General features: G+C 45.3%; 50 protein-coding genes and 1 tRNA gene (1 of these 51 running past the window's edge). 43 read left to right on the top strand and 8 right to left on the bottom strand.

From position 1 onward, the window contains the following. Positions 1-135, top strand: partial view of a LysR family transcriptional regulator gene (locus B067_RS21500; protein ID WP_019531460.1) — the final stretch only. It extends 786 nt beyond the left edge of the window; only the last 135 of its 921 coding nucleotides appear in the window; the start codon falls outside the window, past its left edge; its stop codon occupies positions 133-135. Positions 136-224: 89 nt separating this feature from the next. Here the strand turns inward: B067_RS21500 and B067_RS0117835 are convergent, their stop codons facing one another. Next, complete coding sequence (locus tag B067_RS0117835) at positions 225-812, bottom strand: Fe-Mn family superoxide dismutase (protein ID WP_019531459.1); 588 nt, start codon at positions 810-812, stop codon at positions 225-227. A gap of 256 nt (positions 813-1,068) precedes the next feature. On the opposite strand from B067_RS0117835, the gene B067_RS0117830 reads away from it, so the two are divergent. The 23 genes from B067_RS0117830 to B067_RS0117710 all read left to right on the top strand — a co-directional run bounded on the left by B067_RS0117830 (position 1,069) and on the right by B067_RS0117710 (position 25,235). Further along, on the top strand, positions 1,069-1,473 hold the full coding sequence (locus tag B067_RS0117830; protein WP_019531458.1) for a hypothetical protein: 405 nt from the start codon (positions 1,069-1,071) through the stop codon (positions 1,471-1,473). 133 nt (positions 1,474-1,606) lie between these two features. Next, positions 1,607-3,583, top strand: a complete 1,977-nt coding sequence (locus B067_RS0117825; protein WP_019531457.1) for a copper resistance system multicopper oxidase — start codon at positions 1,607-1,609, stop codon at positions 3,581-3,583. A 13-nt stretch (positions 3,584-3,596) separates the two neighbouring features. Beyond that, a complete protein-coding gene (locus B067_RS0117820) occupies positions 3,597-4,328 on the top strand; it encodes a copper resistance protein B (RefSeq protein WP_026244759.1) in 732 nt (243 codons plus the stop codon). 57 nt (positions 4,329-4,385) lie between these two features. Next, positions 4,386-4,697, top strand: a complete 312-nt coding sequence (locus tag B067_RS21495) for a hypothetical protein (RefSeq protein WP_019531455.1) — start codon at positions 4,386-4,388, stop codon at positions 4,695-4,697. Between the two features lie 100 nt (positions 4,698-4,797). Continuing rightward, complete coding sequence (locus B067_RS0117810; protein ID WP_019531454.1) at positions 4,798-5,340, top strand: c-type cytochrome; 543 nt, start codon at positions 4,798-4,800, stop codon at positions 5,338-5,340. A 14-nt stretch (positions 5,341-5,354) separates the two neighbouring features. Next, on the top strand, positions 5,355-5,711 hold the full coding sequence (locus B067_RS0117805; protein WP_019531453.1) for a hypothetical protein: 357 nt from the start codon (positions 5,355-5,357) through the stop codon (positions 5,709-5,711). 251 nt (positions 5,712-5,962) lie between these two features. Then, positions 5,963-6,400 (top strand): hypothetical protein, encoded by a 438-nt coding sequence (locus B067_RS0117800; RefSeq protein ID WP_019531452.1) that lies wholly within the window; start codon positions 5,963-5,965, stop codon positions 6,398-6,400. Positions 6,401-6,809: 409 nt separating this feature from the next. Then, positions 6,810-7,169, top strand: a complete 360-nt coding sequence (locus B067_RS0117790; protein WP_019531450.1) for a cation transporter — start codon at positions 6,810-6,812, stop codon at positions 7,167-7,169. Between the two features lie 25 nt (positions 7,170-7,194). After that, positions 7,195-8,448: a porin gene (locus B067_RS0117785; RefSeq protein WP_019531449.1), complete on the top strand. Its 1,254-nt coding sequence runs from the start codon at positions 7,195-7,197 to the stop codon at positions 8,446-8,448. Between the two features lie 30 nt (positions 8,449-8,478). Then, positions 8,479-9,111 carry a cytochrome c gene (locus B067_RS0117780; RefSeq protein WP_019531448.1) on the top strand — a complete coding sequence of 211 codons (633 nt, stop codon included), beginning with the start codon at positions 8,479-8,481 and terminating at the stop codon, positions 9,109-9,111. A 223-nt stretch (positions 9,112-9,334) separates the two neighbouring features. Then, the gene (locus tag B067_RS0117775; RefSeq protein WP_019531447.1) at positions 9,335-9,808 is read left to right on the top strand and encodes a hypothetical protein; all 474 of its coding nucleotides are present in this window, start codon (positions 9,335-9,337) and stop codon (positions 9,806-9,808) included. A gap of 112 nt (positions 9,809-9,920) precedes the next feature. Next, positions 9,921-10,307, top strand: a complete 387-nt coding sequence (locus tag B067_RS0117770) for a hypothetical protein (protein ID WP_019531446.1) — start codon at positions 9,921-9,923, stop codon at positions 10,305-10,307. A 30-nt stretch (positions 10,308-10,337) separates the two neighbouring features. After that, positions 10,338-11,705 carry a TolC family protein gene (locus tag B067_RS0117765; RefSeq protein ID WP_019531445.1) on the top strand — a complete coding sequence of 456 codons (1,368 nt, stop codon included), beginning with the start codon at positions 10,338-10,340 and terminating at the stop codon, positions 11,703-11,705. Continuing rightward, positions 11,698-13,116, top strand: a complete 1,419-nt coding sequence (locus B067_RS0117760) for an efflux RND transporter periplasmic adaptor subunit (RefSeq protein ID WP_019531444.1) — start codon at positions 11,698-11,700, stop codon at positions 13,114-13,116. Before B067_RS0117765 ends, B067_RS0117760 begins: the two co-directional genes overlap by 8 nt. Further along, positions 13,109-16,297: an efflux RND transporter permease subunit gene (locus tag B067_RS0117755; RefSeq protein WP_019531443.1), complete on the top strand. Its 3,189-nt coding sequence runs from the start codon at positions 13,109-13,111 to the stop codon at positions 16,295-16,297. Before B067_RS0117760 ends, B067_RS0117755 begins: the two co-directional genes overlap by 8 nt. Before the next feature lie 264 nt (positions 16,298-16,561). Continuing rightward, positions 16,562-16,987, top strand: coding sequence for a MerR family transcriptional regulator (locus tag B067_RS0117745; RefSeq protein WP_019531441.1), 426 nt, complete (start codon positions 16,562-16,564; stop codon positions 16,985-16,987). 103 nt (positions 16,988-17,090) lie between these two features. After that, on the top strand, positions 17,091-19,367 hold the full coding sequence (locus tag B067_RS0117740) for a heavy metal translocating P-type ATPase (RefSeq protein ID WP_019531440.1): 2,277 nt from the start codon (positions 17,091-17,093) through the stop codon (positions 19,365-19,367). Positions 19,368-19,379: 12 nt separating this feature from the next. Continuing rightward, positions 19,380-19,748 carry a cupredoxin domain-containing protein gene (locus B067_RS0117735; protein WP_019531439.1) on the top strand — a complete coding sequence of 123 codons (369 nt, stop codon included), beginning with the start codon at positions 19,380-19,382 and terminating at the stop codon, positions 19,746-19,748. A 163-nt stretch (positions 19,749-19,911) separates the two neighbouring features. Next, positions 19,912-20,418, top strand: coding sequence for a hypothetical protein (locus tag B067_RS20875; protein ID WP_019531438.1), 507 nt, complete (start codon positions 19,912-19,914; stop codon positions 20,416-20,418). 489 nt (positions 20,419-20,907) lie between these two features. Further along, positions 20,908-21,483 (top strand): phosphoribosyltransferase, encoded by a 576-nt coding sequence (locus B067_RS0117725; protein ID WP_019531436.1) that lies wholly within the window; start codon positions 20,908-20,910, stop codon positions 21,481-21,483. A 155-nt stretch (positions 21,484-21,638) separates the two neighbouring features. Then, positions 21,639-23,132: a glutamate--tRNA ligase gene (gene gltX / locus B067_RS0117720; RefSeq protein WP_019531435.1), complete on the top strand. Its 1,494-nt coding sequence runs from the start codon at positions 21,639-21,641 to the stop codon at positions 23,130-23,132. A gap of 160 nt (positions 23,133-23,292) precedes the next feature. Then, entirely contained in the window at positions 23,293-25,092 is a 1,800-nt protein-coding gene (locus B067_RS0117715) for a type IV pilus assembly protein FimV (protein ID WP_156820898.1), read from the top strand. A gap of 67 nt (positions 25,093-25,159) precedes the next feature. Continuing rightward, positions 25,160-25,235, top strand: a tRNA-Ala gene (locus tag B067_RS0117710). 61 nt (positions 25,236-25,296) lie between these two features. Here the strand turns inward: B067_RS0117710 and B067_RS0117705 are convergent. Continuing rightward, positions 25,297-26,514: a tyrosine-type recombinase/integrase gene (locus B067_RS0117705; RefSeq protein WP_019531433.1), complete on the bottom strand. Its 1,218-nt coding sequence runs from the start codon at positions 26,512-26,514 to the stop codon at positions 25,297-25,299. Positions 26,515-26,861: 347 nt separating this feature from the next. On the opposite strand from B067_RS0117705, the gene B067_RS0117700 reads away from it, so the two are divergent. Both B067_RS0117700 and B067_RS0117695 read left to right on the top strand, forming a co-directional pair. After that, entirely contained in the window at positions 26,862-27,722 is an 861-nt protein-coding gene (locus tag B067_RS0117700) for a hypothetical protein (RefSeq protein ID WP_019531432.1), read from the top strand. A 66-nt stretch (positions 27,723-27,788) separates the two neighbouring features. Further along, positions 27,789-27,983 (top strand): MbcA/ParS/Xre antitoxin family protein, encoded by a 195-nt coding sequence (locus B067_RS0117695; RefSeq protein ID WP_019531431.1) that lies wholly within the window; start codon positions 27,789-27,791, stop codon positions 27,981-27,983. Positions 27,984-28,592: 609 nt separating this feature from the next. Here the strand turns inward: B067_RS0117695 and B067_RS0117685 are convergent. Together B067_RS0117685 and B067_RS0117680 are read right to left on the bottom strand one after the other, a co-directional pair. Continuing rightward, on the bottom strand, positions 28,593-28,991 hold the full coding sequence (locus B067_RS0117685) for a hypothetical protein (protein ID WP_156820897.1): 399 nt from the start codon (positions 28,989-28,991) through the stop codon (positions 28,593-28,595). Positions 28,992-29,045: 54 nt separating this feature from the next. Then, positions 29,046-29,828, bottom strand: coding sequence for a hypothetical protein (locus B067_RS0117680; RefSeq protein ID WP_019531428.1), 783 nt, complete (start codon positions 29,826-29,828; stop codon positions 29,046-29,048). Positions 29,829-30,228: 400 nt separating this feature from the next. On the opposite strand from B067_RS0117680, the gene B067_RS0117675 reads away from it, so the two are divergent. From B067_RS0117675 to B067_RS0117660, 4 genes are all read left to right on the top strand, one after another. Next, positions 30,229-31,227, top strand: a complete 999-nt coding sequence (locus B067_RS0117675) for a metallophosphoesterase (RefSeq protein ID WP_019531427.1) — start codon at positions 30,229-30,231, stop codon at positions 31,225-31,227. Between the two features lie 652 nt (positions 31,228-31,879). Next, the gene (locus B067_RS21490) at positions 31,880-32,386 is read left to right on the top strand and encodes a DUF6957 family protein (RefSeq protein WP_051083878.1); all 507 of its coding nucleotides are present in this window, start codon (positions 31,880-31,882) and stop codon (positions 32,384-32,386) included. 82 nt (positions 32,387-32,468) lie between these two features. Beyond that, positions 32,469-32,606: a hypothetical protein gene (locus B067_RS22385; protein WP_420806537.1), complete on the top strand. Its 138-nt coding sequence runs from the start codon at positions 32,469-32,471 to the stop codon at positions 32,604-32,606. After that, complete coding sequence (locus B067_RS0117660; protein ID WP_019531424.1) at positions 32,578-33,021, top strand: hypothetical protein; 444 nt, start codon at positions 32,578-32,580, stop codon at positions 33,019-33,021. The genes B067_RS22385 and B067_RS0117660 overlap by 29 nt, the downstream gene beginning before the upstream one ends. A gap of 374 nt (positions 33,022-33,395) precedes the next feature. Here the strand turns inward: B067_RS0117660 and umuC are convergent, their stop codons facing one another. After that, complete coding sequence (gene umuC / locus B067_RS0117655) at positions 33,396-34,646, bottom strand: translesion error-prone DNA polymerase V subunit UmuC (RefSeq protein WP_019531423.1); 1,251 nt, start codon at positions 34,644-34,646, stop codon at positions 33,396-33,398. Then, a complete protein-coding gene (umuD, locus tag B067_RS0117650) occupies positions 34,640-35,026 on the bottom strand; it encodes a translesion error-prone DNA polymerase V autoproteolytic subunit (protein ID WP_156820902.1) in 387 nt (128 codons plus the stop codon). Before umuD ends, umuC begins: the two co-directional genes overlap by 7 nt. Positions 35,027-35,467: 441 nt before the next feature. On the opposite strand from umuD, the gene B067_RS0117645 reads away from it, so the two are divergent. The 4 genes from B067_RS0117645 (at position 35,468) to B067_RS22380 (ending at position 38,455) form a co-directional block, all read left to right on the top strand. Then, a complete protein-coding gene (locus tag B067_RS0117645; protein ID WP_019531421.1) occupies positions 35,468-35,926 on the top strand; it encodes a hypothetical protein in 459 nt (152 codons plus the stop codon). 347 nt (positions 35,927-36,273) lie between these two features. Continuing rightward, the gene (locus B067_RS0117640; protein ID WP_156820896.1) at positions 36,274-36,591 is read left to right on the top strand and encodes a hypothetical protein; all 318 of its coding nucleotides are present in this window, start codon (positions 36,274-36,276) and stop codon (positions 36,589-36,591) included. A gap of 154 nt (positions 36,592-36,745) precedes the next feature. Further along, positions 36,746-37,447, top strand: a complete 702-nt coding sequence (locus tag B067_RS0117635) for a hypothetical protein (protein ID WP_019531419.1) — start codon at positions 36,746-36,748, stop codon at positions 37,445-37,447. A 657-nt stretch (positions 37,448-38,104) separates the two neighbouring features. Then, positions 38,105-38,455 (top strand): HNH endonuclease, encoded by a 351-nt coding sequence (locus B067_RS22380; RefSeq protein WP_083921460.1) that lies wholly within the window; start codon positions 38,105-38,107, stop codon positions 38,453-38,455. A 367-nt stretch (positions 38,456-38,822) separates the two neighbouring features. Here the strand turns inward: B067_RS22380 and B067_RS0117625 are convergent, their stop codons facing one another. Beyond that, positions 38,823-39,929, bottom strand: a complete 1,107-nt coding sequence (locus B067_RS0117625) for a site-2 protease family protein (RefSeq protein WP_019531417.1) — start codon at positions 39,927-39,929, stop codon at positions 38,823-38,825. 185 nt (positions 39,930-40,114) lie between these two features. Further along, a complete protein-coding gene (locus B067_RS0117620) occupies positions 40,115-40,591 on the bottom strand; it encodes a hypothetical protein (RefSeq protein WP_156820895.1) in 477 nt (158 codons plus the stop codon). Between the two features lie 411 nt (positions 40,592-41,002). On the opposite strand from B067_RS0117620, the gene B067_RS0117615 reads away from it, so the two are divergent. The 9 genes from B067_RS0117615 to B067_RS0117575 all read left to right on the top strand — a co-directional run. Continuing rightward, positions 41,003-41,338: a plasmid mobilization protein gene (locus B067_RS0117615; RefSeq protein WP_019531415.1), complete on the top strand. Its 336-nt coding sequence runs from the start codon at positions 41,003-41,005 to the stop codon at positions 41,336-41,338. Beyond that, complete coding sequence (locus tag B067_RS22060) at positions 41,339-43,075, top strand: relaxase/mobilization nuclease domain-containing protein (RefSeq protein WP_019531414.1); 1,737 nt, start codon at positions 41,339-41,341, stop codon at positions 43,073-43,075. 322 nt (positions 43,076-43,397) lie between these two features. Then, positions 43,398-44,606 carry an IS256 family transposase gene (locus tag B067_RS0117605; RefSeq protein ID WP_019531413.1) on the top strand — a complete coding sequence of 403 codons (1,209 nt, stop codon included), beginning with the start codon at positions 43,398-43,400 and terminating at the stop codon, positions 44,604-44,606. Between the two features lie 444 nt (positions 44,607-45,050). Beyond that, complete coding sequence (locus tag B067_RS0117600; RefSeq protein ID WP_019531412.1) at positions 45,051-47,708, top strand: PD-(D/E)XK nuclease family protein; 2,658 nt, start codon at positions 45,051-45,053, stop codon at positions 47,706-47,708. A gap of 4 nt (positions 47,709-47,712) precedes the next feature. Continuing rightward, the gene (locus tag B067_RS0117595; protein WP_019531411.1) at positions 47,713-50,886 is read left to right on the top strand and encodes a UvrD-helicase domain-containing protein; all 3,174 of its coding nucleotides are present in this window, start codon (positions 47,713-47,715) and stop codon (positions 50,884-50,886) included. A gap of 428 nt (positions 50,887-51,314) precedes the next feature. Continuing rightward, positions 51,315-52,199, top strand: coding sequence for a hypothetical protein (locus tag B067_RS0117590; RefSeq protein WP_019531410.1), 885 nt, complete (start codon positions 51,315-51,317; stop codon positions 52,197-52,199). Further along, positions 52,192-52,731 carry a BREX protein BrxB domain-containing protein gene (locus B067_RS0117585; RefSeq protein ID WP_019531409.1) on the top strand — a complete coding sequence of 180 codons (540 nt, stop codon included), beginning with the start codon at positions 52,192-52,194 and terminating at the stop codon, positions 52,729-52,731. Before B067_RS0117590 ends, B067_RS0117585 begins: the two co-directional genes overlap by 8 nt. A 12-nt stretch (positions 52,732-52,743) precedes the next feature. After that, positions 52,744-56,214 carry a BREX system P-loop protein BrxC gene (brxC, locus tag B067_RS0117580; RefSeq protein ID WP_019531408.1) on the top strand — a complete coding sequence of 1,157 codons (3,471 nt, stop codon included), beginning with the start codon at positions 52,744-52,746 and terminating at the stop codon, positions 56,212-56,214. Between the two features lie 54 nt (positions 56,215-56,268). Then, a partial coding sequence (locus B067_RS0117575; RefSeq protein ID WP_019531407.1) for a DNA methyltransferase occupies positions 56,269-57,671 on the top strand: 1,403 nt, incomplete at its 3' end.

Below are 57,671 nucleotides of genomic sequence, written 5' to 3'. Positions count from 1 at the left end.
AGGAAAGCTTATTTAATTTCTCCGCTGCATAGGACTTTATCCAGAGCAGGTATGGCTGTCGTTGATATTATCAAACAATCGGTTAAAGAGGTTCATCAAAAAGGAGAGTGGCAGGGGAATTTACTGCTAAGTTAATTGTGTTATTTTGAATTGGTTTTCTAAAGTGAAAAAACGCCTAGTGGTTAGCTAGGCGTTTTGTTTTGTGCAGTATCTAAGTGCATGAATTATGCATTAAGATTTTGTTCTATAAAATCCCAGTTGATTAAGTGAGCGAAAAAGTTCGTTACATAATCGGGGCGTTTATTTTGATAGTCTAGGTAATAGGCATGTTCCCATACATCTAGCGTTATCAGGGGTTGTTGACCATTGCTGAGCGGGTTAACGGCGTCGCTGGTGGAGGTGATTGCTAATGAGCCATCTTTATTTTTTACTAACCATGCCCAGCCCGAACCAAATTGCTGAGTGGCGGCAGCGGTGAATTGTTCTATAAAACTATCCACTGAGCCAAAGCTTTCTGTCAATATTTTTGCCAAGGCCTCGCTAGGTTTGCCGTTGTTGCTTGGGCACATTGATTGCCAATAAAAAGTATGATTCCACACCTGTGCGGCCAAGTTATAGATTGAACCATCGCTATGGCTAATTAACTGCTCTAGTGTCATAGCTTGCATAGGCGCATCAGCCTTCGTCAAGGCTTGGTTAAGTTTATCGACATAGCCCTGGTGGTGCTTATGGTAGTGGAAGCTGATGGTTTGTTGGCTTATATGGGGGCTAAGTGCGTCTTCCGAATAGGGTAGTTCTGCTAGTGTAAACATTATTTCTCCATAGTCAGGTTAAATAGATTATCAACCGTCCTAAAAACTATAACAGCGATGACGGGTAGTTTGAAAGAACAGTCTTTGACGGCTGTCGCAATGTTAACTATCGCTAGATGCTGACGGTAGTAGAAAGCTACAGCCGGTAATAGTCGCTTGTAGGCCGCTTAAATTTGAACTATTGTGGCGTTTAATGGCCCAAGCATAGCTTCTTGCTCACTAGCTAGCAGCGCTTAAAAGACCTGATGAACTACCCATGCATATAGCAAAACTCAAACAACTTATAGCAGTGCTGCTGATGCTGGCTTTAGCCGGCCAAGCGGTAGCGTCTGCCAGTATGGCTTGTTTGGGGGCGTCATCGGCTGCCAGCCATCAACAAACAATGGTGGCCGATACTATAGTTATGAACATGGCTATGAGCATGACTATGACTGCGGGCGCTATGGATCATAGCCAACATCAAGCTAATGCTAGCGATAGTAGCCAGCTGGGCTGCTGCCCTAGTTGCGACTGTAGCTTAGGTGGCTGTAGTACGGTAATCACCTTTGTTACATCGCCTTTATTAGCTAGCAAGCTGCACGCAAGCGTGCCTCCCCATCGTAATACTATGGCCTTTAATACCTTGGCCAACTCCCTATATCGTCCTCCTATTCGTCACTAACATAGGATAAGTGCGCCTAAAATTTGGCCTACTTACGTCTTACTTTTCTGTAGTTAATTGTCATATTGCAACATAAATACATTAATAGCCGTATAAGCATGTTCGCTAAGGCATGGCTTTAAAGAGGTATGTAATGAACAAAAAAATACACGGATCGGGCTTGATAAGCTCGTCTACCGTTTCTCGTCGCCGCTTTGTTACCGGCATGGCTGCAGGTTCAGCCTTGTTGAGCTTGGGCATGGGGATAATGAGCACAGGCACCGCTAATGCATCAGTATTGCCGCGCACGGGGCCTAGCACCCTGCGGGGCAAACAGTTTGATCTCACCATAGGCTATCAAGATGTAAACTTTACCGGTGCACCTAGCGTGGCTACCACGGTGAATGGTTCGCTGCCGGCACCGGTACTGCGCTGGCGTGAAGGGGATAGGGTGACGCTGCGGGTCAAAAATAATTTGTCCGTCGACACATCAATACATTGGCACGGCATGATTTTACCTACGGGTATGGACGGGGTGCCGGGTTTAAGCTTCGCCGGTATTAAACCCGGTAGCAGTTTTGAATATCAGTTTGATGTTAAGCAAAGCGGCACTTATTGGTATCACAGCCATTCGGGCTTTCAAGAGCCTACTGGCGTGTATGGTGCAATAGTCATAGATCCCAAGCTGCCAGACCCAGTGAGCTACGATAGAGACCATGTGGTAGTGCTATCGGATTGGTCAGACGATTCCCCTCACGATATTTATGCCAGGCTAAAAAAACTCAGCCATTACTATAACTTTCGCGAACGCACCGCCGCTGATCTGTGGCGTGATATCAAAGAAAAAGGCATAGCCCAAACGTGGGATGAGCGCGCTATGTGGAATCAAATGCGCATGAGCGAAACCGACATCTCAGACGTAACCGGTTATACCTACACCTATCTTATGAATGGCGTCACCCCGGACGATGGCTGGGTAGGTTTGTTTAAGCGCGGTGAAAAAATTCGGCTGCGCTTTATAAACGCCTCATCCATGAGCATTTTTGATGTGCGCATACCCGGCTTGAAAATGACCGTGGTAGCCGCCGATGGCCAAAATGTGCAGCCGGTTAGTGTGGATGAATTTCGTATAGGCGTTGCCGAAACCTACGATGTTATCGTCGAGCCCAGTGCCGATAGCGCCTACACCTTATTTGCCCAAACGATAGATAGAACAGGTTATGCCTGCGGTAGCCTTACCCCGGACGCTTCCGTGCGCGCAGCCATACCGGCTATGGATAAAGCCCCCGTGTTATCGCACCGTGATATGGGTATGGCTATGGACATGGATCACAGCCAGCATGCCATGGGCGCAGTGGCGGCTAGCAAAAAAATGGATCATAGCCAGCACGAGATGCCAGCCAGCAAAAAGATGGACCACAGCCAGCACGATATGAGTAGCATGCAAGGCAGCGATAAGATGGATCACAGCCAGCACGACATGGGGGCAATGCAAGGTATGGATCACAGCCAGCAACCCATGTCAGGTATGAAAACCATGGCTGAGCACAGCAGCGATAGCGGCGGCCAAGCATTAGGCAAGGCTGGTTTTGGTAGCAGCGCAGAGATTAGTCATCACGCCAGTGAAGCTGGCCCGCAGGTTGATATGCAGGCCGGTAGCCCGCAAAGCGGCTTGTATGATCCCGGCATAGGCTTGCGCAACCACCAGCAGTTGTACGGTAGGCGGGTATTAAATTATGGCGACTTGAAAAACTTATATCGCAGCCACGATTCGCGCGAACCTACTAGGGAAATAGAGCTGCATCTTACCGGCAATATGAGCCGTTATATGTGGTCGGTGAATGGTATTAAGTTTGCCGATGCAGAGCCTTTGCAATTGAAGTACGGCGAGCGTGTACGCTTTACTTTAGTCAACGACACCATGATGACTCACCCCATGCACTTACACGGCATGTGGAGCGAACTAGAAACCGGCGATGCCGATTACATTCCTCGTAAACATACCGTTATCGTGCAGCCGGGCTCAAAAATTAGTTACTTAGTCAGCGCCGACGCCTTAGGCCGCTGGGCCTACCATTGCCACTTGGTTTACCACATGCCAGGTATGTTTCGTGAAGTGCGAGTGAGCTAAGGAGAATTGAATAATGAGAAAATGTAGTCAGCAACAATGCCATAAAGGTATTACGGCAGCGGCAATGTCGTTGTTAGTCGCACTAAGCCCCGCGGCGTATGCCGGTGGCAAAGATGACCCCTTGTTAAGCAAAGTCATGATCGATCAGTTAGAAGTACGCGATAGCGATGAGGATAACCCCTGGGTGTTAGAGGGGCAGGCTTGGTTGGGTAAAGACCTGCAAAAACTCTGGTTAAAAGTCGACGCGGAGCGGGTAGATGGCGCCACCGAAGAGTTGGAGTTACAGGCGTTATATAGCCAAGCTATTGCTCCTTATTGGGATTTACAAGTTGGGCTGCGACGAGATAGCAAACCCACACCCAGCCGTAACTGGGCAGTTATTGGTGTGCAAGGTTTATCGCCGTATTTTTTTGAAATTGATACCGCTTTATTTATCGGTGAGAGTGGCCGCAGCGCGCTGCGAGTGCAAGCCGAGTACGAAATACTGTTCACCCAACAACTGATTTTAAGCCCAGAAATTGAAGCCAATTTTTATGGCCAAAACGATAGCGAGTTAGGTATAGGCTCTGGATTATCTGATGTGCAAGCGGGTTTACGATTGCGCTATGAAATTCGCCGCGAGTTTGCGCCTTATATAGGTATTAATTGGCAAAAGAGCTTTGGCAATAGCGCCGACTATGCGCGTAGCGCCGGTCATGATGTTCAAGACAGCCAATGGGTAGTCGGTATACGTGCGTGGTTTTAATAGCTGTACGTAGGCATTGAGCATTAATCAATATTTTAAAATATCTAGGAATATTAAATGAAAAATACAAATTATAGTGTAGCCATTTTACTCGCCAGCCTTTTTTGTGCATCGGCTGTTAATGCACATGATCCTTCACAGCACGCCGTTAAAGCTGAAAAGCCTAACTGTGAAGCTATGGCTAACAGCGAGCATGGCAAAATGGATGCCAAGGATACGGTCATGGTAGCAATGATGAAACGCTGTCAGCAGCAAACTTCTACTGAGGGCCATGGTGATAGCCATCAACAGCAAACCACCGGTGATATTCATGATCATAGCGAAAGCAAAATGGGTCAGCCGCAAGGTAGCGATAGCCATAACCATTAGTCTAACTAGTAAGTAATACCGCAATAGTGTAACAGCCACATTGCAGGCTGTTACAGCGGTGCTTATCCATAATTAATGTGATATCAACAGGACATAAACCATGAGAGTAGTGAAATACTTTATTGTTATAGCGGTCGCTTTACTGGCGGCGGCTATAATTTATATCTATGCAGGTATTTATCCTATGGGAGCTGATGTGCCCCATAACAAATTAAGCTATTGGTTATTAGAAACGGTAAGAGAGCAATCGGTAGCGTCAGCGTCAAAAGATATCAGGGTGCCAGCTTTAGATGACCCAGAATTATTATTGGCAGGCGGCGCGGACTATAACGATATGTGTACAGCTTGCCATTTAAAGCCTGGCCAAGAGCAAAGTGATATGAGTATAGGGCTATACCCTAAGCCACCCAATTTGAGCCTAAAAACTAAAGGCCATGGCGATGCAGTGCAAAATAGTCGGCGCCAGTTTTGGATAATCAAACACGGCATTAAAGCATCGGGCATGCCTGCATGGGGGCCTACCCATGACGATGAGCGTATATGGGCCATGGTGGCTTTTTTACAAAAACTGCCTGAACTTACACCACTGCAATATCAAATTGTTACTGCACGGAATAGCAGCAGTACGCAGCCTCACCATTAAAGAGCGGAGCCATAATGCACACTATTATTGGGTTAGTCCTAGCCTCTTTATTAGCCACTACAGCACTTGCGCATAGCGGGGCAGATCCCGCACGCGAGCTAGCCAAAAAACGTAGCTACCTTTTGCAATATCAAGCCGATTATCTGGCGTTAACAAGCACGTCCGAAAAACTAAGCAGCCTTAACAATCAGCTGACAACATTACATAGTACCCTCCTACTATTAAGAAATACTTTAGCTAAAGATGGCTTAGCCATACCCTCGAATAGCAGCCGTTATGATGTTGACTATATGGAGGTCATGACAGACAGTCTCGAGGATATGGGCACAACATTACAGCAGCTAGAGGCAGCCATAGACGCTGCTGAGTAATACTAAGTCTGCTGGTATCGGGCAATGAAAAACAGCCTGATAGATATGCAGACGTTACGCAAGCAGCTAAATGAGGCTATAGACGATTGAGCCACTATATTGTTGTGGTAGCGCTAAGCGTTAGAATTTTAGACTCAGTTTGGCAGGAGTGAACCTTAGAAAAGAACCTATGTCCATCTCACTTGATGCAGGTCAATACGTGGAAGCGCTGCTGGCTGTACCCTATTGATTCTTCGTATAAGGGTAAATTCATGATTCGTTTTGTCAGTATAGTCATAGTCATATGGGGGTTGATTGTTCAGCCGCTAATGGCTGCCGCTATGCCTGCAAAAATGATGATGGATAGTTCCCATTCCTCCGTACCTGTCGATAGACTTATGGATATGGTTGCCGACGCAGATGTATCAGCTCATGCCAGACATCATGATGGCACCGCTCAATTACCGGGAGCTTCCCCCCAAGTTCCTTGCCACGAGAAAAGTGCTGACGACTCTTCGTCAGAGCATTGTGACATGTGTAGTGATAATTGTATCTGTGCTACCTCTTGTGTAGTGGGCAGTGGTGTGGCGGCATTTCAAACATTGCCGGTTAATCTTCTCCTAAACAGCCACGCACAGATCATTAGCGCCATCGAACCTCGTAGCTACGCGCTACCTTCTCGTATTTTCCATCCCCCAAAACACGCCTAAGCTCTCCGGAATGGCGTTGCTACGCCTGATTTTTCGGACTCCGTAGATATTTGACTGTTGACCTTGCTGTTACACCCAGGTTGTACGATCAAACTTTTCTTTTCGCATATTTTTTGCCATGTCCAAATAGAGCGTTTGGAACGCCGAGCATAAGACTAGTATCGCCAAACGATTTAACGACAGTGCAGGCACAATGTTGCCTATGTCATGATTATGTTTGGTTTTTTATTGCAATGGCCAACCATTTCAACGCTCGTCATGTTTTCTATTTTATTAATGGTTTATTTGCGCCTGTCGAAAGCAGAAGAACAACAGACTATTGAACAGTTCGACGATTAATATCTTCACAATAGGAAGTAGACGCCATCGTTTATTCCTAAATCAGGATCAGTGTAGGAGGGTAGTATTTATGAATAATAAGCGGAAATATGAAGTGGCTGCTAATGAAAATTATTTGATGACAAGGCATCTACGATTAGAAGGTGCAGTAGATAAAAATCACCAGATTATAGCAGCGGAAATTGGCCAGCTGGTGGGCGTAGATGCAGTTTCGATTAACGTTTCAGAAAGCTTGTTGAATATAAGTTATGACGCATCGAAACGACAACTGGACGAAATTGAAGAAATAATCAGGAAATATGAATGTGATATTTCTCATGACTGGTGGACGAATTTTAAAGAGGGCTATTACAAATTTGTTGACCAGAACGTTAAAGACAATGCCAGTCATGAGCCATGGAGTTGCCATAAACGTCCGCCCGGACGATAGGCCTATCCAAAAAAGGAGACATGTTATGAAAATTACAAACTTAGCAATCACCACAGCAGTCACGGTTTTTATCTCTACTGTTTCAATTGCAAGCTTGGCCGAGTCCAGTGTTGATGAGTTAGCGAAACGTGTTGAGCGTATGCAACAGGAAATGGATGTACTTAAGCAGCAGCTTAAAAATAGCGCGAGCAAAGAGGAGGTTGAAGTTATCAAGCAAGATGTCGCTACCGCTGGCGAATGGTTACAGCCTGATACCTTAATTCATATGTCCGGTTATGCCGATGTGGGATACACCGATACTGAGTCGGCTGACGGTAGTTTTAATGTCGGTACTTTCTCGCCCATCTTTCATTTTCAATATCGCGATATAGTGATGTTGGAAGCGGAGCTAGAGATTGAGGTGGGTGATGATGGAGAAACTGAGACAGCTTTGGAGTACCTGACTATCGACTGGTTTATGAACGATTATATGACCTTGGTGGGAGGGAAGTTTTTGAGTCCTGTTGGTCAATTTCGCCAAAATTTACACCCGTCCTGGATTAATAAACTTCCCTCAGCACCACCGGGGTTTGGTCACGATGGCGCCGCGCCCGTATCTGATGTGGGATTCCAATTACGCGGCGGGTTTCCTATCGGAAGCGTTCGCACCAATTACGCTCTCTATGTGAGTAATGGTCCAGAGCTAGTTGCTGAGATGGAAGAAGAGGATGGCGAAATTGAGTTTGAACTTGATGGCGTTGAAGCAGAAGGTTTCGGTTCAGACAATGATGGTGAAAAAGTCGTAGGTGGTCGGCTGGGCTTAATTCCATTTGCGGGGTTTGAATTAGGTATTTCTGCTGCGAGTGGCCAAGCCACAGTCACGTCAATTCATGGAGGGGATAGCAGCTTACTCGGTGGTGAGCGTGCGCGTGATTATGATGTGATTGGAGCTGATTTTAATTGGCAATACAAAGCTTTTAATCTACGCGGTGAATATGTAGAGACTGAGGTTGGTGCTGATACCGGTAGTGGTACCGCCGCATCAAATGGTGCGACCTGGGACACTTGGTACACACAGGGATCCTATCGCTTGTATCAATCCAAATGGGAGTTGGTGGGTCGCTATACGGATTTCGACTCGCCCCATAACACTCAAGACCAGCAACAGTGGGCACTAGGCGTGAACTATCTATTCACCAATAATTTTATCGGAAAGTTCAGTTATGAATTTAACGATGGACAAACTGGTAGCGACGCCGATGATGACCGATTTTTGTTTCAGATGGCCTATGGTTTTTAATCAAAGGACTTCTAACAGAGGGTAATAGTAATGAAAATTACAATTAGAAAAAGTATTTATAACAACAGTAAAATGATTATTTTGTTCTTGGTTGTTGGGATGGCATCCCCATTGGTGATGGCGTTTGATTATCCAGAAGCAGGTGATTTTGCCAAAGGCAGTAAGGCTTGGTCAGAAAATTGTATGCGTTGCCACAATATGCGTAGCCCAAGCGATCTTCGCGACGACCAATGGGTCACAACCGTCTTTCATATGCGAGCAAGGGCTGGGCTTACCGGGCAGGAGAGTCGTGACATCTTAACTTTTTTGCAAGGCTCGAATGCCAAAGTGAAAAAGGATAGACAGATTATGGCTAAGCCACTAGCAGTATCGATGCCAGCAACTCAATCTGGAAAAAGTATCTATGAGAAAAATTGTGTTGCTTGTCATGGTGTAAATGGCAAAGGAAGTTTGCCTGGAGTGCCTGACTTTACTGCAAAAAGTGGTCGTTTATTAAAGAGTGACAGGGAACTGCTCAGCAATATTACCAACGGTTTTCAAAGCCCAGGTAGCTCGATGCCTATGCCGCCAAAAGGTGGAAATAGCAGTCTGACAGAAGGGAATATTCAAGCTGTATTGAGCTATATACAAGCATCATTTGGTCGTTTAAGTAGCAGTGAATAAAGATCTTATGATAAGGCCGGAAAGTGAGATGACTACAACGATGGAGTGTTTACGGCTCGTTCCAATATTTGCACCATACGGGCTGGAGCGGGACGGGTATTCAAGGGCGTACTGGCACCGACGAATTTAATGGAAATTGGCGTGAATAAAAATGCATTGGCATGAACTTATTTGTAGCAGCAAAGAAGTTGGTGTCTTGCCCACCAAAATTGATTAATTAACCATGACAAGAGATACGAATATAAAAATTAAAGCCATAGTACTTCTACCAGTTGTTGGTGTGACGGCGTTCCTTTTTCATTTTGTCTGGGAAATGTGGCAAGCGCCGTTCTATCAGGGTATGTCTGAGTCTTCACATTGGAGTTCCGTGATTTTATGCAGCAGAGCTTCTTTGGGGGACGCGTTTATCGCTATGTTCGCCTATCTGCTAGTGGCCTGGGTTTCCAGAAATTTTGCCTGGATTTATAAAATGAAAATGGGCTGGTGTAGGATATATATAGCTATAGGATTGGTAATTACCCTAATTCTTGAATATTTAGCCACCGAGGTTTTTGATCGATGGCAATACAGCGAAATTATGCCCCAGCTCTGGGGGTTAGGGACGGGGATTACTCCGATTATCCAGTGGTTGATTGTACCTCTGGTCAGTTTGTGGGCGGCCAGGATTTTTTGTCTTGGGCTGAATAGGCGTAAATAAGTTATGGCAGGGTTATGAGCTTAGAAAAATATCCGGTTTGCACAATGGAAGTTTCAGCGGCAGCGTTGCGCCTTAACGATCGAGGGATAGGGTTCTCGTTTTGCTCGGAGCAATGCAGAAATCGATTTGCCCACTGCTCGCGTCTGTTTTTTGGGGGGATCGGTTGAGGAAATCGGAGAAACAAGAAGCTACGGTGGTAAAAAAGGCCCACAATATAAAACTGAAGGCGTTACCATATATGGCTACCCGGGAACAACTGACTGCTAAACTCGGAGCACTGATGGGAATTGAAAGTGTTGAGGTGAGCACGGGCGAAATGAGCCTAGTTTACGACCTGTTACAAGTGTCGATGAAGAATATAGAAAATGTAATCTTTCAGACGCAGGGCCACATGAAACAAACAATGACGGATAAATTGCGCAAAGGTCTTATTCAATATTCTGAGGAATGTGAACTGGATAATCTGGCGCACCTAAGTGAAAGACGTGGTTGCCACTAATGGCAGCCTCAATAGAAGGAAGAATTTGTGATGAAACAACTCGCCAGCTTATCTGCTAATGCAGTATTTTGTCGGTGGATGTATCGATTCGTTTTTACCTGCAATAAATACTTTGTTGGTGCGGCTATTATCTGCCTTGCCTTAAGCGTTGAAACGTTGCAGGCCGATGAACACCCACAGGGCAAGTTGCTGAGTGCGCAGGCAGCGGTTAAAATTGCCGTTCGTGATAATCCGAACCTTGCCCAAATGCAAGCACGCTATGAAGCGTTGGCGGAAGTCCCTTCACAGGTTGGCACATTACCGGATCCAATGGTTAGCTTTAACGCGATGAACTTTCCCACTGATACCTTTGATAGGGAGCAGGAAGCGATGACGCAGACGCAGATAGGTTTTAGCCAAGTGTTCCCTTTTCCCGGCAAGCTGCGTTTGAAGGAAGAAGCTGCTGAATACGATGCTTTGGCTGCAGGGCATACTGTGGAAGAGGTTCGCTTGCAACTTATTAACAATGTTAAAGCTAAATGGTGGCAACTTTACTATTTAGATCGCGCTCTTAAAACAGTGGATATAAATCAAAGTCTATTAGGCCAGTTTATCAGCGTAGCAAAAACAAAATACGAAACGGGAAAAGGTTTACAGCAGGATGTTTTACTTGCACAGCTAGAATTATCCAAGCTTATCGATCAAAAAATTCAACTTCAAGCAATACGAAGAAACCAAGCTATTCAGATTAATATCCTTATGGCTAGGCCCGCGAATGAAGTTGTCTCGTTACCGAATCAAGTATCAAAGATGATGCCCAAGCTTGTCGATGAAGCGGTGCTTTACCAATTGGCAGAAGCTGCTAGGCCGCGTTTAAAACAGATGGAAACACAGCTGAATGCGGCGCAATCGCGTCTCGACTTGGCTAAGCGTGACTATTACCCTGATTTCACTGTAGGTGTTACCTACGGTGACCGTAGCGGTTATAACCCATTGCCGCGAGGTGGTGCACGTTCAGATTTTGTGTCTGTTATGGTGGGCGTAAAAATACCGTTGTATGCAGGTAGTAAACAATCAAAAGCAGTGTCGCAAAAAAGTTATGAGCTACAAAAAAACCATTATGCGTTATTAGACGAAAAAAATAGAGTTATGGCCACTATCTCAACGGCGGTTACAGATTATCACCGAGCAAAAAAACAATTATCGCTTTTTGGCAGCGGTATTGTGCCGCAAGCACAGCAAACGGTGGAATCTATGTTAGCGGGTTATCAGGTTAGTGAAGTGGATTTTCTTAATCTGGTTCGTAGCCAAATGACCCTCTTTAATTATGAATTACAATATTGGAAAGCGTTGAGCGATGCGAAACAAGCATTAGCGCGCCTGGAAGCCGCTGTCGGTGAGGAATCTGTTTATGAATAAATCTATCCTATGGGCTTCAATTACTATGCTTATTGTTGGTGTAGCAACGGGCTATCTACTATTTGGTAATGACAATGCTGCTAAGGCTGTAGGTGAGCGTTTAGTTCAGGGATCAGCTCAGAGTTTGTCTCAGGAGGAAAAGAAACCGCTGTTTTACCGCAACCCAATGAATCCGGATGTCACCTCACCGTCACCTGCTAAAGATGCTATGGGTATGGACTATGTGCCGGTGTATGCCGATAACGAGGCCAGTAAGGTGGTGGGCACGGTAAAAATTAACCCCGTGGTGGTGCAGAATATCGGCGTTCGTACAGCAATAGCTCAGCGGACATCCCTCAGCCGAACGATTCGTGCCGTGGGTCGAGTCGATTTTGATGAGGAAAGCATGTTGCGCTTGCACCCCAAAGTAGAAGGGTGGGTCGAAGAAATGCGCGTGGATAAAACGGGGCAGGCCGTCGCTAAGGACGATGTTCTGTTGAGTATTTATTCACCGAAACTGGTTTCAACGCAGCAAGAATACTTATTAGCACTTAATAATTTGTCGACATTGAGTAAGAGCCCTTTCGAACAAATTCGAAAAGGGGCTGAACAGTTAGTTAAAAGCTCTCTCGAACGTTTGCGATTGTTAGATGTACCAACACATCAGATTAAGACTTTAGAACGAACCCGAACTATTCAAAAAACCCTGCATATACACGCACCGGTAAACGGCACGGTTATCAATATTGGTGCACGTCAGGGTCAATTTGTGACACCGAATACTGAGCTATACATGATGGTTGATTTGAATAAGGTCTGGGTCTATGCGGAAGTCTACGAATATGAATTACCGTGGGTTAAGTTAGGTGATGAAGTTGAAATGACCTTGGCTTCTGTGCCGGGTAAGACTTTTAAGGGCTCTCTCTCCTATATCTATCCTTACGCTGAGTCAAAAACGCGGACTACTAAGCTGCGTTTAATTTTTGATAACAGTGAGTCGCTATTACGCCCTGATATGTTTGCGCAACTTAGCATTCATTCAGATCCCCTGGATGATGTAATCGTCATACCTGCTGAGGCGGTTATTCGTACAGGTGATCGTACACAGGTTTTTATCGTGAGAGGCCCAGGGAAATTTGAACCCAGAATCGTCACCTTGGGTATAGAGTCAAATGGCAAGGTGGCGGTGTTAGCGGGAGTCGATGCGGGTGATGAGGTGGTGACCTCGGCCCAATTCCTGATTGATTCTGAATCTAAATTGCGGGAAGCCACCGCAAAAATGATGGCTGTTCTGAAAGAGGCAGGTAGTGCTGCAACTGATGGCGCAACTGGCGAGGGCGGCGATAAGGCCATGGAGGATACTGACCCTTCCAATAGTGAAATGGCGGATCAATCGAAGCCTGAAACACAGGGAGCGCATGTCCATGATTAATGCCATTATCAAAGCCTCGTTACGTGATCGTTTTATGGTGTTGATCGCGGCGGTCATTATTGCACTGGTCGGCTTGTTTGCTTACAAAAACGCGCCGTTGGACGCCATCCCGGACTTATCCGATGTGCAGGTAATTGTCTTTACCAAATATCCGGGCCAGTCACCGCAGGTGGTTGAAGATCAAGTCACTTATCCGCTGACGACTTCAATGCTGGCGGTGCCGAAAACGAAAGTCGTTAGAGGTTACTCATTCTTTGGGCTGTCTTTTGTCTATATTATTTTTGAAGACGGCACGGATATGTACTGGGCGCGTTCACGGGTGCTGGAGTCCCTTAATTATGTCAGTGGCCGCCTGCCTCAGGGTATTACGCCGACTTTAGGGCCAGACGCTACTGGCGTCGGCTGGGTTTATGAATATGCCTTAGTGGATAGAACCGGTAAGCACGACCTAGCGCAATTACGCTCTTTGCAGGATTGGTATCTACGCTACCCCTTGCAAACAGTGCAAGGGGTAGCCGAGGTCGCATCTGTGGGGGGTTATGTCAAACAGTACCAAGTTGAAGTCGACCCTAATGCCTTACTCCGTTACAACATTCCGCTGAACAAAATCAAGATGGCCATTAAAATGTCCAATAAAGATGTGGGCGGTCGCTTGGTTGAAATGGCAGAAACCGAATATATGGTACGTGGGCGAGGGTATATTCAGTCGATTGATGACCTCAACAGTATACCGGTAGGAGTTGATGGCGATGGCACACCGATACGGCTACGAGACATCGCCCATGTTCAGATCGGCCCCGAATTGCGGCGTGGCGTGGTTGACCTTAATGGCGAAGGTGAGGTTGCCGGTGGTGTGGTAATTATGCGCTATGGTGAGAATGCTTTAGCGACCATTCAGGCTGTTAGGGCCAAATTGGAGGAGTTAAAAGCGGGTTTGCCAGCAGGGGTGGAGATTATACCTGTCTACGACCGCGGTGATTTGATTGAGCGTGCGGTTAAAAGTCTTAACACATCATTAATGCAAGAACTGCTTATCGTTAGCTTGGTGGTGATTCTATTTCTGTTGCATGCACGCTCGGCCTTCGTGGCCATTATCACCTTACCGCTAGGTATTTTAATGGCTTTTATCGTGATGCGCTTACAGGGGCTAAACGCCAATATTATGTCCTTGGGTGGTATTGCGATAACCATTGGTACGATGGTTGATGGCGCTATAGTCATGGTAGAAAACGCGCATAGTCGCTTGGCTATAGCCGTTGAGGAAAAAGGCAGCGCATTGAACAATGATGAACGCTGGAAGACGATAGGCGAATCCTGTCAAGAGGTGGGCCCCGCGCTATTTTTCTCATTGTTGGTCATTACCGTCTCCTTTTTACCTATCTTTACTATGCAGGCGCAGGAGGGGCGGTTGTTCAGCCCGCTAGCGTTTACCGCCACCTATGCCATGGCGGCTTCGGCCATTTTGGCTATTACCTTGGTACCGGTAATGATGGGCTATTTTTTGCGGGGCAAAATTATTGCCGAGCATAACAACCCCATCAATAGAGCGTTACATGCACTACACGGGCCTGCGTTAAAGCTGGCGATGCGGTGGCGCGGTATTACGGTTATTTTAGCAGTGGCTTTATTAGCCGTGAGCTATTACCCCTATTCAAAATTGGGTAGCGAATTTATGCCGCCGTTGGACGAGGGCGATATTCTGTATATGCCTACAACCTTCCCCGGTATTTCGATTACTAAGGCCAAGGAGTTATTACAGCAGACCGATAAAATATTAAAGACCTTTCCTGAAGTACATCATGTTTTTGGTAAAGTGGGCCGTGCAGAATCGGCGACCGATTCGGCGCCGCTGGCTATGATAGAAACTACGGTGCGATTAAAACCTAAGGAGCAATGGCCAAACCCCCAAAAAACTACCAAGGAACTGATGAGTGAAATGGATCAGGCGATACAGTTCCCCGGTTTAGCTAACGCTTGGACTATGCCGATTAAAACTCGTATCGATATGTTGTCAACCGGTATTAAAACACCGGTTGGTATTAAAGTTTCTGGCCCCGATCTTAATGTACTGCAACAAGTTGCCCAGGACATTGAGCAAGCGATGAAAACCTTGCCGGAAACCACTTCGGCTTTTGGTGATAGAGCGGTAGGCGGTTATTACCTAGATTTTGATATTGACCGTGAGCGTGCCGCTCGCTATGGCCTTACCGTGGGTGCCGTGCAAGATATTATCCAAAGCGCTATTGGTGGCATGAATATTACTGAAACCGTTGAAGGCCTAGAACGTTATCCGGTAAATTTACGTTATCCCAGAGAATTGCGCGACGATTTAGAAGCGCTTAAACGCGTATTAGTGCCTACCCCAACCGGCGCACAAATCCCTTTGGCTATGGTTACAGAGATAAACTATCGACGTGGCCCTCCGGTTATTAAAAGTGAAGATGCCCGGCCTAATGCTTGGATTTATGTGGATATTTCTAGCTCTGATATTGGTGGTTTTGTCGCCAAAGCAAAACGTGTTTTGCAGGATCAAGTGAAAATACCGGCAGGGTATACAGTTACCTGGTCTGGGCAGTTTGAATATATGCAACGTGCAGAGGCTAGGTTGAAAATTGTAGCGCCAGTCACGTTATTGATTATTTTCTTACTCTTGTATTTCAACTTTCGCAATATTACCGAGCCACTAGTGGTGATGATGTCCATCCCCTTTGGTTTAGTGGGTGGGGTCTGGCTTATCTATATTAATGATTACAATATGTCGGTGGCGGTGGCAGTGGGCTTTATTGCGTTGGCGGGCATGGCTGCGGAAATTGGGGTGTTGGTGCTAAGCTTTATCGATTTAGAAATTGCTAAGCGACGGTCCATCGCTACTGATCGATTATCATTGGCGGAGGTAAAAGATGCAGTATTATCTGCCACCTCAAAACGTGTGCGTCCCGTCGCCATGACGGCTATTTCTACCATGGCGGGTTTAATACCCATTATGTGGAGTAGTAGCACTGGCTCCGATGTTACCCATCGTATTGCCGCCCCGATGTTAGGTGGAATGCTAACCGTTACCCTACTTAATTTATTGGTGTTACCGGTGATTTATAGTTTTATTTTGCAGTATCAGGAAAAAAATAGAGTGATAGCTGATCAACTGGATTCCCCATTGCCTGCTGATGGAGGCGCAGTATAGCCTGATAGCCTGATAGCCTGATAGCGTGTGGCGTGGGCTTGGTGATGCTGAACAAGTGTCGCCGATCAACATTAATGCCAAGCTTGCAGGGGATAAGGTAAGGGAAAATAGTCTAGCTAAAATGAAAAAACGTGTTGACCTAGGTGCAGCACCTAGGTTGTAAACTATAGGCTCTTGATACAGCTTACTGAGCAAAAGCACAGCAAACTAAAGTGAGTATGAACAAGCGCAGGGCAATAGTCAGGCAAATAGTAAGGCAATAGTATGAAAACAGTCACAGAGCTAGCACGGTGTTTTAATGTCAGTGCCGACACCATACGGCACTACAGCAAGCTGGGTTTGCTTAGCCCCGAGCGGGATAAGCTTAATGGCTATAGGCGTTACCGTTTGCAGGATGAGCAGCGGCTGCGCTTTTTACTATCGGCAAAAAAGTTGGGCTTTAGTTTAAAAGAGGTGCAGAAAATTTTAGCAACGGCCACTACCGGTGACACCCCTTGCCCCTTAGTCAGAAAGCTAATCGAGAGCCGCATTGCCGCTATCCGGAACGAGATGGAAGAAGCGCAAAGGCTAATGGCGCGCATGGAAACGGCTTTAGATAGCTGGTGTGAATTGCCCGACAATATGCCTTCAGGTGCAAGCATCTGCCATCTTATCGAAACCTGGGAGCAGGGCAGTAGTAAAAAAAGTTAGCAAAACAGTTTTCAAAACTAAGGCTTAGCATAAGCCTTTTACGTATCAACACTCAGTCCCAGGGTTTATAGTGATTAAACTTTGGGTTAATAGGAGCGAGAAAATGAGCAGTGTTTCGCAAACAAAAGTTTCGCAAGAAGATACCCCGCAAAACATGGCCTATTTACAGGTTGAAGGCGCCTCTTGTGCGAGCTGCGTAGGCAAAATTGAAGGCGCGCTCATGCAGTTACAGGGCGTAGAAAGCGCCGCCATGAACTTAGCGCAAGGCACCGTGACAATAACCGGCGATGCGCCCGTTGCCACATTAATTAAGGCCGTTAGCGCCGCCGGTTACGGCGCCAAAAGTATCGCCGACAGTACTGATCAACAATTAATGGACGACAAAGAGCAGGCCGATCAACAGTATTACCAGCGCCTCAAACGCGAGATATGGATAGCACTAGGCTTAGGTGTGCCGCTCATGCTCTACGGCGTGTTGGGTGGCGAAATGACGGTGGTAACAGACCTGCAGCGTGGCCTGTGGTTAATAGTGGGGCTGCTTACCTTGGCGGTAATGGTATTCGCGGGCAAGCACTTTTATGTGAGTGCGTGGAAGTCCTTTGTAAACCACAACGCCAACATGGATACCCTAGTCGCACTAGGCACCGGCACCGCCTGGTTATATTCCATGATCGTGGTGTTGTTTCCCTTAGCATTACCCGAAATGGCTAGGCATGTGTATTTTGAAGCTACCGCCATGATTATTGGTTTAATTAACTTAGGCCTAGCGCTAGAGATAAAAGCGCGCGGCCGTACCTCCGAGGCTATTAAACGCTTAATCGGTTTGCAAGCCAAAACCGCACGCTTGCTACGCAACGGCGAAGAAGTGGATGTTGCGATAGAGAAAATTCAGCAAGGTGATGTGTTGCGCGTGCGCCCCGGCGAAAAAATTGCCGTTGATGGTGTGGTGCAAGAGGGCAGTAGTGCGGTGGATGAATCCATGCTTACCGGCGAACCCATGCCTGTCACTAAAAGCAGCGGCGACGAACTGGCAGCAGGCACGCTCAATAAAAGTGGCAGTTTACTTTATAAAGTGACACGAGTGGGCAAAGATACCGCCTTGGCGCGCATTATCGAAATGGTAAAACGCGCACAAAATTCCAAGCCACCGATAGGGCGTATGGCCGATGTTATCTCTGCCTACTTTGTGCCCGCGGTAATGATTATTGCCGTGTTCAGTGCCTTGCTGTGGTTAAACTTTGGCCCCGATCCCAAATTGGCGTTTGCCATAGTATCGGCCACTACGGTGTTGATTATTGCCTGCCCTTGCGCCTTGGGTTTGGCTACCCCCATGTCGGTAATGGTAGGGGTGGGTAAGGCCGCCGAAGCGGGGGTATTAATCCGCAACGGCGCCGCTTTGCAAACCGCCTCGAAAATAACCGCCATGATTTTAGATAAAACCGGGACTATTACCCTAGGCCAACCGAAGGTTACTCATATTGCCTTGGCGCAGGCCAAGGATGAAAACGAAGTGCTGCAATTAACCGCCAGTTTAGAGGCCGGTTCAGAGCATCCACTGGCCTTATCCATAGTTGCCACTGCAAAAGAGCGCGGGCTAAGCCTAACGACGGTAGAAAAATTTAACGCCATTGCCGGCCACGGCGTGGCAGGGCAGGCTAATGGTCGTCGTTTATTATTGGGTAATGAAAAATTAATGCGCGATAAAGGCGTGGCCATAGACGATTATATAGCTACCGCCCAAGCCATGGCCGAGCGCGCAGAAACCCCTATGTACTTTGCGGTTGATGAACAGCTAGCAGCGATCATTGCCGTTGCCGACCCCATTAAAGAAGATTCCGTAGCCGCTATTAAACGCCTGCAAAACGAAGGTGTGCGCATAGTGATGTTAACCGGTGATAATCGCGCTACCGCCGCAGCCGTTGCTAAAAAGGTGGGCATTAGCGAATACTTTGCCGAAGTATTACCCGAGCAAAAAGCCGAGAAAGTGGCCGAGCTGCAAGCCCAGGGCGAAATCGTGGGTATGACCGGTGACGGTATTAACGATGCCCCAGCCTTGGCTCTAGCTAATGTTGGTTTTGCCATAGGCACCGGCACCGATGTGGCTATAGAAAGTGCCGACATCACCTTAATGCGCGGCTCCCTACACGGTTTGGCCGATGCCATCGCGGTGAGTAAGGCCACCTTGCGTAATATTAAACAAAACCTATTCGGCGCGTTTATTTATAACGCCGCGGGTGTGCCTATCGCGGCGGGTATATTATTTCCGTTTACCGGTATGTTATTAAGCCCGGTGATTGCCGGGGCCGCCATGGCTTTTTCATCACTCACTGTTGTGACTAACGCTAATCGCCTGCGCTTTTTTAACGCGCGCAAGCACTAAAAGGAGACTGACATGTTAATGATTAACCTAGCCGGCCTATTATTAATTGCGCTAATCGTGTGGTGGTTTTGGTTGTATAAACCTACCGCGGTAGTCGCGACAGAGCAGGGGCCAGTGACCGTGCTGGTAGAAAACGGCAGCTATCAACCGGCACGTATACAGTTGCCTGCGGGCCAGGCCACTACCTTACGCTTTATGCGTAAAGATGCCTCGCCCTGCGCAAAAATGGTGGTGTTTTCTGATTTAGAGATTAGCGCCGAACTGCCGCTTAATGAAGCTACTGATATTAGCTTGCCGGCCATGGCCGCAGGGCATTATGCCTTCACCTGCCAAATGCAAATGTACCGCGGTGAGCTGATAGTTGGCGAGCCCGAAAAATAATCGCAACATACTCTAGCGATAATTATTTTTAAAACTTTCCATGGCGCGGGTTGACAATCCTGACACCCCGCGCCAGATTTTCTTACCTCTTAGTCCTTTATTGCTGATATTCCACTATGCATCTATATTCAATGAGTCTTATAGCGTATAAAAAGGGATAGGCATGGGAAAAAGTCTTAGCGTATTAATCGGGGTCATTTCACTATCATTCACGCCGTTAGCTTTAGCCAAGCAGCTTTGGTCAGATTTTAGTGTTAGCTATTTGCAGGGTAATGATTACCTGAACCCTTTCGGTGACTATGAATACACCAGCAAGGTCGTTACTTTGGAACATGCCGCCGGCCATACCTGGGGCAGTACCTTTATGTTTATGGATCGCTTAGCCAGCGATGATGGCAGTGCCCATGAAACCTATGGTGAAATAGGGGCGAATATCAGCATCCCTTTATTAATGGGGGAAGCGCGTAAAGATAGTTTTATTAAAAATTATTATGTAGCTGTGCAAACAGAGCACCAATCTAAAGATAGAGGCTTTAATAATTACTTATACGGTGTGGGTGTTAATTTAGCCGTGCCCGGTGCCAGCTATTTTAATGTCATTGTTTACCGCAGAAACCAAGATGATTTTGGTATAGGCAAAGAAGATAATAATCAGCTAACCATAACCTAGAGTTTTGATTTTGCTGAAAACTGGCGTATCGATGGCTTTTGGGATATCACCACTGGCTATGATAATGACTTCGGTAAAGCTAAGGGCGACTCGCATTTTACCCCGCAAATTAAATATAATATTGGGCCTGCCATGGGTATGGAAACTGGCCGCTTTGATGTGGGTATAGAATACACCTATTGGAAAAACAAATTTGGTGTTGATGGTGCCGATCAAAAGTCAGTAGATCTTTTGCTAAAGTGGCATTTTTAAATAAAGCTGCCGCTGCTCTATTGGATTTCGGCTCACGGGGCATGTCATTCCGGAAAGCGTTTGTTGCTTATCCGGAATCCACTGGTTTCAGCCTTTAGTTGGATGTCGAGTTGGATGTCGAGTTAGATGCCGGGTAGGGGTCCGGTGTGACTGGTTTTTTTTATTAAGTGTTTATCAACGGTAGAAGGCTCTGCTATTCTGGCTAAACATTTCCCGTAAGCTTCATGAGTAAACACCGTGCCCAATAAACACTATATTAGCGCCCAACAATTACTGGATGATTCTTTTCAGTTGGGTCTTAATATTATCGAGAGCGGCTACATACCTAATTTTATCGTCGCACTTTGGCGCGGTGGCACCCCTATAGGCATCGCGGTGCAGGAGTTATTGGATTACTGCGGCCACCATGCCGACCATGTCGCCATACGTACCTCGTTATACACAGGCATAGAGCAGCGCGCCGGCAAGGTCGCCGTGCATGGCTTAGCCTATGTGGTAGAGCGTATGCGTGCCGACGATAAACTGCTAATTGTTGACGACGTGCACGACACAGGCCTAAGCATGCAGCAAGTTATCGCCGACTTAAACGAGCAGTGCGGCAGCAATACCCCCGAGATACGCGTAGCCACCCCGTATTACAAACCGGCTAACAATAAAACCGGCCGGGTCCCCGATTACTTTTTGCACGAAACCGATAAGTGGTTAGTGTTCCCCCACGAGCTAGTGGGCCTAACTGCGCAAGAAGTGCTCAATGCTAAGCCGGGTATAGAGGCACTACGCAACAAGCTACAGACGCTAGCCGATCAAACATAAAGCGTTTTCACTGCTTTAATGATTGGCTTACTTATCATTGTTGGCTTTGTTAATAGTGTCTAGTCATAAATAGCACTTAATACATAGGTTTTTACTGTGAACTAGCCGCTATTCCACTATAATTCGCCTTTTTATTGACTCGCTTTGGAACACTCATGACCGCTGTTCGTACTCGTATTGCGCCTTCGCCCACCGGCGACCCACACGTAGGCACCGCCTATGTGGCCTTGTTTAACCTTTGCTTCGCCAAAAAACTGGGTGGCAAATTTATCCTGCGCATAGAAGACACCGACCAAACCCGCTCTACTAGCGGCTCAGAGCAAGCCATCTTCGACTCACTGCGCTGGATGGGCATAGAGTGGGATGAAGGCCCAGACGTAGGGGGCGAATACGGCCCCTATCGCCAAAGCGAGCGCCGCGATATTTACGGCCAATACGCACAAGAATTAGTCGACAAAGGCCACGCCTTTCACTGCTATCGCACACCTGAAGAGCTAGACGAACTGCGTGCTGGCTTAAAAGAACAGGGCATCAACCGGGCCCTCAAACCCTGTGATTTAGCCATGCCCGCCAGCGAAATCGCTGCCCGTGAGGCCGCAAACGCGCCCTTTGTCGTACGCATGAAAGTACCCGAAGAAGGCCGAGTAGACGTTAAAGACATGCTGCGCGGCACCATGGAGTTGGACTGGGCCTTAGTGGATGCGCAAATTTTGCTCAAGTCCGATGGCATGCCCACTTATCATTTGGCCAATGTGGTCGATGATCACCTAATGAAAATCACCCACGTACTACGTGGTGAAGAGTGGATAAACTCCGCCCCCAAACATCAACTATTGTATGAATACTTTGGTTGGGATATGCCCGAGTTGTGTCACTTACCCTTATTGCGTAACCCCGATAAGACCAAGCTAAGCAAGCGCAAAAATCCTACCAGCATTATGTATTATCAGCGCATGGGCTTTTTGCCCGAAGCCTTATTAAATTATTTGGGCCGCATGGGTTGGTCTATGCCTGATGAGCGTGAAAAGTTTAACTTACAAGAAATGCTAGAGCACTTTGATATACAACGCGTGAGCTTAGGCGGCCCTATCTTTGATGTGGCTAAACTCAGCTGGCTCAACGGCCTGTGGATACGCGAAAACTTAAACGTAGAGCAACTGGCCGAACGTTTACAGCAATGGGCGTTTAATAAAGACTACTTACTGCAAATTTTACCGCTCGCGCAACAGCGCATGGATACTCTCAGCGACTTTGCACCGTTGGCGGGCTTCTTTGCCTCTGGTCAATTAAGCATCAGTGAGAGCGATTTTGCCGATTGCAAACTGCAAGGCGATGAGCTGGCGCAAGCCCTACAATTTAGCCTGTGGTCGCTAGAAGCGTTGCGTGATTGGCAGCGCGATAGCATCTTTGCCTGCATGAAGGGCTTGGCCGATAGCATGGGTATCAAAGTGAAAGACTTTTTTGGCCCCTTGTTTATCGCTATTTCGGGTAGCACAACGTCAGTATCGGTAATAGATGCCATGGCGATTTTGGGCCCCGATATGTCGCGCGCCCGTATACGTCATGCCCTTAATACCGTAGCCGGTGAGCTGGGCAAAAAGAAACTGAAGAAGCTAGAAAAGGCCTATAATGCCATTAGCCCAGGCTAGTGCTGTAAAAATAGGCATATCCAGCTGATTCGGCTAAACTTGTGATCCTAAGTGAGCCGCAAAATAATAGGGCAGTGCTGCAAGGCTACTGCCCATGAAATTGTTTCAACACATAAGAAAAATAGAATAAGAGACTGCATCAATGATAGGGCGTGTCGCGTTGAGCAAATATACATTATCTTTTTTATCACAATGCACCGGTAAACAATTATCGGCGGCATTGTTAATCAGTGCGCTGAGTGCACAGGCTGCGGCCTTGGGTTTGGGAGAATTAAGCTATAGCTCCTACTTGGGCCAGTCCTTAGATGCGCGCATAGATCTCATCAGCCCTGAAAAAGAGTACAGCATCAATGAGCTAAAAGTGCGCCAGCTTAATGCACTACAAGCTGCCACCATGGGGGTAGAGCTGCTTAGTTATTTTCAACGTTTTGAGATAAAGCCAGAATTAAAAAATGGCCAGCTGTATATAACGCTGCACTCTGATGACCCTGTTAACGAACCCTTTATTAACTTTTTTATAGAACTTAAGTGGCCGCAAGGGAAAGTGTATCGCGAATATACCCTCTTGTTAGATCCACCCAGCCAGCAATTAGCGCAGGCGGCGCAAGCGCTAAGCCAACCCGCGGCTAAGCCTACAGTTAAGGTTGCAAGCCAGCCTGTAACTAACTCTTCAACGCAGCGTGCTAGCTCGCGGCCAGCGGCAGCGAGCTTATCGGGTGATCAATACCGGGTGCGCAGTGGCGACAGTCTGTCACGTATTGCCCAGCGCCTTAGCCAAGGCACAAGCTACGGCCAGAGCGACATGATGAACTGGTTATTAGCCAACAACCCGCAGGCGTTTATTAAGGGCGATCCCAACCGCCTAAAAGCGGCCGTGGTGCTAAAGCTACCTAACGAAAGCAACTGGTCCGTGGTGGCTAAGCCTGCGCTTAAAACCCTTGCTGAGCCTAGCAAACCCGCACAAAGCCCAGTGCGCAAACTCAACCCTGTTCCAACGCCTATGCAGCAGCCTGCCACTAGCGCGCCAGCCCAGCAGCAAGCCGCTGAGCAAATGACCCAAGCCGAGCCTAGGTTGAGCTTAAAAGCCTCTGCCGCCGGTACCGACACCGACCAAGCAAGCGGCAGCGTTGTTGAAGAGCAACTGCGTGAGCGCGTGCGCCGCAGCAAAGAACAAAACGATCAATTATTGCGCGAAAACAAAGCCATGGAAGCGCGCTTACAGCGCTTAGAGGGCTCGAACTATATTAAATCCTTAGAGCGCCTAGTACAGCTGCGCGAGCAGGAAATTGCCGAATTGCACGCCATGCAGCCACAGGCCGCAGCCGCAAGCAGTAACCAGACTGCTGATGAGAGCATTAAGCGGGTGTTGAACATAGACAGCGCCGCCAAGCCTGCCAACAAAGCCGCTGACACCGCCCAAAGCAGCCGGCTATGGCTGTGGTTATTATTAGTCGCGGGTTTAATCGGTAGTGGCTATTTTTACCTAACCTCACGTCGTCAGCGACAAGAGACAGAGTCAGAGCTAGATGTAGAGCAAGCGGATTTTGATGAAGACGTTGAGTTGGCGCGTCTAGATGAGGCCCTAGCCAGCCAAGATCAAACCATAGGCTATGAAAGCGCGCAGGGCGATATTAACTTCAGCTCTTTATTCGACGACGCGGGGCAACCCACCGGTGCTGACCACATAGGCAAATGGCGTCCCGACCCTGAGCTTAGCAAAAAAATACAGGCCAAAATGCAGGGCTATGTACCCGAGTCGCCCAAGGGCTTTGATGTGGTACATCATCATGAACATGATAATGTCGACGACCTTATCTCTGATGCACTAGCGTATTGTGCCCAGGGCTACTACGACAAAGCCGAGTCTATGCTTATGAGCGAAGAGTCCATCCGTGGCGCTGAACCACGTATTAGCACCGCCTTGGATTACGTGCGCAACTTAAAACAACAATCCGAATAAATTACCGATTTATTTCGTATTATAGTTGACAAAAAAAACCGTCATCTCCATAATGCGCACCTCTTTCGGGGCCTTAGCTCAGCTGGGAGAGCGCAACACTGGCAGTGTTGAGGTCAGCGGTTCGATCCCGCTAGGCTCCACCAAATTAAAACCCCCGCAACCCAATGGTTGCGGGGGTTTTCTTGTTTTTACGTCTAGAAAATATTAGGGCGTATTGCTGTCGTTTTCGTCAGTGTGCGAATAGTGTGCGGATTTGTGTGTTTTCAATGACTTATGCTTACCTTTCAGGCTCTTCTTCCATGCTTCATTAGCAAGACTATTGTTTGTATTTTTTTCATCTTCTTTTAAATTAAAATCAACAGGAACTTGTGATAAATCATCATGTGTTTTTCGTAAATGCTCTAACTCTAAATGCGCGTATCTCTCAGTTGGTTTGATCGATGCGTGCCGTAAAGCTTTAGAGGTTTCGTAGAGGCTGTTACCGCGCTGGACTAGCCAGCTAGCAAAGGTATGCCGAAGATCGTGAATGCGGATATTGGGCAGTCCAACCTCTTTGCGAACAGAATTGAATCCTGTTGTAACATCCAGCAAGTGATTATCGCCTTTGGATGTTGGGCTGGGGAATAGCCACAGAGTATTTGGGCACTTAGTTGCAATATAATCTAAGCGGCGATCTATAGCAGCTATTGCCTCGTCGTTGAGGGGCGTTGCAGTGCGCTTAACTCCTTTTTGTTGGCTTGCTTTAAGATGGATGCATTTATGCTCAAAGTCTATCTGCTCTAGCTTAAGAGATAAAATCTCTGATTTACGCATGCCTGTATGTATTGCTAGGATAAAGAAGTCCAATAGGTGTGAGGCGTTATAAGGCTGGAAACGCCTTATTTTAAGTGCGTCTACAAATAGCTGAGCCTGTTTATAGCTTAAATGATCGGCTTCATAGATCTCTTCTGCTGGTAGGCGGCCAGATACAGGGTTTTCAATATCCCACTCCCACTCGCTTCTAGCGTAAGTGATCGCTGAGCTGAAAGTGGATAAACGACGTCTTATAGTATTGTTACTAATGCCACTTTTACGCCAAACCCGCTTACACTCGGCTATGTCTTTGCCTTTAATGTCTTTTAGTAACATGCCGGTAAATTGATCGCTTAGCTTAGCTATACAGTTTAAGTCGGCATCGCCAGGCTTTTTATCTTCGACCCAGCCAATCATTAGGTCATCAAAGCTATAGTCAGGGCGGTCGAATTTACCAGACTTCCAATCATCCCATTGCTGGACTTCAAGTTGGGAAGCCTTTAGTTGCGCCGCTTCTTTGAATTCTCTACCTTTTGGTATGCTAAGACTGAGTCTAACGTCTTGGCCTTTTGGGCCTGTGAAGCGTGTCCAGAAGTACGGGGAATTGGTTCGTGTGAATAATTTTGCCATGTATTGTTACCAGGTAGAAAAACGACATTAGTGCTGCTATCTGTATGTTGAGTATTTATAATGCTGTCCACATATTGAACAACCGAGTCAGGGACGACTCGTGGTTTTTTAGGGAAAGGATAAACACGTCGAATTTTTCCTTGTTGGCATAAGCGCATCACGGATCGTGTAGAAATGGCATCATTTGCAGAGCTGCCAAGGAAGTCAGCAACCTGCTCATATGTCCATAAACCCGCCTTATTACTCATTAAGCACCTTCGATGTGAATATATTTGCATTGATAAGTGTAATTATCACATCTGATTCTGTAGGCTAGGTGGCTCTTAAAAATATGACGTTTTGAATATATGGAATATAAAAACATACAGTATTTAGTTGCTTTCTTAGGTGAAGAGGTTACAGATGAGCTGTCAGTTTATCTGATTGAAAATATAGATAGCCCTGTTAATCCAGCAGTACTATGGGCTTTTATAGATGAAAAAAAACACCAATATTTAAATGCTTTTGTCGAAGACGAAAGTTTATTTTTTCGTTCTAAAGCGTGTAATACATGGAGGAAGTTAGCTGAGTTTGGTAAGCGTTGGAGGGTGCATTTTGAAAATAAGTTGATGGAAAGGGGTATGTTTTCGGATTTTGAATACCCTGACGAATATAAATATCTGTATTCACTAATAAATGTTGCCTATTTTTGTGACTCTATTAAGAGTCATTTGACGAATATTAGAGTCGATGTTAATAAATACAATAGAACTGAAGGTGTTTGTAATTTATGCTGGCGAGAAATAGAGCCAGGCAAAGATAAAAATTGCTCTATACATAAAAATGGGACTGCATCATATAAAAGAGCATTAAGAGGTAAAGATCTATATACAGAAACATTAACGAAACTACGGATAAGCTATCAAACTGAAACTCTCCATAGCCTCTTAATAGAGGTTCGTAAGTTTGCTGATAATGAAGGATTAACAGTTTTTGAAAAAGAACTAATTTTAGAGAAGCTAGATTCAAGGCCTAGTGCTAGCTATAGTGATAACTCGATATTGAATAAAGAAATAAAGCTATTTCCAAAAATTCCAGTAGAAGTTGAAAACATAAAATTTATAAAAATTGCAATTTTACTTCGAGCTGAAGCATTTTTGAGATCTGAGAGAGCGGTTAGATCAAATAGCGGTGGTAAGAGAGTGGGGGCTGGTAGAAAAAAGTTCTAGTTCTATGTGTTAAATTTTAAGAATAGACATAAATCGTCTTAAGAAATTACAGATAAGGATATTATTATGGATGTTATTGATGTTGAGGTAAAAGAGTTGGCTATAGGTGTGTTTGGTAGTGAAAATAAAGCTGATCAGTGGTTAGTGTCAGATAAAAAAATGTTTGATGGTAAGTCACCATTGCTATTTTCCAGTACTGAAGCTGGAAAACTCAAAGTGATTGAAGAGTTAAATAAAATTAAGGAAGGGTACTTTTTATGAATTAAGCTTCCTTACAGTAGATGATTAATGTAGAAGGATCTAGGGGGAGGGGATAAATTTTTCACCCCTACCAATGATTTATATTAGGTGAGTAGCCAATAAATATATCTATTTCCACAGTCGATTTCTGCAGTAGGCCAAGATTTACACTACACATAAACAATATGGATGAGCTGTTGTTATAAGGCATTTTTATACAACTAAAAGTTCAGTTGATATCAGGGTTAATCGTAACTACTGCCCATCCACTACACCTTAGTTATAATAATCCAGACTGAGCTGGCTTTCATAATCTAGGCGCGGCTATTACAGCGGTCGCCACTCCGTTTGACGTTATTCTGACAGTATGTTGTTTTGTGGATCTTCGATGACTTATATTCATTTTCTGAGTTCACGATTAAAACGACTAACAGGAACTTTAAAGTTATTTGCCACTGTTAATCTCCTCGATTAATTGAGTAAGTTTTTTAGAAAGAGGGGGCTCAACTGATCATCATTACTCCATCCTTGGCAATGTGAAAGCAATATTGAAGAAAATGGCCAATGCTAATGTATGTAAACTTAGAGCTAGGTGATAGGTGCTTAATTTCTTGATCAAGCTCGTAGAGACTAATCATAGTCAGTCTCATCAGGTATGTAATGCTTATCACAAACAGCCATCATATAGTATCCATCTTGGTGTTTTATTTTTCCTTTGCTTCCACAATATGCACATATCTCTTCCGTCATTAAGCAAAGTTGTTCTATTGTCTCGTAGAGTTGAGCGGGTTGTTTTGGCGCTCGATAGTAAAACCGAAGTGAGCCAAATTTTTCTTTTATCTGAGTTACTTTAACCTGGTTTCCCGTTTCTTTTTTGTAGTCACTCAATAATTGACAAATTTCAGTGACAGATTTCATCCAGCCAAGTGGCAATGAGAGCATATAAGGGTTTAATCTATTTAGCCCTAGGCTGGGGAATTGTTCCATTAACTGAATGTGCTCTGTAGTCTTAGTGATTTTTTCGATCATATTTATGTTCTTTCTAGAAGATGGCATTGTTGGTGATGTTTTTTAATCTTAAGTTTAGCGACGTGTCTCGTTAATATCATACAGGTAGCTAGTAGGTGTTTGTCCTTCTCTCCAGCAATTCCCTGAATTTTGTCCTGAGCTTCTTGCTGTTCCTGCCACTAGTGAAGCTGATAGTGAGCAGGAAAGACCTTTTATTGGAGTAATGGCCACGAGGTGATTTCCTCTTTTTTCTATGATTTTATCTTTAATTAGTTCTTCCTTTAATTTCTTTGCTTTTTTGGGGAAGCTGATTGATTCCTCGAGTTTTATGCTACTGCCAGGTTGTATTGTTATAGTACCGTCTTTTTCCATTACTCCTTTAGCAAGTACATTTGTAATTCCGAAAAAGTGGGTGTAATGGTAATTGGTATCCACTATAAATAATTTTTTTTGTCTGAGAATTTTTATATGGTTTGAGAATAATAGTTCGAGTTTATTTATTTCTTTTAATGATAGGCTGCGTTCTATTGATTTGCTTGGTTGCTGCTTGTTGGTTATAGAGTAGCCTGATTCCTTTGCTATATATATTGTTAAAAGCTCTAGGTATAGTAACTCTTTCTTTGTTAGTTTTTCGTTAATAGATAAAAAATATAGTGCTTCGTAGGTTTTTAAGTTTTCACTTACCCTTTGTCTCATGTCAATATTTGATGATTCGCCTATGTAGTAATAATTGGTGTGCCTGCTTAATGTTATATATACGCCAATCTTTACTTCGATGTTTTTAATGTGGTTGTTGTTTTTTAAAATATATACTTTGTTGCTATTTATATTTTCAATTTTTGGTTTTAGTTTGTGCATTTTAAATCCTTATTTTTTTGTGCGTTAATCCTATATATATTTCGTTCATTATTGTTTTCTGTCAAGAATATTTTTGTTTTTCAATTTAATTAGAGTTAAATAATTAATATTTATTTAGCTCTAATTAAATTTATTTTTTATAATAATGTTTGATTTTTTTCGTTTTCTTTGATTGAATGTTTGTTGTCTTGGTTTGGGTGTTGTGTGTAGTGATCTGGTTGAGTTTGTTTGTTGATTATAAGATTAAGGCAGGCTTGTTTAATTTTGGTGGCGAAAGAAAAGTGTATGAATGATTATGGTTTTAGTAATATTTTGTCGGTTTTTGTCTGTAGGGTTGTGAAAAGATTGTAGATTTTTTCTGTGTTTTTACCTGTAATTGGTTAGCTATGAAGAGTTAAATATGAAAGAAAAGCAAATAATACTTAATCAGATAAGGACGCCTGACGGAACTATTTTAACGAGCAAGCACAGGCATGACTTTAATTCTCACGTCGATAAAAATGGGGAAACATACATTGTTGATGGCGGGATTGAATATCTGAAAAGAAGTATTAATAAAGAAAAATTTCATGAAATGTCTTTGTATACTGGCGATCAAGAAAGCAAAGAGGCGGATGAAGGCGGTAATAAAAAATTTATCAGTTTGCAAAGCGATATTCATAATGAGTTTCGTCGTGAAAATTACAACTATGTTAATCGGGGTGAAAAAGTTGCCGTTTTTGCAGGCGACATTGGCGTCGGCGAGTATGCTATAAATTATATTAAAGGACTTGCTGAACTATATCCTGATACTCATTTCATTTTTGTGCCAGGAAACCACGAATACTACAATCCAAATTTAGCTAAAGATACGCTTGATAAAACATTTAGAAGTGTCGCAAAGACAGTCGATAACCTTCATTTTTTGAATCGTGATTCTGTTGTTATCGACGGCATCAAGTTTTTGGGATGCACATTGTGGTCAGACTTCACCACATTCGGTCCTGAACTTGAAAAATTAGCACTTAATACCGCTAAATATTTTTTAAACGACTTTAGGGAAATTACAAATAACGGTTTCGCTTTGACTCCTAAGCAGATGGCGTCGTGGCAAAAAATAGACGTTAATTGGCTTGATACTGAGCTAGCAAAGCCGTTTTTCGGAAAAACAGTAATTGTGACGCACTTTCCAGGGGTAATCGAGTGCGTGCATCCTCATTTTGAGGTTGATGCAGTGACGACGTACTTTAATAATGATTTGGAATGGATTGTTGAGAAGCATAAAATTGACCTGTGGCTTTACGGTCACAATCACTGGAGTACCAGTTTTACGCTCAAGAAAACGCGTTTTTATTCTAATCAGCCCGGCTATCCTCGTGAACAAACTGGGCACGACGAAAATTTAAAGATATTGCTATGAAGTATTTAATTACGTATATCCATATTGCGTCAACGACTTAAAATGGTTGATCGAAAAGCATCAGCCCTTTGTATTCATGTAAGGCCATAACCACTGGTCTTCCAGCTTCAGAATTGGAACAACTGAGCTATATAGCAATCAATTTGGTTACTCCAACACTGACGACACAAGGTGTTTAGAGCACTTAATGATTACGCTGGAGCGTTGTTATTGAATGATAGAAGACAACGACTGGGAGAAGTTATCACCGCTTCTGTACGATATCGAAGAATTTGAAAATATTTGTTTCGAGCCAGGTGAAACATCTGACATTGGCTGCTCAGTGGATAGTTGCAAAGCGATCTGTGAAAAATTGGTAGAAAAAACGGGTAAAAATGTCACGGCAGTAAGTGAGTGGTGTTGGTGTAACTTAGAATATTCAGAAATCTGGCGCGACGGGACGGGGCTATTTCCGAGCATAATTATAGCCTACAGATTTTAAAAGAAAACCATTCTGACTTTTAATATACTCAACCTGTAAGAACGTCACTGCTTGTAAGTTTACGGGATAATTGAATTTTTAGGCAGCGAATAGTTGCTACTTTTTAGTGGGTATAGGGTCTAGCAAGACCGTTGATGTATAGACTTTTTTTAAATTTTTGTGAGGTTATTTATGAGCGATAAGAAAAAGATAAAATCTTCTAGCATTAAAACAAAAAAAGATGTAGAAGAGTTATTAGAGAGTGGAGCGGAGATTGAATTCATGAAAATTCTTGATTCTCCGCTCTTTAACGAAGTAAAGCGTTTAAGCGGTGTGCTGAATGATGTTGGTGATGCTTGCGATTACGGTATCTCTATCGATGAATTCGAAGAGATATATGAGACATGGAGAAAGAAGACAGATAAAAACGTTACAGCTGTATCAGGGTGGTGCTGGTGGGACCTTGAGATTCCTGAAGGGATTGATGTACCTGAAGGGTCGTTGCCTGCCGTGGTAAAAGCTGAATGTATTTTAGCGACGATTCATCCTGGTTTCGAACTAGGGAACTGGGTCCGAACAACGTTGCTGCAAAAACTACACGATAACTGCGTGTTTGAGACAAAAAATACGTGCTATATATTAGTAGGACAAGGAACAAGAAAGACAGTTGATGCTAAATCAGCCTATACTTTTTTTTAGTATGAGTGGCTTACTCGATGTAAAAAAGCCGTTATTAACACTACCTAAAAACTAAAATGGCAGAGATTTCTTTGTCGGCGACATACATGGTCACCTTGACACATTTAACCAGGGCCTAGCGGAAATATACTTTAACAATAAAATCGACAGAATAATCTCAGTCGGTGATTTAGTGGACAGGGTGACTCACTGTGAACTGCATCGACACGACTGTTTATAAAAATAAATTAACGTTTTTGGAGTTTATTTACGGTAAACCTATTTTTACGACGATCAAAAAAAGAATAGCTATGAATACGTTACTAGTAAATAAACTTTATGCCGACTTTCCTCATGTTTTCAGAAATGAAAGGTATGATGGATTTACTGCAATTGATGCGACTAATGGCTATTTCTTAGCTATTTATAAAATGGCTAAATTGTTGAACGATAGCGATCAGTGGGGTAGTGCATTTATCAAAGATATTAAGATTGATAGAGGTGGACAGTTGTCGGTCTTATATGAGTGTGGAGATATTCCTGTAGCGATTTCTGATCAACTGGATTATCTGGAAGACAGTGACGAAGAGCGGGGGGTTGAGGGTGATACTGCTGTAAATCGCTTGCTGGCTAGAACTGACGGAATCGGACAGTGATACCTTAAGATGATTATCTAACAATCATGACTGCATTAAATATTCCTGCTCCCGAAGGCATAGGGGGCTGGCACTTCACTTCCTATTTTCTTAGCGTAGGAAAACGAAGCGAAACGCTAGGACATTTTTTTTGATTTCATACGGTTTCTATTTTTATTTCGCTCTTGGGTTGAGGTTTCACATAAAAAATGGTTTTAATTGTAGCATGGGGCACTTTAACTTTTGGCGACCGGCTTCTTTTGTACAGAGCCGACCGTGCGATTGGAATAGGAGTTACGCTCGTTTAAGTTTTAGCTACTACACTTAAAGCATGTTAAGTGCCCTGATGAAAACGATTCTGCTTATTACCCATGATATATTTCAACAAGTTTTTCCTATAGCTTTATGACTGGAATATCCGAGAATCTCGTTGTGTACGCTGGCGATTTCATGCTTCTTGCCATTGTCCATTGACGTTGAATGCCCTGCGAACCAATAAATACAGTTCCTTTGCCATACCGTATGTTAATGCCATCAAAGGTATTCATTGTTAATTCAGATTGAACTGACTGTTGTGGAGTGAAGAGGTCAGCTTGTTTAATGCCTCGATTTGATAGCTCCATCAATCCTACGCCTGCTTTAGCGTAATCGATGCCATCCTTAAACAAGCGTGTTCCTAATTTCTGTGCAGCCTTGATTATCAATCGACTATCGTTTGTTGGATATAAAAGCGGTACTGACTGACTGTTGTTATAAGCTGTCGATGCATGCCGAGAGCTTTGAATCATGACGTATATACGCTTCGTAAAGCTGTTCTGCCCCCTTAGTTTCTCTGCTGCCCTTGCTGCGTAATTAGCTATGCTTTCATTAAGTTCGTGTAGTGTTGTTATTTTATTGCTGAAAGATCTACTGCTGAATATCTGTTGCTTGGGTGGTGGTTGTGATTCTAGTTTTAAGCATGGAGTGCCATTCAGTTCATTTACTGTTCGCTCAACAGCAACACCAAACCTATCCCTCATACTTTTAGGTGATTGTTGTTTAAGGTCTAAAATGGTGTTGATCTTCATCAATTTCATTTGTTTGCTGATACGAGACCCTATTCCCCATACCTTCCCAGTATCAATCTTACTAAAGACTTTATTCCAGCTTTCGATATCATCAATTAAACACACCCCGTTAAGTCGATCTGACTTTTTAGCTAAGTGATTGGCAAGTTTTGCAAGTGTCTTAGTTCTAGCGATTCCAACGCATACAGGCATGCGTTGTTGCTTCCAGCACGCGTTCTTAATGTCATGACCATGAGTTATAAGGTTGTTGAATCCGGTTACATCCAGAAAAGCTTCGTCAATGCTATAAACCTCAATACTATTTCCGAACGTTTCCAGCAAGGTCATTATATTCGTGGAGACACTTCCATAGAGTTCATAGTTTGATGATCTAACTGTTACGTTATGTTTCTGTAATAGGTCTTTGATTTTGAAGTAGGGTTGAAGGTCTGGAATACCTAGTGCTTTAGCTTCTTTGTTACGTGTAACTATCACGCCATCATTATTTGAGAGAACTACTACAGGTTTACCACGAAGATCTGGCTGGAAGATTTGTTCGCAGCTGGCATAGCATGAATTGCAATCAACGAGCGCTAACATGAGAAAGCGCAATTAGCTTGTGGAGTTATACAGAAGGTAACTGTACCTTCACAGATCACATCAAGGTTTTCAGGAATTGGTATAGATGCGTGTTTTGGGTTGGCTGGTTTAAGTTGTCGTGTTTTTAGATCTAGGATTTTTATGGTTAGTTCACCGGCAATAGATGCGACGATAGTAGAGTTATGTTGAGATTCAATGGCTCGATCAACGATTAGAAGTGAGCCGTCGAGTATTCCTCTTTCAACCATAGAGTCCCCCTGAGCCTTCGCTAGATAGGTTGCAGAGGGATGTTTTATGAGAAGCTCACTAAGACTAGGCATAGTCTCTGAATAGTCATCAGCAGGACTAGGGAACCCACAGGATAGGCGACTTTTAAGCATCTCTAGGGCGTGAGATGGGGTGTCGTATGTGGTATGGATGAGGCAAAGAGGTTTAATAATCATAATCTAATATACTGTATATAAAAACAGTATAATAGTGGGGCGGTAACTGCTTGTCAATTTGGAGTTATGCTGTGTGCTTGGATGACCTTAGATAGCCTTAGATGTAGTGACTCAGACTCGACCTGACAGATTGCCAGCATAGGGCTACATTAAGTCTGACCGTCGCAAAACGCCCCATAGCGGCTGTTCAGCGACTTAGTCTAGGGTCTTTTAGGCTCGCTATGCAGTATGATGAAATACGTATAATATGGCATTATGTCAAATTGAAGTGGGTGGTTTCTACACAGCTTGGAATCATCCCATAAAACCAATAAGAAGAGAGCTATAGACGGACGATTATGTCAAAACGTTTTTCTACAGGCTCGTTAAGAGAACACAATGACTGATAACTTTCTTTGCCTGATAGCAAAATATACTCCGATTATTGATTTCTTCACGGCCTTAATTCCTATAGCCATCGCTGCATTGGGGTCTTACATCGCTGTGCAGCAATACAGAACCAATAGAAGAAAGCTTCAGATTGATCTATTCGATAAAAGGTATGCTGTTTACGATGCAATACGAAACTATATTATTGTAGTAATACAAGGAAACCAAAAAGATCTTGCTCTACAGCAAGCCTTCAGCGCAGGTACTGTGGGAGCTGAATTTCTTTTCAATAAGGAAATAAAGGAATACATCAACCAACTATGGTCTAAGTCAGTAGATTTAATGGAGTGGTCTGAGGATGAACACACCTCAACACATGCATCTGAACGGGCTGCGCATAAAAAATGGTTTGGTGCCCAACTTAAAGAGATCGACAATAGGTTTATGGAGTTCATGCATGTTTCTTAGTAATCACTAACAAGATCACAACTTCGTGGTCGCCCCTGCTAAAAACGTTAGCACTACAAGGATATATCGCGCATGTCGTCAGTTTTTCTAAGTCATAACTCCATGCTTCTCTTTCAGATAAGCTATATGCTGACTTTACCAACCCAAATGAATTTGAAATCTCTTATTCAAAACTATTAATAGCACTAGGCGTTAAAGAAACGCCTAAAGCCATCAAACAACAAAAAACTTATCAACCCAAGCAAAGTAAACCTCAATCTTTACCAGGTGATGTTCCGCGCGAACAAGAAATTAAAATTGTTGGTATTGTAAAAGAGAGAACTAAACAAGATAGAGAATACTCTGGCTTGCAAGATTATTATTTACAACTATCAAAAATTCCAGCAAGAGACTGGGTGCACTTTTTTGACCAGTCTAGAGGTTTTGCCCGTCACTCAATGTGGCGTAGAGCTTGGATTGAAGGCGATTGTATTGTCGTTAAATGTGCACTTGATGAGTTAAACCGTTATCATTTAAAAGATCTAAAGCACGATGTTGCAGAAGCAAATCGAGAGTTAGAAAAACATATAGACGAATACAATGCTAACTCTCGCATTCAAGCAGAGCTGGAAGAAGCTAAAAGAATTGAGCGTGATAATCAGCTGGATGATTTAGATTTTAGCTAATGATACAAGCAGTGCTAACAAACATATCAAATCGACTCCAAAAAGCTGCTCTTTTTTGCGCAATTTATATGGGCGTTAGGCTCTCAGGGAGGTCAGTATTAATAAATTTATTTACAAAGATGAATCTGGTTCTGTAGAAAGAGAGCTGGCACTGATGCTTGGGAAAATCACCCACCATATCCATCCTGAAATTGTTAAATACATTGAAAATGAAAACTTAAACTATCACAGAAAATTCAGTGATATTTGCCATGAAAATCTAAATATTTCAGCGTTTCTATATCCTAAGTCTGATTGCGTATTCCCCGGCTTTAGGCGACCAATAAATAAAGAGAAATCGGCTCAATGGAAAAATAATGTTTACATGGCCGACGGTACGATATTGAATGACAACACCTTTCCAAGACATATATGGGCCTTCCTATCTATGGGGAAGGCTTATTCTGGTGGTAAAACTGGCATGTGGGCTTCAAGCGGATTAGATAGGTTTGAGCTGGCACATGTTTTTGGTCACAAACCAAATGAAAGGGATTTAGAGAAAGAGGTGTTTATTGACATTGATATGGAGACCAAGCCTTATGGCCTCTTTACTTCAGCTTCCAACATAGTGTTAATTCCTAAGGGTTTTGCCAAGCCTACAGATCACATGAAAAGCATTAAAGTGTGCTTCTATAAAAGGCATATAGACCTTTACGGAAATAACATTGTTGGCTTGGGCAGTCTCAATGAAAACTGTATCCCTAGTTGGTACGAAGAAATGCAGTGGCTAGCACCGGTGCTCCAAAAAGACTGGAAGGTTAAAATTGATAAGTTGCTAGAATATAGAGAAAACTATCTTGAGAGAAAATATTCCTAACAAATCAAGCAAGAAGGACGCGCAAAAGCGCGCCTCTTCTTGAGGCGTTGACCATCCGGTTTCGAACTGAACCGTCTCAATGCCTCGACTAAATCGAGGCTTTTTCACATTAGGTGAACGTCCGCTTTAGGCACTAGAGCGACCATTGCAATCATCAGTTGGATGTTAGGGATTCAACAGGGGGAAGTTGGGGAGTTATTGGTTGCTGACCACGCAAGATGGTCGTTAATGGCCGTTGCTGTCATTAGAGCGCAGCTAATTTACAATTCAATAACAGATATTACTCAAAGGCTGTTTGATCAAATCTAAAGGGGTCGTAACGATTATTTTTCATACAGCTATGTTATTTCCGTCCCGGATTTTCGGCTAAATCAGTTGTTTTACTTTTGTTGAGCGTCCGCTTTACGCACAAGAGCGCCCGTTGATCTGACCTAATTGAACTAGATACCTCTATAAAAGATAAGGCCGTAAATTAACAGAGGTATGGGCTGTAAAATTTACTATTGTAAAAATGTATCACTAGTACTAATATTGCCTAATCTAGTCACCGATAGGGACTACTGTTAGGTCAGTTGGGTATACACCCGCTGGGTTCCTAGGTCAGCCATACGGCGGCACGCGGACATTCTTTTTCTCAATTAGAATGTAGAGTGCGTCATGTTAAATCCCCGAAAATCTCTCAAGAAACCTCGTCATTTTGCTTTCTCTAAACAGAAAGGTCTTTGCTATTACTGTGCCCAACCAATGTGGGATGGATGTCCGAAATCTTTTTCTGTCAGGTATGGATTGTCTGTTCGGCAGGCACGGAGGTTTCAGTGTACTGGTGAGCACCTGATGGCTCACAAGGATGGCGGTAGTAGTGGTCGAGAGAATATTGTTGCGGCTTGTCTTTTTTGTAATGTTGGGAGGCACAGAAGAGGGAGGGATTTAGATCCTCATTGTTTTAGAGGTTTGGTACAAAGAAGGATGAATGCTGGTCGCTGGCATGCAGCTAGGGCTGTTCTGTGAGAGGGCGCTTATAAAAATGCAGTAGGAATTAAAAATGAGACTGCTCATGGAAGTAAACTGACCCAAAGCCTCGACAGAATTCGGGATATGTTTTCCTTATGTGAGCGTCCGCATTAGAGCGGCCACTCATACTAGCCGCCCTTTATCCTCCGTATTAGGTGGCACCATAATATTCTGCGCTTGTCGCAAAGGGGCCCCATAGCTGAAGTTGGGGAGTTATTGGTTGCTGACCACGCAAGATGGTTGTTAATGGCCCGTTGCTGTCATTAGAGTGCAGCTAATTTACAATTCAATAACAGACATTACTCAAAGGCTGTTTGATCGAGGTTGCGATAAAACCGTCATAGGCGGTGATTCCGGAAAAAACCTAACTACTGAATATTTTCATCGGTAGGCTCAATATGGGATTCTCTGAGTCCGCAAAGCTAATAATCACCGCGATATGCCCAGCAGTCACCAGGAAGTAACTCACCGCCGAGAATATTTGGCCGTAGCGATCCAGCGGAATTAAATGGGAAAAATGTCGCTGCCGCCATTCAAAGATGACCTCGATGGCGCCAACAAACAAAAAGAATACCAGCAGCGCTAGGCCGAAGATATAAGCCAACAAAAGCCCCAGGCCTATGCCTGCCATACATACGGATAAACCCGCCCATGAGTGCATTGAAAAGCTTATGCTCTTGAGTACGTGGCCACCATCTAAAGGCAAAATAGGCAGTAGATTAAACAAATTTAATAAGGCGCTAAGCACTGCGGCCCCGGCAAATAACTCTATGTCCGTTACCCAATAAATAATCAAACAAGCCAGCGACATAAAGAGACCAAAACACGGCCCCATGATAGAGATCACCACATCTTGCCAGCGGGTATTGATCTTATCGTCGGATACCGCCAGGCCGCCAACAAAGGGGATTAAGTAAATGCCTTTGGTTTTAATCCCAAAGTATTGCATCGCTCTTACATGGCCATATTCATGCACCACCAGGCAGGCCACTATTACTAGGGCAAATTCTACGGTAAACAACCAGGCATAACCGGCTACGGATGCCCCCGCCAACGCCACTTTTATCACCTTGGCGCTTTTAAAAAGCTTAAAGGCCAGCGCCGCCAACCCCATAAAACTGTGTGTTGATTTTTCTTTGGCTAGATATGCTGAGGCGGTTAATAGGAACTCACCTGTTTCTTGCTGATGCTGATCTACCCATAGCTGATAGGCCACGGTTTGATCTTTGGCTTGCAGATTTAAGCTGATCTCTACGCTATTGTTTGGTTGCTGTAAGAGAAATCTATGTACAATTTCACTGGCGGTGACTCCACTTAATTCGACCTTGCTCACCAGCTCATCGGCCCAGTACAAACACTGGGTACCCGCACCATCGTTTTCAAGCTTTAAGGTTTTGCCAAATAGTTCGAGTTTTAACAACGGTATTTCTCGCAAAGTTATTTTTAAGGCGATTATCTTACCTGAGTTCATGCCAGACTGCATAAAGATTAGAGATTAGTGGGATCAGATGAAACTTTAACGCTTGATGGGGGATTTTTAAGCATAATCCCCCCCAAGTCCTCGTCTAAATTCAGTTGATTTTGTTTTTCTCGAGAATCCGCTTCACGCACAAAATCGACCGCCTATGGCGGGATGAGTTGGTCCAATCCTAATCATTAGCTATTCATCAGTGACTGTATATGGCTGATTGTCTCCTTTGCTTCTGCGCACTCGGTCTTTGAGTCAGCCTCTCTTACATCCCAGTATGTCTTTGAGCTTATAAAGGGTCTAATAACACTCCATATCCCCCAAATTTCTTTAGATAGCTTCTGTAGGTGTTCGGGGACTTGATGTTTATTGCAGGGTTGCTCTTCTGTCATCTCAGCTATAACTAGAGCTAAATAGAGCATTGCTTCCTTTGGGCCTAAATCAATAATGAGTTGAAACTTATCTCGGTGGAAGTCTATCTTTCTGTATTTAACAATTTCTTCAAACTTTCGGCGTTCTTGATCGTTGATTAGTATGTTTTCTATCTCGCAAGCGTTTGAACAATCATTCATTAACTTAGCAATCAGTGTTTTTTTATTGTTGCTAGATGTTCGATAAATTAGATTGTGATTTTTGCAGGATCTTGCCCATAAACTACTTTTCATAGTCTTTACCTTATTCTTATTATTTTTATAATTCACAACTAACTTGTGAAGCTTCACTAGTTAGTTGTGAATAGTTGGTTTTACGTTTTCTTGACAATTTGATTTTGATTTAATATATAAACTCCTTATATATCAATAGGTTACGCTAATAAAATATTGATATCAAGAGCGGCATGTGAGATACTGTTAATCGTTTGTCATCAAAGCTACGCGAGGAAGGGTTATGTACGTACGTTACATAACTACCTTTTTAGGTTTTGCGCTGTCGTCTGCGACTCTGTTGCAAAATTTATTTCATTACTGAAATAAATACCTCGCGCCTGCCGCGGGCTTTTGCCTTCGGCCTGGTTGTTTGATGACAAAGGTTGTCAAAGATTTACTCAAATAAAAATAATAAGAAGGAGTATTCACATGAAAATGGTGAATAAAAATTCTCTTCACAGAAAATGTGTGAAGAAGCTAGAGCGCATAGAAATCCGTGTATCTGATCTAGAAAAAGAAGCTATTAAAACAAAGGCAGATTTGTTGAATTTAGCTGTTTCTCAGTACATTCGAACCACAGTTTTAATCTCTACTGTTATTGAACGGCCAAGTCGTATAAGCAGGGAGTATAGAAATCAATTGTCAGCTATAGGCAATAATATTAACCAGCTTGCTCGAGCGGCAAACTCTGGTAATTACGTGCCAGCCCGAGAATTGGAATCGTTGAGGCAGGCGGTTTTAGCTTTGGTGAATAAGCAGCCTTAGGTGATTTGCGAGCGAGCCGGCCCAAGGAATGCGCAAGGTAAATGTAGTGGTAAATCCCCGTTTAGTGACCTATTAATCGCTGTTAGCAAAGCCCGCTATTTATTAGCGGATGATCCCAAGTATGCAGGGTTAGAGCAGGGTGAGAGAGTGGCTGGGGTCGAAACTCATTCCCTAACCCCGTACCTCGAGGGTTTATCTGACCCTGAAATTTATGCTGAGCTAGCTATCGCTGACATGGAGGCTCAAGCATTAGAGGCAAGAGGTGAGCGAAAAGCACCAAATCATCTGTGCATAGATAGAGAGATATCGTTTCACCCATCCGATGATGTAACACCGGATAAGGCGTTATTAATTGTGAAAGAGGCTATAGAGATTGTGATGGGCTGTATTGATTCCCGTCCGTCGCTGCTAGTTGTACATAATGATAAAGCGCATTTACATGTGCATATGTTGATTAGTGTGACAGATGACAAGGGGGCTATATTTAATAAGCGAAATGACGATCGGCTATGGAATGCAGCTATGGATAAATTAGAGGTAAAGCATGACTTGACGAGAGTGGAGGCTAGGGGGGAGCAATCTGCTAAAGGACAGGGAGTTAAATCATCTGCTAAATCACAGCGTGCTAAATCTAAGCGTACGGGTGGGTCTCCGCTGATACAGAGATTTCAGCAAGATATTACTAAAGCTGAAGAGGTGTCAAAAGGGGATTTTTCTATATTTATAAAAAACTTGCTTTCTGCTGGCATTCAACCGGTTGTCAATTGCAATAAGCGTGGTTCAACTATACGAGGCATAGGCTTCTATGCTGCTGGAGAATACTTCTCTGGGAGCAAATTAGGCCGATCTTTTAGTTGGGGAAAGCTTAGCAAGAGAGCCTGCTATAAAGAAAGTGATAAAGCACAGCTGCTTTCGCTAAAAGCAAGGTATGAGAAAATAACGAGTAAATGCTGTGAGATAACGCACGACGCTAAAAGTATCAAAAATATATCAGGTTATGACTTAGAATCATCAAAACCAGCGACTAGGCGTAATTTGATTTGTCGCCATTTTGATGTTGTAAAAACTAAAGAAAAAAACATATATAAGTGGAAGAAAACGGGGCTTGAGGCTTTTTTGGAGATCATTAATCCCCCTAAGCTTTCAACAGTCCGTGGTTCAAATGTAACAGTCATTAATGCAATGTTAGAAAGGACGAGTACGCTTGGTTGGGGTGCGCTAAGAATAAACGGATCAAAAGAGTTTAAAAAATTAGTATATGAAAAAGCTAAGGTAATGAACATTAAAGTAGACTTCAATGATACTGATCTAAATATTCGTTTTTGTATTGAATCTTATGAGATAGGCTTATCTGATTCTGATAAGAGTTTACTTGTTGATATCACAAAATCTAAATTAACCCAGTTTGGTGGGGATTATGAATCAGCAATTATACTTGCATTAGATGAAATTGTTGGGAATGCTAACTTGCCAGAGCCAGAGCCAGAGCCAGAGCCAGAGCCAGAGCCAGAGCCAGAGCCAGAGCCAGAGCCAGAGCCAGAGCCAGAGCCAGAGCCAGATCAATGGTCTGTTTATATTTCAAAGTTGAATGAAGAGGAGAAAAGGAAGGTTTATAGGGTTTTAGACGTTAAGTTTTCTGGTGATTTGATGTGTCTTAACCTTGCCGTTGAAAAATACATCGAGTTAAAAGAAAAGCTAAATTTAACTGATATAGGAGGAGGCTGTAACTTCGATTGATAAGGTATAAGATATTATTTGTGATTGGTTAAAATAATTAATATATTAAGTGTTGTCTTCAGCGGTTACTAAAAATTAATAAATCAATGTCATTGTTGAGGGCCAAATAATAGAATTGTCATGTTTTACAGCTGAGCAATTGTTAATTCAATCGTTTGAAAAGTGAAACGTTTCACTTTATAGTCAATAGAGATAATGCGTTTCTTGTGACTCGCTAAAAGTGAAACGTTTCACTGTAATATCAGTAAGAGCGGAAGAGACTGTAACTAAATCTGTGTAACTGTCTATCATTAAACCCCAAAAAGGGTAAGGATAGACAGCCATGAACCACGACGAACTAAAAGCAATAGCCCAAGCCGCAGCCAAGAACATTAAGACGGAAGCTGATCTTAATGAATTCAGGCAGATGCTCACCAAAATCACCGTTGAAACGGCCCTTAATGCTGAATTAGACGATCATTTAGGTTACGCAAGGCACGAGTCATCGGAAGCGAGTAATAGCCGCAATGGCTTTACCAGCAAGACCTTGCAGACCGAAGATGGCCAATTTCAAGTTGATACTCCACGCGATCGAGCAGGTAGCTTTGAACCCCAGCTGGTTAAAAAGCATCAGCGCCGCTTTACCTCCATGGACGATAAAATTCTCTTCCTCTACGCCCAGGGCATGAGCACACGGGAAATCGTCACCACCTTTAAAGAAATGTACGGTGCGGATGTTTCGCCCACATTAATCTCAAAAGTGACTAACGCCGTTATCGATCAAGTTGTCGAGTGGCAAGCGCGGCCGCTGGATGCCATCTACCCCATCGTCTATCTCGACTGCATCGTGCTTAAAATTAGGCAGGACAAACAGGTTATCAATAAAGCGATCTACTTAGCGTTAGGCGTGAATATAGAAGGCCATAAAGAGCTATTAGGGCTGTGGATATCTGAAAATGAAGGCGCTAAGTTTTGGCTTAACGTACTGACTGAACTGCAAAATCGCGGNGTAAAAGATATTTTAATTGCCTGCGTTGACGGCCTCAAAGGCTTTCCCGATGCCATTAATGCTGTCTACCCTGATACCCAAATACAGCTCTGCATTGTGCACATGGTGCGTAACGCCATGAAGTTTGTGCCTTGGAAAGATTACAAGGCCGTAGCGGCAGATTTAAAACGGATTTATAAGTCAGCAACCGAAGAGGAAGCCCTGCAAGCGTTAGCGCAATTTGCCGAGTGCTGGGACGATAAGTATCCACAGATAAGTAAATCATGGCATGCCCACTGGCATAACCTCAATACCCTGTTTGCTTACCCTCAGGACATACGCAAAGCGATCTATACGACCAACGCCATCGAATCACTCAATAGCGTGATTCGTAAGGCCGTGAAAAAGCGCAAGCTATTCCCTAGTGACGACTCGGCCAAAAAAGTTGTTTACTTGGCGATACAGGAAGCTTCAAAAAAATGGACGATGCCGATAAGGAATTGGAAACCGGCCTTGAACCGATTTATCATTGAATTCGAAGGCCGTTTAACGGATTATATTTAACCTAGACAGTTACACAGAAATATTTACAGGCTCGAGCGGAACGCTTGAATCGATCCGACTTTTCTAGGCATTTTGTCGTTTTTACAATGTTATTTTCATAATCCACCTGCGATATGTCATTATTGTTGTAATGCGGGCTAGTTGAGTTGCAGAATAACTCAAGATAGCAAATAGCAGCATAGATAATCATTTACTTCAGACGGCGTTACAGCTGCATAATTCCCAATTCAAGAGTGTGAAATCCTCATTCGCCTGTAGAATGAAGCCACTATCAGTGAGTATGGTGCTTTTCCGAGCCCTATCTGCCTGAAAATACGACATGAGTATATCTACAGTGGCGACATGTCCTGTTTGACTACATATAATAGGTCGAATTGCTTCCCCCATTATTAGCTGACTAAGTACTTCAAGCGATCATTACACTTATTTAAGGATTGAATATAAATGAAACTCGTATTAGCACCAGCCTTCGACCACGGTATTGGCCTTGCTCCGCTGCAAGGTGTTGGTATTCGGTATATAGGCCCTAATGGCTTTATTAGCTTGTTAGAAGGTGAGTTGGGGCTACCCATGCCAGAGTTGTCGCACACAAAAAATGTGATGGCCTACCTACAGTTTCTCCAGCGGCCTGAGCATAGCGCGCATTTTTATTGGCAATCACTACAAAATGCCTCGGCCATCCGTACCGCCGAGACCTTATTGCAATGGCGTAACACCCTGTATGAATACGGTTGGAATGGTTGTTGGCAGCAGGCCGAGCCAAAGCGTATAGCTGATTTGGCTTCTGTTGAAGAAAGTGGTGCGCACAAATTAGATATCGGCTTGGGGCAGCGTAGCCTGCGTGTTATTTCAAGGCTGGACGTATTTATCACTCAAATTGAAACAATTGAGATTATAGACGCCGATGCATTAACCCCCTGTATTCAGGCGATAGTAACTAAACTGGCAGGGCAGGGAGTCGCCATTCAGCACTTAAGCGATTTTGCACTGAGGGCTCAGGGTGATTTGGCTCTTTTACAAACCGCGTTCACCCACCCGGCGCAGCAACAAATCAGCTTAAGTAACGACGGCTCGGTGCAGTGGTTGCAGGCGCAATCGTTACAAACGGCTGTACGCTGGCTGGCAGAAACGGTTCGACTACACCCCAATAAACAAATTGCTATCTTTGCGCCCAATGATGCTGAGGCTATTGACGATGCCTTAATGGCAGCAGGTTTACCACTAACCGCACACAGCGTTTCATCATCGGCAAGGCCAGTATTGCAATTGTTACCGTTAACCTTGCAACTGCTGCAGGCACCACTTAACCCCGGGGCATTGTTACAGTTTTTAACCCATCCGGTTAATCCACTGCCTTATAGGTTGTGCCGTATGCTGGCCGACGTAGTCGCCAATAACCCAGGTATCGATAGTGAACCGTGGCGGCAGGTGGTGCAGTCATATTTCGAGTTATTAGAGCAAGGAGATGCAACAGCTGTTAAGGCTCAACGCAAACAATTAGCTGATTGGTTGGATGTTGCGCGTTATCCGCAAAATGCCGTCTCGGTTACAGCTATTAATCAACAACTTCAATTGTTACATCGTTGGTTGCGAGGGCGCGAAGCTAATTTAGAAAACCCAAAAGAGCGCCTTTTGTATCAACAGGCCATGGCACAAGTCGATGAGTTTGCACAAGCCTTGGATGTATTGGCTACCAATACGCAGCAATTAACCACAAACGATATTGATGATGTAATGCGCCAAGTGCGGTCGCGTGGCAGCGCAATGAGTGGCCGCGAAGCGCAGGCTGGCCATATAACTGTGCTAACAGATGCAGGCAGTTTTGCCCCAGAGTTAGACAGTGGCATTTACGACATAGTTATTTGGCTAGGAGTAGAAGAGCAAACCATCAAAACCTGGCCCTGGTTTAAGCAAGAGCAAAAAGCGCTAAGGCAGCAGGGGATTGATTTACCCGAGCAAGCGAGCTTGGCAGAGCTGGCCAATCAGCAGCTTAACCGTTTATTGCTGGCCGCCAGTGAGCAGCTGTTATTAGTGCAATTGCAGCGCAATAATGCCGCGCACCCCGTATTAGAAAAAATCCGCAGCTGCTTAGGTGAGGGCTTTAGCGCCCAGCCCTTGCAGCAATTAATGTTGCAGCCACAGCCTGCTATGAAACAGATAGCCAGCATACAGCTACCTCAGCGCCAGCGCTGGTGGCAGTTTGATAAGGGCCTTTTATCTGAGCCATCGGTGCGCTGGTCATACTCGCGGGTGCAAAAATACTTATTTACTCCACATGAATACGTGTTTAATTACATGGCCAAAATTCGTAATGATGATGTGCTAAGTCTAAATGACGATGCGCGCTTAAAGGGCTCACTCATACACTGGTTAGTAGAGGCCTTTTTTGAGCAGCATGGCGATAACAGCTGGCGTGCATTGGATGAGCAGGCGCTAGCAGCTTGGGCGCGTAAAGAGCTTAGCCAGTTAATTAACCAACGAGGTGCGGTGTTAATTCAGCCGGGCAGGCACGTAGAGGCAGAGCAATTAAAAGCCACTGGTGTCTCAGCGCTGCAATGTTTAGTGGGGCATTTAAAGTCGTCCGATGTTGCAACGATTGAAGTAGAGAAAAAACAAGAAGCTACATTCGGGGCTGATACTTTTCTGGGTTATATCGATTTATTGGTCATCCATAACGACGGTACTGAAACTGTTATTGATATCAAGCTGGGTGGCTTAAGTAAGCGTCGTGATGAGATTAAGCACAATCTCGCCCTGCAATTGACTACCTATAGTTGGCTGCGCCGTGAGAATGGTGCCACCACATGGCCCGAGCATGGCTATTTTATCATTAACGGTAATCAGCTATTGATGGCTAACAAACATAAGTTCCCTGAAGCCACCGTCGTGCAAACAGTAGACCCAGGCTCCAGTGCAGAGCTGTGGGGCAAAATGCAAATGACTCTGGCCTGGCGCAAAGCGCAGTTGCTGGCCGGTGAAGTGGAGCTGCCCTTAAAAGACATTCCCCAAGACCGTGCAGTTGAGCCCGCCGCAAGTGGCTTAGCCATGGGCGATCAAGATGAACAGTGGTCCGACTATAGCCACTTAACAGGTTGGGAGTAGCATTATGGATAATATTACCTTTATTTCTGCTGGTGCAGGTTCGGGCAAAACCTACAACCTAATGGAGCGTTTAGCCGCATTACTGCTAGATGAAAATAGCGGCATCAAGCCTGAAGGGGTTATGGCCACCACGTTCACAGTTCGCGCATCCAATGAGTTAAAAGAGCGCGTACAAGAAAAATTATTGCATGAACAGCGGCCAGAGCTAGCGGCACAAATGGAGTCGGCTTTTATTGGCACAGTTAATGGTGTGTGCGGCCGCTTGTTAAAACAATTCTCTTTTGAGTTGGGGTTGTCGCCACAGTTAGATGTGATCCCCGAAAATGAAACGTCTGCATTATTTAGGCGCGCTTTAGATCAAACCCTAAACATAGAGCGGGTGCAGGGTATTAATCGCCTAGCTAATCGCTTTAGTGTTGAAGATTGGCGTAAAGACGTAGAGGGCCTGGTGCAAGCAGCGCGCGCAAATAACCTCACAGCAGAACAGTTGCGCAGCCAAGGTGCCGCCAATGCCAATAAGCAACTGAGTTTTTGTGGCCAACCCAAAGCTAATATCAATGCCTTAAGTTTATTAAAGCTGCTTAACAAAAGTGTGGGCGAAATCGATACCAGTATTGATAGCACTAAAGCCACTGCAGGGTTTATTGATCAGGCTCGCGGCATGAACATGCAGTTAAGCGGCGATAATTGGGCATGGGTAGATTGGCTAAGGTTAGCCAAGGCTGGTGTGGGTGCAAAGAGTAGAGCCTGTGTAGAAGAGTTAATAGATTATGCCAGCCGTTTTGAAGTTAGCCTTGAATACCAAAACGATGTACGCAATTATTTAGAGCAGCTCTTTGCCGTGGCGGCTGATGCCATGGCCGATTTTCAAGCCATGAAAACCCGTATGGGTTTAATCGACTTTGTCGACCAAGAGCGTGAGCTACTGCGTGCCCTTGAGCTACCGCATGTATGCGCAGTATTAGAGGATGAGCTTGACCTATTAATGGTGGATGAGTTTCAAGATACCAGCCCCATTCAGTTGGCGTTATTTTTAAAGCTCAGCCAGTTAGCCACCCAAGTGATTTGGGTGGGTGACATCAAACAGTCCATCTATGGCTTTCGAGGTAGTGATCCAAGTTTAATGCTAGGTGTTATAGAGGCAATGACCCAACGAGGCATGGCCATCGATACGCTCGAGCATTCCTGGCGCTCGCGGCCAGAGCTTATCGAATTAGTGAATAGTATTTTTGTAACCGCTTTTGCTGGTGAGTTAGAGCCGCAGCAAGTGGCGTTGCAATTTCCCGAGCAGCGTTGGGGAGTTAAATGGCCTACGCCAGCCTTGCAGATTTGGGCGCAAAATTCACGCAATGCCAGCAAGCGTCAATCGGTAGAAACTCAGGCCAATGATATAGCCTATGGCGTGCGCCAGCTGGTAGACAGCGGCATCAGTGTTATCGATAAGGGCACGCAGCAGCCGCGGCCCATGGCCTTGGCCGATATTGGCATCCTATGCCGCACCGGCAAAAATATTGCGCGGGTTAGCAAGGCGCTAGAGCAGCAGGGCCTAGCGGTGAACTTAAAGCGTGAAGCCTTAATGGCCACGCCCGAGGCAGTGTTAATCAAAGCGGCATTGCGGTTGTTGGTAAACCCCCGTGCAACATTGGCCCGTGCCGAGCTTATAAGCCTGGTGGCTAACCAGCCGGTGGCCGAGTGGCTAAACCAACGTGTTAGTGCTGTTAAAAGCGAGGCCTATGCTGAAGATAAAATGGCAGGCCTAAATCATGAGGTAATAGAGCGGATGTTGGCCATGCGTGATGCACTGCGCTTTACCACGCCGGTTGAAACACTGCGCCGTTTACTTTGGCAAATGGGCGCGCGCGATATAGTCATGGGCTGGGGTGGCCACAGCACCCTGGTGCAGCAACGCCTGCTCAACTTAGATGAAATGGTAGTGCTGGCCAGCAACTATGAACAACATTGCCAGCAACAAAATGCCGCAACGACTGTAGCGGGCTTATTATTGTGGTTGGATACGTTAGCCAGCGATGAACTCGATAAACAGGCGCAAGTGGAGGGTGCCGATGCAATTACCGTGGTTACCCATCACGGCGCCAAAGGCCTAGAGTGGCCCGTGGTGCTGTGCTGTGATTACGGTGATGCCCTCAAGGGCGATCTTTGGGGTATTAAAGCCATCACCACTGAGCCCTTCGATGTCAATGCGCCGCTGGCTAACCGTTTTTTACATTACTGGGTGCCGCCATCGGCTTGGCATAAAACCAACATGGCTTTTTACGATAAAGCCGAGGCCAGTGAATATGGCCTCGCGTTATTAGAGGCAAGCCGCCGTGAAAGCCAGCGTCTAGTGTATGTGTCGATGACCCGTGCCCGAGATATGTTGATCTTGCCCTGTAAAGCCAGCGTGCTAGAAAAAGGCACCGGCCTACCTTGGTTAACGAATGTCGGTGCCGATTGGATATTGGAAGCTACCGACACCCTCGAGCTGGGTGATGACGCTGAAATACCCACCCAAGTGATGCACTTGGATGCCGGTGAGCCCATAAGCCAGCACAGCCAGCAGCAATACTTCGGCTTTACAGCCCGTGAGCCACAGGCTTACCCAATAGCCAACATCTCACCTTCACAAGCCAAGGCCATTGCAATCAAAGTGGCGAGTAACCAGCAATACGCCGGTATTATTCCGCTCCCAACCGATAGAGATGCCGCCATCGCAGGCACGGCCTTACACGCAGTGCTGGCTACACAGCTATTGCAACAACAGGCCAGCGAGGCTGACATAATCAAAGTAGGCCAGCAGTTGCTAAATAGCGCAGGCCTCAGCGCGCTAGATACCCAAGCAGTTATAAAGGCAGGCACCGCCTTTTTAAACTGGTTAACCCAACAATGGCCAGGCGCAAAACTGTATATGGAGTACCCCGTTAGCATGACCAATGCCGTGGGGCAGCTACTAAACGGCACTATCGATTTATTAATCGAAACTGATCAGGGCTGGGTGATTATTGATCATAAAAGCACCTCAACCGAACTAAATGATTTACCGCATGTAGCCAGTCACTATGGTGGCCAGCTGGCGGCTTATAGGCATGCATTGCAAGCAGTAACCAACAAGCCCGTGCTTAGCCAGTGGTTGCACTTTATGGCCATGGGCTCAGTGCTTGAATGTGAGCTGGTGGAATAGGGGCAGTCGTACCGGACTTGATCCGGTACCCAGAGGAGCCGGCATCCAGTTTTTATTTTGTCTTGCCCGCTCACGAGCCCTCATGCCGGCCTGCGTACTTGATACAGCCTTATTCGGTCATGCCGGGCTTGACCCGCTATCCACTAGCAAAATTTGGTTTGGCGACTAACGGATTAACAGCGGCCGCTCACTATTGGTTATAAACTAGGCGGTTAAATGTAAAGGCCAAAATAGATAAGTTTAAAATTTTTAAAAACACAGTAAGCCATTGGTGATAAAGGCTTTTTTATGCTTAACTAGGCGGCTTAAAACAATAAACAGTTTCCTGTGAGTGGTAATAGTTTTTACCTCAAGCTCAATTGGATGGACTCTACAAACGCACAGGAACGTGCACTTAGGAAACTCGCGCTAAGAATTAAGGATGTTTAGTGGCCGCGAGCTCTACAGTAAATAAAGTCAACACCGTTCAGAATAAGATACTTTGTTACAATAGTGAGTTATTCCATCTTGAAAAATCAGGTTTAGAAGGCTACGTGACAAAACAAAGTGTTTTAGAGGTTTTTGGGTTTAAGTTTGGTCGGAGCGGTGCGCACTCAGCGCGCAGTATGATGATTGCCGAACTCACCACGCTCATGGCTGCGCACCCAGAAGGGGCTACGGCCGAACGGTTCAAAGAAGATGTGCTCACTTTCAATCTGCTACATAAGCCGACAAGTAATTCACGGAGATTGACTTACCGCCACCTCGTCGATCTCTACGGACTAACGGATGATGTTTGTCTGTTTCGTGTGTTCCGCAAACTCTGGCTCCAGGCGCCTTCGGCACAGCCAGTATTAGCGCTACAGTTGGCGCTTTGTCGCGATCCGTTATTACGTGCATCCATGCCCAAGTTAATGGCCCTAGAGCCTGGTGAGTCGATTACTCGCCAAGATATGGAGGCTTTATTAGAACAGCATAATCCGGGGGGCTACAGTGCAGCGTCACTCAAGTCTTTTGCGCAAAACATTAATGGCAGTTGGACACAAGCCGGTTTTCTACTTGGCCGTGCTCGTAAAACCCGTAGTCAAGCACCTGTCCATGCAGTCAATGTCGCTTTCGCCTTGTTTATAGCTTCCCTGCAGGGTCTACAAGGACAACGAGGTTTCAACAGTGAATGGTGCCAGCTATTAAGCCGTGATACAGATCAGTTATATCAGTTGGCTCACGTGGCCTCATTGCACGGTTATCTACGTTTTAAACAATCAAGTGAAGTTGTGGAAGTTACTTTCCCCGGCTGGCTCAACGATAACGAAAAGGAACTTTTCAATGGCTGATCGCATCAGCTCCTTGTTGAAAAACTACGAGAGCCATATTAGTTTACCCTGGGCACAAATGGCCTCGAGCGAAGAGCGCTCTATTTTTATCATCTATAAACCAGAAGATGAGCTTAAGTTGCGCGCCCGCGTCGGCGAATTTGAACTGGTTACCCAAAAGTATGATCACCCTTGGACGTTGTTAGATATCACCGACAGCTTCGCCAGTTGGCTGGCTGGGCAAGATTATGCTGAGGCCTACTTCGAAGATCCAGAGTATTTAACTGGCAACTACCAATACTTCGCCGAAGAGTTAGTCGATCAGCTAGCTCAACAAATTATTGATCAACAAACCGACCAAACGGCAGTGGTGCTTTTAGGTTGTGGTACGTTGTTTGGTATCACCTCTGTTTCTGATCTCGTTAAAGCCCTTGCGGCAAAAATTACCGGCAGGCTGGTGGTGTTCTTTCCTGGGGAACAAGAAGGCAACATCTACCGTTTATTAGACGCCAAAAATGGCTGGGGCTACCTAGCGACCTCAATTAAAGGATAAAGGATAAACCGAATGCTCAATCGCGAAATTTTTCAGAATGACCCTGTAGATAATTTTTTGGCAAACAACGGGGTGGCTAAAGTCTCTGAAGAGAAAACTGCCGAGGCGTTAAAAACGCTAGAGTACGAACTCAAAACTTTTGTTTGCGATGGTAAGTATAAAGAGGGCATGGAGCTTATCCTCAGCAATTACCTCGCAAGCCTTAAAACAAAAAACGAGCAAAAAGGCGTTTGGATTTCAGGCTTCTTTGGCTCGGGTAAATCGCACCTGGCTAAAATGCTCGCCAGCCTCTGGGTAAACCAAGCATTCCCTGGCAGCCAAAGTGCGCGTGGTATTGCAGACCTACCTGACACAACCGTTAAGCTGTTAGAGCAGTTAACCGATGAATCTCATAATCACCCTGGGCTGCACGCCGCATCTGGTACGCTCGGTGCCTCGGCGGGTAAAAAAGTACGCCTGTCTCTGCTGGCAATCATCTTTAAATCACTAGGGCTACCCGAACAGTACCACCTGGCTAAATTCTGCCTATGGCTTAAGTCCGAAGGTGTTTATGAGCAGGTGAAGCAGTCGGTCACAGCCAAAGTGTCTGGTGCTGAAGCTGAGGCTTTATGGGTGAAAGAGGTACGTAACCTACATGTTTCCCCTTTTATGCATAAAGCGGTTATCGAAGCCCTGCCGCAGTTGGCTACCGACCCCAAAGAAGCGCGAGAGATGTTACGTAGCCAATACGCCATCGTCGAAGACGTTAGCAACGATGAAATGGTGGATGCCTTGGTCGAAGCCCTGGCGGTCGATGGCCAAATCCCGTTAACCCTAGTCGTTCTGGATGAGGTACAGCAATACATCGGCAACGACATAGATCGTGCCCACGATATTCAAGAGGCAGTAGAAACCTGCTGTAAAGCCAGTCAGTTAAAATCTAAAGTTCTTTTTGTAGCAACCGGCCAGAGTGCGCTGGCTGGCATGAGCAGTCTGCAGCGCCTAATGGGGCGTTTCCAAACGCCTGTTCAGCTTGAAGATACAGACGTCGACGCCGTCATCCGCAAAGTAATATTGCAAAAGAAGGAATCGGCCCGCGCTAACATTGAAGATGTATTACAGTCCAACCTAGGTGAGATTTCTCGCCATTTGCACGGCTCTACTATTGAACACAATAAAGATGATGAGCAGGTGATAGTGGCGGACTACCCGCTACTACCAGTTCGTCGTCGTTTTTGGGAAAAAGTCCTGCACGCGCTGGATGTTACCGGTACCGGCTCGCAGCTGCGTAACCAGCTACGCATCGTACATGAGGCCTGTAAGAGTACTGCCAATCAATCTCTGGGGCACGTGTTACCCGCCGATTTCATTTATGATCAAATTGCAACCAACCTATTGCAAACCAGCATGATCTCCAAAGATATTTACGAGACCATTAGTCGCAAAAAAGCCGGTGACCACGACAGCCAGCAACAGGGCCGGGTGCTGGCCTTAATCCTACTGATAGGCAAACTGCCTACCGATGTAGACCATGGCATCGCCCCTACCGAAGAGTTTATAGCTGATCTATTAATTGAAGACCTCACCGGTGATAAAAACCTTGTTCGCAGCCAGGTGCCTGGCTGGTTACAGAGCTTGGAAAAAGAAGGGCTATTAATGTCCATGCAGACAGACCGCGGCCTCGAATACCGTCTGCAAACTGCTGAGAGTGCCCAATGGTACGATGAGTTTAACCAGCAGAAGAATCAGTACCGTGGTAACCCACAGCGCATCGAGGGTTTTAAACAGCAGCTGATTCAGCAGCATATTCGCCAGGCTCTGGGTAAAAGCACGACACTACAGGGCGCTAGCAAGGTGTCGCGCCCCATACAAGCTTGCTTTGAAGCAGAGTTGCCGAATGATGCTGATAAAAAACTCTACGCTTGGGTACATACCGGTTCGGAGAAAGCCTTTCTTGATCAAGCCCGCGGTGCCAGGCCAGAAGAAGCAACGCTCTTTATCTATGTACCCAACAGTAACCAGTCAGATGTAGCCGATGCGCTTATCGAGCAGAAAGCAGCCGAGATGACGCTAGAAATCCGCGGTGTGGCTAGTACCGAGGCTGGCGGCGATGCACGTAAAGCTATGGAAAACCGTAAGAACGCCGCTGACCGCAAGTTGACGCAGTTACTGAAAGACATCTTCGCGGCTATACAGGTGAAGTTGGCCGGTGGTGCCGATGTTGAGGGTGTCGATCTCATTGAGCAGTTAACCAAGGCGGGTCAAATAGCCGTTGAGCGGCTCTACAGCGATTTTGCCCTGGCAGACGACCCCAATTGGGAGAAGGTTTATAACAAAGCATGCCGTGAAGGTGGTGAGAATGCCTTAGAGGGGCTGGGCTACAGCGGTGAAACCGTCAATCATCCTGTCTGCGAGGCTGTACGTCGTTTTATCGGCGTGGGTAAACAGGGCCGGGAGATTATCAGTGAATTCAGCGCCGCCCCCTACGGTTGGCCGTTGGATAGCATCGATGGTGTGCTTTTTGCGATGCTGGCAGCAGGAGTTCTCACCGGCACTGATGCCACTGGTCAGCCAGTGGATGCCAAAAGCTTGGTCCGTACGCAGCTCAGCCAGGTGAACTTACGCCCAGAGCGAGTACAGCTGAGTAAGGTACAGCTCATTAAAATTCGTGGCCTGATCACTGGCTTGGGTGTCGACTGCAGCCCCGGCCAAGAGCAGAGCCAAATGCTGCCGGCGCTGAAAAATGCCAAGGCGCTGGCCTACAGTAGTGGTGGCGATGCGCCTCTGCCTGCGAGCCCCAGTACTGAACAAATCGACGATTTGATGAGTATCACCGGTAACGAGTTGTTAAGTGCCGCGCTTGATGCCAAAGATGAACTGCTGGCCAACTATTCAGCTTGGCAGGCGACAATTGAGCTGGCTCAGGCGCGTAATGTTCAGTGGGGCGAGCTGCGCGATGTATTGCATCATTGCCGTGGCTTAGCCTTTGAGGGGCTTATTGATACTGAGCGCCAGGCCATTATTACTAACCGCAGCCTGCTGGTTTCTCCCAACCCTATCGAGCCTCTGATTAAACAGGCTTTTAGTGGCATCCGCGATAGCATCATGGCTCACCTAGGTGAGTATGAAACCGAGTATGGCAACTGCCTCAATAGTTTAGAGGCCGACGAGCAGTGGCAAAAACTCCCTGCGGACGAGCAGCAACAGCTGCGTGACCATCACAGCATAGCCTCAGTACCACGGGTGGAGTTGGATACCAACGAGCGAGTGTTGCAAAGTCTGGAAGACTGCAGCCTTAGCCAGTGGAACGATAAACGCGCCTCCTTAATGTCAAAGTTTGAAGCTGCACGCAACGCCGCCATTGCCAAGCTTGCACCAAAAGTACAGCGTGTTAGTACGCCACGACGTTTGATCGAAAGCGAGGAAGACCTCAACAAGTGGTTGGCGGAGGCGGAACAGCGTATTCGCGCCCAGCTGGCTAATGGCCCTGTCTCGGTCAGTTAATACGAGCCAGCAAACCGGTCGTCCTGATAAAGTTAAATAACGGACTTAAATGTTATGCGCCAAGCATTAAACAAAACCCTTAGATCCGCGCTGGAAAGCGCGGTCATCAAAGCCCGCGATATCGCTGAGCAGGCCGCTCGTGAAGCTATCGTGCGCCTGGGTGTGGCCGAGTCCACAGTTCCCAGTTACCTGGATGCTGATGAAGTTAGCCTGCGCGTGAAACTTCGTGCCCATGGCCGTAGCCTCGGTGATAGCAAAACCGGTAATGGCGAGCAGGGCATAGCACGCTTAGTTAGCGAGGTAGCCTACGAGCACTGGCACCGCATGTTATTTGCACGTTTTCTCGAGCAAAACAATTTGCTAATGTTCGATGCTCACACGCCCCTCACACTGGAGGAGTGTGAAGAGTTGGCTACCGATGAAGGCGCCCGTAATGGCTGGGAATACGCAGGCCTTTTGGCCGCCAAAATGCTGCCCCAGGTGTTTCGCAACGACTCGCCCGTGTTCGGTTTAAGTCTGGCCCTTAACCATATCCGCTCGCTAGAGGCCCTTATCGCTAAGTTAGATGTAGCGACGTTTCAAGCGCAGGACTCTCTCGGTTGGGTTTATCAATTTTGGCAAACCAAGCGCAAACAGCAGGTCAATGATTCCGGTGTCAAAATTGGCGCCGATGAACTCAGCCCCGTTACCCAGCTGTTTACCGAACCCTATATGGTTAGTTTTCTGCTAGATAACGCCCTGGGGGCCTGGTGGGCCAAGCGTGTACTGACACAAAATGATTTAACTACTGCCAGCAGCGAGCAAGACTTACGCGAGCGCGCCGCTATCGATGGTGTGCCGCTCAAGTATCTGCGTTTTATTAAAGGCGAAAGCGATCAGTGGCAGCCGGCGGCGGGTGGCTTTGAGCAGTGGCCACAAAATTTAAGCGAGCTAAAAACCCTCGACCCTTGCTGTGGCTCCGGCCATTTTTTGGTGGCCGCCTTCTTAATGCTGGTACCCATGCGCATGCAGGACGAAGGCCTGGATGCCAAAACTGCTATCGACGAAGTCATTCAGCAAAACTTACACGGCCTGGAGCTGGATCAACGCTGTGTGGAGTTGGCCGCCTTTGCTTTGGCTTTAGAGGCTTGGCGTTATCCTGCTGCCAGCGGCAAAGCCATTGGTTACCGACAGTTACCTGAACTTCAACTGGCTTGTACAGGGTTATCGGTAAAAGCAGCTAAGTCAGAGTGGAAGCAGCTGGGTGTTAAATTGGCAGATGAAAGTGGCAAAAAAAATATCGGTATTGCCTTAGATTGGATGCATCAAACATTCGCCGATGCGCCGGTATTAGGTAGCCTGATCAACCCGAGAAAGTCCAACGCCGCCAAAATTGTCGAATGGGATGAGTTAAGTGAGGCGTTAAATCAAGCGCTGGCCACCGACAGTGACGATGCCCATGAGGCGCAGATTGCCGC

It is taken from the genome of Dasania marina DSM 21967 (genome assembly GCF_000373485.1).
GTDB classification, from domain to species: domain Bacteria; phylum Pseudomonadota; class Gammaproteobacteria; order Pseudomonadales; family Dasaniaceae; genus Dasania; species Dasania marina.
The sequence above is the reverse complement of the archived record's forward strand: the minus strand, read 5'-3'. Positions and strand labels throughout refer to the sequence as shown.

Excerpts from the sequence above, each read along its gene's own strand:
- B067_RS0117835 (WP_019531459.1), bottom strand. The coding sequence starts at position 812 with ATGTTTACACTAGCAGAACTACCCTATTCGGAAGACGCACTTAGCCCC.
- B067_RS0117830 (WP_019531458.1), top strand. The coding sequence starts at position 1,069 with ATGCATATAGCAAAACTCAAACAACTTATAGCAGTGCTGCTGATGCTG.
- B067_RS0117825 (WP_019531457.1), top strand. The coding sequence starts at position 1,607 with ATGAACAAAAAAATACACGGATCGGGCTTGATAAGCTCGTCTACCGTT.
- B067_RS0117820 (WP_026244759.1), top strand. The coding sequence starts at position 3,597 with ATGAGAAAATGTAGTCAGCAACAATGCCATAAAGGTATTACGGCAGCG.
- B067_RS21495 (WP_019531455.1), top strand. The coding sequence starts at position 4,386 with ATGAAAAATACAAATTATAGTGTAGCCATTTTACTCGCCAGCCTTTTT.
- B067_RS0117810 (WP_019531454.1), top strand. The coding sequence starts at position 4,798 with ATGAGAGTAGTGAAATACTTTATTGTTATAGCGGTCGCTTTACTGGCG.
- B067_RS0117805 (WP_019531453.1), top strand. The coding sequence starts at position 5,355 with ATGCACACTATTATTGGGTTAGTCCTAGCCTCTTTATTAGCCACTACA.
- B067_RS0117800 (WP_019531452.1), top strand. The coding sequence starts at position 5,963 with ATGATTCGTTTTGTCAGTATAGTCATAGTCATATGGGGGTTGATTGTT.
- B067_RS0117790 (WP_019531450.1), top strand. The coding sequence starts at position 6,810 with ATGAATAATAAGCGGAAATATGAAGTGGCTGCTAATGAAAATTATTTG.
- B067_RS0117785 (WP_019531449.1), top strand. The coding sequence starts at position 7,195 with ATGAAAATTACAAACTTAGCAATCACCACAGCAGTCACGGTTTTTATC.
- B067_RS0117780 (WP_019531448.1), top strand. The coding sequence starts at position 8,479 with ATGAAAATTACAATTAGAAAAAGTATTTATAACAACAGTAAAATGATT.
- B067_RS0117775 (WP_019531447.1), top strand. The coding sequence starts at position 9,335 with ATGACAAGAGATACGAATATAAAAATTAAAGCCATAGTACTTCTACCA.
- B067_RS0117770 (WP_019531446.1), top strand. The coding sequence starts at position 9,921 with ATGCAGAAATCGATTTGCCCACTGCTCGCGTCTGTTTTTTGGGGGGAT.
- B067_RS0117765 (WP_019531445.1), top strand. The coding sequence starts at position 10,338 with ATGAAACAACTCGCCAGCTTATCTGCTAATGCAGTATTTTGTCGGTGG.
- B067_RS0117760 (WP_019531444.1), top strand. The coding sequence starts at position 11,698 with ATGAATAAATCTATCCTATGGGCTTCAATTACTATGCTTATTGTTGGT.
- B067_RS0117755 (WP_019531443.1), top strand. The coding sequence starts at position 13,109 with ATGATTAATGCCATTATCAAAGCCTCGTTACGTGATCGTTTTATGGTG.
- B067_RS0117745 (WP_019531441.1), top strand. The coding sequence starts at position 16,562 with ATGAAAACAGTCACAGAGCTAGCACGGTGTTTTAATGTCAGTGCCGAC.
- B067_RS0117740 (WP_019531440.1), top strand. The coding sequence starts at position 17,091 with ATGAGCAGTGTTTCGCAAACAAAAGTTTCGCAAGAAGATACCCCGCAA.
- B067_RS0117735 (WP_019531439.1), top strand. The coding sequence starts at position 19,380 with ATGTTAATGATTAACCTAGCCGGCCTATTATTAATTGCGCTAATCGTG.
- B067_RS20875 (WP_019531438.1), top strand. The coding sequence starts at position 19,912 with ATGGGAAAAAGTCTTAGCGTATTAATCGGGGTCATTTCACTATCATTC.
- gltX (WP_019531435.1), top strand. The coding sequence starts at position 21,639 with ATGACCGCTGTTCGTACTCGTATTGCGCCTTCGCCCACCGGCGACCCA.
- B067_RS0117705 (WP_019531433.1), bottom strand. The coding sequence starts at position 26,514 with ATGGCAAAATTATTCACACGAACCAATTCCCCGTACTTCTGGACACGC.
- B067_RS0117700 (WP_019531432.1), top strand. The coding sequence starts at position 26,862 with ATGGAATATAAAAACATACAGTATTTAGTTGCTTTCTTAGGTGAAGAG.
- B067_RS0117695 (WP_019531431.1), top strand. The coding sequence starts at position 27,789 with ATGGATGTTATTGATGTTGAGGTAAAAGAGTTGGCTATAGGTGTGTTT.
- B067_RS0117685 (WP_156820897.1), bottom strand. The coding sequence starts at position 28,991 with ATGATCGAAAAAATCACTAAGACTACAGAGCACATTCAGTTAATGGAA.
- B067_RS0117680 (WP_019531428.1), bottom strand. The coding sequence starts at position 29,828 with ATGCACAAACTAAAACCAAAAATTGAAAATATAAATAGCAACAAAGTA.
- B067_RS0117675 (WP_019531427.1), top strand. The coding sequence starts at position 30,229 with ATGAAAGAAAAGCAAATAATACTTAATCAGATAAGGACGCCTGACGGA.
- B067_RS21490 (WP_051083878.1), top strand. The coding sequence starts at position 31,880 with ATGAGCGATAAGAAAAAGATAAAATCTTCTAGCATTAAAACAAAAAAA.
- umuC (WP_019531423.1), bottom strand. The coding sequence starts at position 34,646 with ATGTTAGCGCTCGTTGATTGCAATTCATGCTATGCCAGCTGCGAACAA.
- umuD (WP_156820902.1), bottom strand. The coding sequence starts at position 35,026 with ATGCTTAAAAGTCGCCTATCCTGTGGGTTCCCTAGTCCTGCTGATGAC.
- B067_RS0117645 (WP_019531421.1), top strand. The coding sequence starts at position 35,468 with ATGACTGATAACTTTCTTTGCCTGATAGCAAAATATACTCCGATTATT.
- B067_RS0117635 (WP_019531419.1), top strand. The coding sequence starts at position 36,746 with ATGCTTGGGAAAATCACCCACCATATCCATCCTGAAATTGTTAAATAC.
- B067_RS22380 (WP_083921460.1), top strand. The coding sequence starts at position 38,105 with ATGTTAAATCCCCGAAAATCTCTCAAGAAACCTCGTCATTTTGCTTTC.
- B067_RS0117625 (WP_019531417.1), bottom strand. The coding sequence starts at position 39,929 with ATGAACTCAGGTAAGATAATCGCCTTAAAAATAACTTTGCGAGAAATA.
- B067_RS0117620 (WP_156820895.1), bottom strand. The coding sequence starts at position 40,591 with ATGAAAAGTAGTTTATGGGCAAGATCCTGCAAAAATCACAATCTAATT.
- B067_RS0117615 (WP_019531415.1), top strand. The coding sequence starts at position 41,003 with ATGAAAATGGTGAATAAAAATTCTCTTCACAGAAAATGTGTGAAGAAG.
- B067_RS0117600 (WP_019531412.1), top strand. The coding sequence starts at position 45,051 with ATGAAACTCGTATTAGCACCAGCCTTCGACCACGGTATTGGCCTTGCT.
- B067_RS0117595 (WP_019531411.1), top strand. The coding sequence starts at position 47,713 with ATGGATAATATTACCTTTATTTCTGCTGGTGCAGGTTCGGGCAAAACC.
- B067_RS0117585 (WP_019531409.1), top strand. The coding sequence starts at position 52,192 with ATGGCTGATCGCATCAGCTCCTTGTTGAAAAACTACGAGAGCCATATT.
- brxC (WP_019531408.1), top strand. The coding sequence starts at position 52,744 with ATGCTCAATCGCGAAATTTTTCAGAATGACCCTGTAGATAATTTTTTG.